At 58.9% G+C, this 56,076-nt stretch carries 49 protein-coding genes, 1 tRNA gene, 1 other RNA gene and 2 pseudogenes (1 of these 53 only partly in view); 10 read left to right on the top strand and 43 right to left on the bottom strand.

Features of this window, described 5'->3' with window-relative positions:
* The 5 genes in view from B5G09_RS06260 to B5G09_RS06240 are tightly spaced (at most 23 nt apart) and all read right to left on the bottom strand, a layout consistent with a single transcriptional unit that may run on beyond the window.
* Positions 1-432, bottom strand: partial view of an AraC family transcriptional regulator gene (locus B5G09_RS06260; protein WP_087404498.1) — the 5' portion only. 462 nt of this gene lie to the left of the window's left edge; only the first 432 of its 894 coding nucleotides appear in the window; its start codon is at positions 430-432; its stop codon lies off the left edge, out of view.
* Between the two features lie 5 nt (positions 433-437).
* The gene (locus B5G09_RS06255) at positions 438-1,640 is read right to left on the bottom strand and encodes an AGE family epimerase/isomerase (RefSeq protein ID WP_087404497.1); all 1,203 of its coding nucleotides are present in this window, start codon (positions 1,638-1,640) and stop codon (positions 438-440) included.
* On the bottom strand, positions 1,637-3,088 hold the full coding sequence (locus tag B5G09_RS06250; protein ID WP_087404496.1) for an MFS transporter: 1,452 nt from the start codon (positions 3,086-3,088) through the stop codon (positions 1,637-1,639). The genes B5G09_RS06255 and B5G09_RS06250 overlap by 4 nt, the downstream gene beginning before the upstream one ends.
* Entirely contained in the window at positions 3,085-4,272 is a 1,188-nt protein-coding gene (locus B5G09_RS06245) for a glycoside hydrolase family 130 protein (protein ID WP_087404495.1), read from the bottom strand. The genes B5G09_RS06250 and B5G09_RS06245 overlap by 4 nt, the downstream gene beginning before the upstream one ends.
* A 23-nt stretch (positions 4,273-4,295) precedes the next feature.
* Complete coding sequence (locus B5G09_RS06240; protein WP_087404494.1) at positions 4,296-6,311, bottom strand: glycoside hydrolase family 97 protein; 2,016 nt, start codon at positions 6,309-6,311, stop codon at positions 4,296-4,298.
* 409 nt (positions 6,312-6,720) lie between these two features.
* Between B5G09_RS06240 and B5G09_RS06235 the strand changes: the two genes are divergently transcribed.
* A complete protein-coding gene (locus B5G09_RS06235; RefSeq protein WP_087404493.1) occupies positions 6,721-8,259 on the top strand; it encodes a SusE domain-containing protein in 1,539 nt (512 codons plus the stop codon).
* 88 nt (positions 8,260-8,347) lie between these two features.
* Here B5G09_RS06235 and B5G09_RS06230 read toward each other — a convergent pair whose 3' ends face one another.
* From B5G09_RS06230 to B5G09_RS06195, 8 genes are all read right to left on the bottom strand, one after another.
* Positions 8,348-8,974, bottom strand: a complete 627-nt coding sequence (locus tag B5G09_RS06230; protein ID WP_087404492.1) for an outer membrane beta-barrel protein — start codon at positions 8,972-8,974, stop codon at positions 8,348-8,350.
* 22 nt (positions 8,975-8,996) lie between these two features.
* A complete protein-coding gene (locus B5G09_RS06225; protein WP_087404491.1) occupies positions 8,997-9,638 on the bottom strand; it encodes a DUF4136 domain-containing protein in 642 nt (213 codons plus the stop codon).
* A gap of 154 nt (positions 9,639-9,792) precedes the next feature.
* Complete coding sequence (gene folE / locus B5G09_RS06220) at positions 9,793-10,401, bottom strand: GTP cyclohydrolase I FolE (RefSeq protein ID WP_087404490.1); 609 nt, start codon at positions 10,399-10,401, stop codon at positions 9,793-9,795.
* A 19-nt stretch (positions 10,402-10,420) separates the two neighbouring features.
* Positions 10,421-11,404, bottom strand: a complete 984-nt coding sequence (locus B5G09_RS06215; RefSeq protein WP_343285477.1) for a Gfo/Idh/MocA family oxidoreductase — start codon at positions 11,402-11,404, stop codon at positions 10,421-10,423.
* Positions 11,405-11,413: 9 nt separating this feature from the next.
* Positions 11,414-12,007: an RdgB/HAM1 family non-canonical purine NTP pyrophosphatase gene (rdgB, locus tag B5G09_RS06210; protein WP_087404489.1), complete on the bottom strand. Its 594-nt coding sequence runs from the start codon at positions 12,005-12,007 to the stop codon at positions 11,414-11,416.
* A gap of 36 nt (positions 12,008-12,043) precedes the next feature.
* The gene (locus B5G09_RS06205) at positions 12,044-12,700 is read right to left on the bottom strand and encodes an ATP-binding cassette domain-containing protein (protein ID WP_087404488.1); all 657 of its coding nucleotides are present in this window, start codon (positions 12,698-12,700) and stop codon (positions 12,044-12,046) included.
* Entirely contained in the window at positions 12,687-13,274 is a 588-nt protein-coding gene (locus B5G09_RS06200) for a hypothetical protein (protein WP_087309560.1), read from the bottom strand. The genes B5G09_RS06205 and B5G09_RS06200 overlap by 14 nt, the downstream gene beginning before the upstream one ends.
* Positions 13,275-13,279: 5 nt before the next feature.
* On the bottom strand, positions 13,280-14,119 hold the full coding sequence (locus B5G09_RS06195) for an HAD family hydrolase (protein ID WP_087309561.1): 840 nt from the start codon (positions 14,117-14,119) through the stop codon (positions 13,280-13,282).
* Positions 14,120-14,199: 80 nt separating this feature from the next.
* Here B5G09_RS06195 and B5G09_RS06190 point away from each other — a divergent pair, with 80 nt between their 5' ends.
* The gene (locus B5G09_RS06190) at positions 14,200-14,727 is read left to right on the top strand and encodes a nitroreductase family protein (protein ID WP_087309562.1); all 528 of its coding nucleotides are present in this window, start codon (positions 14,200-14,202) and stop codon (positions 14,725-14,727) included.
* Positions 14,728-14,825: 98 nt separating this feature from the next.
* The gene (locus B5G09_RS06185; protein ID WP_143256493.1) at positions 14,826-15,716 is read left to right on the top strand and encodes a hypothetical protein; all 891 of its coding nucleotides are present in this window, start codon (positions 14,826-14,828) and stop codon (positions 15,714-15,716) included.
* A 99-nt stretch (positions 15,717-15,815) separates the two neighbouring features.
* On the opposite strand, the gene recJ is transcribed toward B5G09_RS06185, so the two are convergent.
* Genes recJ through lipA form a run of 3 tightly spaced genes read right to left on the bottom strand, consistent with a single transcriptional unit; the run spans position 15,816 to position 19,314 of the window.
* On the bottom strand, positions 15,816-17,582 hold the full coding sequence (gene recJ / locus B5G09_RS06180) for a single-stranded-DNA-specific exonuclease RecJ (protein ID WP_232009128.1): 1,767 nt from the start codon (positions 17,580-17,582) through the stop codon (positions 15,816-15,818).
* 8 nt (positions 17,583-17,590) lie between these two features.
* The gene (lipB, locus tag B5G09_RS06175) at positions 17,591-18,430 is read right to left on the bottom strand and encodes a lipoyl(octanoyl) transferase LipB (protein WP_241147589.1); all 840 of its coding nucleotides are present in this window, start codon (positions 18,428-18,430) and stop codon (positions 17,591-17,593) included.
* Between the two features lie 2 nt (positions 18,431-18,432).
* Positions 18,433-19,314 (bottom strand): lipoyl synthase, encoded by an 882-nt coding sequence (gene lipA, locus B5G09_RS06170; RefSeq protein ID WP_087309564.1) that lies wholly within the window; start codon positions 19,312-19,314, stop codon positions 18,433-18,435.
* Between the two features lie 335 nt (positions 19,315-19,649).
* On the opposite strand from lipA, the gene B5G09_RS06165 reads away from it, so the two are divergent.
* The gene (locus B5G09_RS06165) at positions 19,650-20,093 is read left to right on the top strand and encodes a hypothetical protein (protein WP_143256492.1); all 444 of its coding nucleotides are present in this window, start codon (positions 19,650-19,652) and stop codon (positions 20,091-20,093) included.
* A 262-nt stretch (positions 20,094-20,355) separates the two neighbouring features.
* On the opposite strand, the gene B5G09_RS06160 is transcribed toward B5G09_RS06165, so the two are convergent.
* Together B5G09_RS06160 and B5G09_RS06155 are read right to left on the bottom strand one after the other, a co-directional pair.
* The gene (locus B5G09_RS06160) at positions 20,356-21,282 is read right to left on the bottom strand and encodes a helix-turn-helix domain-containing protein (RefSeq protein ID WP_087404484.1); all 927 of its coding nucleotides are present in this window, start codon (positions 21,280-21,282) and stop codon (positions 20,356-20,358) included.
* A gap of 157 nt (positions 21,283-21,439) precedes the next feature.
* Positions 21,440-22,444 (bottom strand): hypothetical protein, encoded by a 1,005-nt coding sequence (locus B5G09_RS06155; protein ID WP_087404483.1) that lies wholly within the window; start codon positions 22,442-22,444, stop codon positions 21,440-21,442.
* Positions 22,445-22,573: 129 nt separating this feature from the next.
* On the opposite strand from B5G09_RS06155, the gene B5G09_RS06150 reads away from it, so the two are divergent.
* Positions 22,574-23,176 (top strand): ribonuclease HII, encoded by a 603-nt coding sequence (locus B5G09_RS06150; RefSeq protein WP_087404597.1) that lies wholly within the window; start codon positions 22,574-22,576, stop codon positions 23,174-23,176.
* A 422-nt stretch (positions 23,177-23,598) separates the two neighbouring features.
* On the opposite strand, the gene B5G09_RS06145 is transcribed toward B5G09_RS06150, so the two are convergent.
* The 8 genes and pseudogenes from B5G09_RS06145 to dprA form a co-directional block, all read right to left on the bottom strand.
* Positions 23,599-24,072: a biopolymer transporter ExbD gene (locus B5G09_RS06145; protein ID WP_087309568.1), complete on the bottom strand. Its 474-nt coding sequence runs from the start codon at positions 24,070-24,072 to the stop codon at positions 23,599-23,601.
* A gap of 16 nt (positions 24,073-24,088) precedes the next feature.
* The gene (locus B5G09_RS06140; protein ID WP_087309569.1) at positions 24,089-24,694 is read right to left on the bottom strand and encodes a biopolymer transporter ExbD; all 606 of its coding nucleotides are present in this window, start codon (positions 24,692-24,694) and stop codon (positions 24,089-24,091) included.
* 13 nt (positions 24,695-24,707) lie between these two features.
* Positions 24,708-25,127, bottom strand: a complete 420-nt coding sequence (locus tag B5G09_RS06135) for a hypothetical protein (protein WP_087309570.1) — start codon at positions 25,125-25,127, stop codon at positions 24,708-24,710.
* A 28-nt stretch (positions 25,128-25,155) separates the two neighbouring features.
* Complete coding sequence (locus B5G09_RS06130; protein ID WP_087404482.1) at positions 25,156-25,902, bottom strand: MotA/TolQ/ExbB proton channel family protein; 747 nt, start codon at positions 25,900-25,902, stop codon at positions 25,156-25,158.
* A 428-nt stretch (positions 25,903-26,330) separates the two neighbouring features.
* Positions 26,331-27,359, bottom strand: a complete 1,029-nt coding sequence (locus B5G09_RS06125; protein WP_087404481.1) for a type I asparaginase — start codon at positions 27,357-27,359, stop codon at positions 26,331-26,333.
* A gap of 216 nt (positions 27,360-27,575) precedes the next feature.
* A pseudogene (locus B5G09_RS14320) lies at positions 27,576-27,878 on the bottom strand (TIGR04076 family protein); the annotation flags it as partial.
* A gap of 134 nt (positions 27,879-28,012) precedes the next feature.
* Positions 28,013-28,801: pseudogene (locus B5G09_RS06115) on the bottom strand (TatD family hydrolase); the annotation flags it as partial.
* Positions 28,798-29,898 carry a DNA-processing protein DprA gene (gene dprA / locus B5G09_RS06110; RefSeq protein WP_087309575.1) on the bottom strand — a complete coding sequence of 367 codons (1,101 nt, stop codon included), beginning with the start codon at positions 29,896-29,898 and terminating at the stop codon, positions 28,798-28,800. The pseudogene B5G09_RS06115 and the gene dprA, both read right to left, overlap by 4 nt.
* 204 nt (positions 29,899-30,102) lie before the next feature.
* Between dprA and B5G09_RS06105 the strand changes: the two genes are divergently transcribed.
* A tRNA-Cys gene (locus B5G09_RS06105) sits at positions 30,103-30,173 on the top strand.
* A 590-nt stretch (positions 30,174-30,763) separates the two neighbouring features.
* Here the strand turns inward: B5G09_RS06105 and B5G09_RS06100 are convergent.
* The 7 genes from B5G09_RS06100 to B5G09_RS06070 all read right to left on the bottom strand — a co-directional run bounded on the left by B5G09_RS06100 (position 30,764) and on the right by B5G09_RS06070 (position 38,610).
* Complete coding sequence (locus B5G09_RS06100) at positions 30,764-31,810, bottom strand: hypothetical protein (protein WP_087404478.1); 1,047 nt, start codon at positions 31,808-31,810, stop codon at positions 30,764-30,766.
* Between the two features lie 214 nt (positions 31,811-32,024).
* Complete coding sequence (locus B5G09_RS06095) at positions 32,025-32,339, bottom strand: hypothetical protein (protein WP_087404477.1); 315 nt, start codon at positions 32,337-32,339, stop codon at positions 32,025-32,027.
* A gap of 111 nt (positions 32,340-32,450) precedes the next feature.
* Positions 32,451-34,151, bottom strand: a complete 1,701-nt coding sequence (locus B5G09_RS06090; protein WP_143256491.1) for a hypothetical protein — start codon at positions 34,149-34,151, stop codon at positions 32,451-32,453.
* A 383-nt stretch (positions 34,152-34,534) separates the two neighbouring features.
* A complete protein-coding gene (locus B5G09_RS06085; protein ID WP_143256490.1) occupies positions 34,535-35,134 on the bottom strand; it encodes a hypothetical protein in 600 nt (199 codons plus the stop codon).
* Entirely contained in the window at positions 35,127-36,047 is a 921-nt protein-coding gene (locus B5G09_RS06080; protein WP_087404474.1) for a WYL domain-containing protein, read from the bottom strand. Before B5G09_RS06080 ends, B5G09_RS06085 begins: the two co-directional genes overlap by 8 nt.
* 62 nt (positions 36,048-36,109) lie before the next feature.
* Entirely contained in the window at positions 36,110-37,390 is a 1,281-nt protein-coding gene (locus B5G09_RS06075; RefSeq protein WP_087309591.1) for a site-specific integrase, read from the bottom strand.
* A gap of 32 nt (positions 37,391-37,422) precedes the next feature.
* Positions 37,423-38,610 carry a site-specific integrase gene (locus B5G09_RS06070; protein WP_087404473.1) on the bottom strand — a complete coding sequence of 396 codons (1,188 nt, stop codon included), beginning with the start codon at positions 38,608-38,610 and terminating at the stop codon, positions 37,423-37,425.
* 531 nt (positions 38,611-39,141) lie between these two features.
* Between B5G09_RS06070 and B5G09_RS06065 the strand changes: the two genes are divergently transcribed.
* Complete coding sequence (locus B5G09_RS06065; protein ID WP_087404472.1) at positions 39,142-39,723, top strand: hypothetical protein; 582 nt, start codon at positions 39,142-39,144, stop codon at positions 39,721-39,723.
* Between the two features lie 33 nt (positions 39,724-39,756).
* Here the strand turns inward: B5G09_RS06065 and aspA are convergent, their stop codons facing one another.
* Positions 39,757-41,190, bottom strand: coding sequence for an aspartate ammonia-lyase (gene aspA / locus B5G09_RS06060; protein ID WP_087404471.1), 1,434 nt, complete (start codon positions 41,188-41,190; stop codon positions 39,757-39,759).
* Positions 41,191-41,546: 356 nt separating this feature from the next.
* On the opposite strand from aspA, the gene B5G09_RS06055 reads away from it, so the two are divergent.
* Positions 41,547-41,777, top strand: coding sequence for a hypothetical protein (locus tag B5G09_RS06055; protein WP_087404470.1), 231 nt, complete (start codon positions 41,547-41,549; stop codon positions 41,775-41,777).
* Positions 41,778-41,867: 90 nt separating this feature from the next.
* Here B5G09_RS06055 and B5G09_RS06050 read toward each other — a convergent pair whose 3' ends face one another.
* Both B5G09_RS06050 and B5G09_RS06045 read right to left on the bottom strand, forming a co-directional pair.
* Positions 41,868-42,716, bottom strand: a complete 849-nt coding sequence (locus tag B5G09_RS06050) for an AraC family transcriptional regulator (protein WP_087404469.1) — start codon at positions 42,714-42,716, stop codon at positions 41,868-41,870.
* Positions 42,717-42,875: 159 nt separating this feature from the next.
* Positions 42,876-45,005 (bottom strand): Tex family protein, encoded by a 2,130-nt coding sequence (locus tag B5G09_RS06045; protein WP_087404468.1) that lies wholly within the window; start codon positions 45,003-45,005, stop codon positions 42,876-42,878.
* 104 nt (positions 45,006-45,109) lie between these two features.
* Here B5G09_RS06045 and B5G09_RS06040 point away from each other — a divergent pair, with 104 nt between their 5' ends.
* Positions 45,110-46,372 carry an anaerobic sulfatase-maturation protein gene (locus B5G09_RS06040; RefSeq protein ID WP_087309598.1) on the top strand — a complete coding sequence of 421 codons (1,263 nt, stop codon included), beginning with the start codon at positions 45,110-45,112 and terminating at the stop codon, positions 46,370-46,372.
* Between the two features lie 66 nt (positions 46,373-46,438).
* Here B5G09_RS06040 and rnpB read toward each other — a convergent pair.
* Positions 46,439-46,855, bottom strand: an RNA gene (rnpB, locus tag B5G09_RS06035) — RNase P RNA component class A.
* A 278-nt stretch (positions 46,856-47,133) separates the two neighbouring features.
* Between rnpB and B5G09_RS06030 the strand changes: the two genes are divergently transcribed.
* Positions 47,134-47,703 (top strand): GNAT family N-acetyltransferase, encoded by a 570-nt coding sequence (locus B5G09_RS06030; RefSeq protein ID WP_087309599.1) that lies wholly within the window; start codon positions 47,134-47,136, stop codon positions 47,701-47,703.
* 88 nt (positions 47,704-47,791) lie between these two features.
* Here the strand turns inward: B5G09_RS06030 and B5G09_RS06025 are convergent, their stop codons facing one another.
* From B5G09_RS06025 to B5G09_RS06000, 6 genes are all read right to left on the bottom strand, one after another.
* Entirely contained in the window at positions 47,792-48,883 is a 1,092-nt protein-coding gene (locus B5G09_RS06025) for a YeiH family protein (RefSeq protein ID WP_087404467.1), read from the bottom strand.
* A 233-nt stretch (positions 48,884-49,116) separates the two neighbouring features.
* Complete coding sequence (locus B5G09_RS06020; protein ID WP_087404596.1) at positions 49,117-50,004, bottom strand: LysR family transcriptional regulator; 888 nt, start codon at positions 50,002-50,004, stop codon at positions 49,117-49,119.
* A 5-nt stretch (positions 50,005-50,009) separates the two neighbouring features.
* The gene (locus B5G09_RS06015) at positions 50,010-51,041 is read right to left on the bottom strand and encodes a DHH family phosphoesterase (protein ID WP_087404466.1); all 1,032 of its coding nucleotides are present in this window, start codon (positions 51,039-51,041) and stop codon (positions 50,010-50,012) included.
* A gap of 535 nt (positions 51,042-51,576) precedes the next feature.
* Positions 51,577-52,260, bottom strand: a complete 684-nt coding sequence (gene nth / locus B5G09_RS06010; RefSeq protein ID WP_087404465.1) for an endonuclease III — start codon at positions 52,258-52,260, stop codon at positions 51,577-51,579.
* A complete protein-coding gene (locus tag B5G09_RS06005) occupies positions 52,257-53,165 on the bottom strand; it encodes a glycosyltransferase (protein WP_087404595.1) in 909 nt (302 codons plus the stop codon). The genes nth and B5G09_RS06005 overlap by 4 nt, the downstream gene beginning before the upstream one ends.
* Positions 53,166-53,308: 143 nt before the next feature.
* Complete coding sequence (locus B5G09_RS06000) at positions 53,309-55,930, bottom strand: UvrD-helicase domain-containing protein (RefSeq protein ID WP_087404464.1); 2,622 nt, start codon at positions 55,928-55,930, stop codon at positions 53,309-53,311.
* Positions 55,931-56,076 lie beyond the last annotated feature (146 nt).

The raw sequence follows: 56,076 nt of genomic DNA, 5'->3' as shown, positions 1-56,076 counted from the left end.
GATGAGCTGATGGATCGCCGATTCACTCTGGAGAATGGTCTTCTCCGAGAAGGCGATGCCGTGCTGGGCATCCTGCATCATCTTTTTGATGGGCGCGAACTGTTTCCGGTCGATGAATCCGCCGCCCTGGAAGAGGTCCGGAGCAAACTGGATCGTCACTTCGTAGATGTCGGCTCCGGGGGCGAGATTTCCGTCGAGCCAGGCGTGTTCGAGGTTCCGGCCGGTGATGAGGACCATTTCGCGGTCGCCGATCTCGGCCACGTGGTCGCCGACGATGCGGCGCGCCCCCTTGGCCCCCATGATGTAGTTCAGTTCGTATTCGTTGTGGATGTGTATCGGAAAGTTGAAGTTGCTTTTCCGACGTTCGAAGACCACGAACGTGTCCTGATCCGAGATGGGCGGAACTTCGGTGAGGATGTTGTAGCTTGTCATGGCAGTCAGGTTTTGTCGGCGGTGAGTTTTCCGATGCGGGAGATGATCTCCATGCACATGCGGCTGTTGTGGTAGGGGCATTTCCAGAATCCGGCCTTGTCGTCGTCCCGGTTGACCGAACCGTCGGGGCGGATGCTCCAGAACCATTCGCCGCCCTCTTTGTCCAGCAGATGGGTGCGGATGTATTGCCAGAGTCCGAGGGCGGCCTGCAGGAAGCGTTCGTCGCCACACTTCTCGTAGTGGTTGAAGAATCCGACGATTCCTTCGGCCTGCACCCACCAGTGGCGTTCCGTGTCGGTGGTACTCGTCAGCGGATCGAATTCGTAGGCGAGGCTTCCGTCGGGCAGCAGCCCATCGAGGCTCTTTTCGGCCAGGGTGCTGCTGACCGTCCGCACGCGCTCCGAGGAGTCCCGGGCCACCTCCGCCGCTTCGTCGAGGAGCCATGAGGCCTCGATGTCGTGACCGTAGGAGACGGTTTGCGAGGCGGCCTTCCACGAAGGGTCGAAGAAGAGATTCAGATGTCCGGTCCGTTCGTCGAACAGGTGTTCGGTATGGATGCGGATCAACTGCAACACGGCCTCGCGCAGACGGGCGTCGGGCCAGATTCGTAGCAGATTGGTGTATGGCTCCAGCAGGTGCAGATGGGTGTTCATGCTGAAGTACGTATTGGCATCCTTGTCGCTCAGACGCATGTCCTGCAGGGGCTTCCAGTCTCGCGAGAGGGCCTCGACATACCCATCGGCCCGGGGATCCCGGACCTTTTTTTCGAGGGTCTCGAAGAGAGCCCGGGCTTCGGCCAGGGCATCGGCATCACCCGTGGCGCGGGCATATTCGCTCAGTCCGTAGATGGCGAATCCGAGGGCATAGCTCTGTTTTTTCGTCTCGAAGGGGTTTCCGTCCGGGGCGATCTCCCAGAATACGCCGCCGCAGACTGGGTCGATCAGGTCTCCGGCCAGAACGGTGTGGACCGTGCGGGCCGCATCGAGTGCACTCTTGAGGCGGGTTGTCCGGAAGATGGCCGAGAAGGCCCATAGCATGCGGGAGAGCAGAATGGCACTGATGCCCGCTTCGGGATGGGGCACTCCGTGGCCGTCGATGCGTCCGCACAACGGTTTGCCGTTGCCCAGGAAGTTGATCCAGAAGGGGAGAATGTCCCCGGTCAGTTCATCGGACAGCTCTTTTTTCCAGCGAAGAAGATCCGTATTCATGATTCGAGATTCTGTTTTTTGCGACGCTGGTTCAGGGCGTCGGCAATTCGGTTCATACGTTTTTCATTGAGCGGGTAGAGGAGGATGGCCGCAGTGGCCAGCAGCGATCCGGCCGCGGGCAGCCAGCTCATCATCAGCCGTACGCCGTATACGGCATCGGCACTCTGGACCGCCGCCGACTGATCGTAGTGGAAGGCGGTCAGCAGCCACCCCGTCACGGCGCCGCCGAAGGCCCATCCGAGTTTCTGCGACATGGACGACGACGAGAGGATGAGTCCCGTGGGGCGTCGTCCGCTGCGGAACTCCTCGTAGTCGACGATATCGGCATACATGCTCCACAGCAGCGGGAGAACGACTCCGGCGGCGATGCTCGTGAGGGCCTGCAGCGCGAAGAGCCATCCCAGTTCGTCGGGACGGAGTCCGAAGAAGAGAACGCTCAGTACGGCGGCCGCAGCCATCGCCAGGGCGAAGGCGCTCTTTTTGCCGAATCGGGAGGCCAGCGGTACGGCTAGGGCCACGCCGGCCATGTTACCCAACTGTCCCAGCAGCAGATAGATCGTTCCGAAGGTCCAGCCCAGATGGGGCAGCTTGTAGGCGCTGCGGACGTAGTCCGTGAAGTAGAAGATGGCCACGCCGTCGCGGATCGAGTTGAAGAGCAGCACGGCTACCCCGGCGACGAGCAGAATCCACCAGGGGGCGTTCCGTAACAGGCTCTTCAGATCGACCAGGACGGAACCCCTGGCATTCGGGTCGTTCGGGACCTGGATGCGTTCGCGGGTCCAGCGGAAACAGAGCCAGAAGAGCACGGCACAGATGATTCCGATGACGGCCACGGCACAGGTCCAGGCTTCGGGCATGCCCGAGATGGCGATATCGCTGCCGGCTACCGAATCGCGGAGGATCGACTCCTCGCCGCCGCCGAGTTTGCGGGCGAAGAGGTCCACGAGGGGTTGCAGCACCATGAAGGTGATCAGACTGCCGGCATAGGCGAAGAACATCCGGTAGGAGGAGAAGATATTCCGCAGTCTGGTGTCGGGGGTCATCACCCCGAGCAGCGAGGCATACGGGACGTTGACCAGCGTATAGACCATCATCATGGCCGTGTAGGTGACGTAGGCCCAGACGAGCTTTCCGGTCATGCCGAGGTCGGGGGTCCAGAAGGTCAGCACTCCGATGGCCGCGAACGGCAGGGCCCCCCACAGCAGATAGGGACGGTAGCGGCCCCAGCGGCTGTGCGTACGGTCGGCGATGAGGCCCATGAGGGGGTCGTTCAGCGAATCCCAGATCCGGGTCACCAGGAACATGGTTCCGGCGGCCGCCGGCGTGATGCCGAAGACCCGGGTGTAGAAGAAGAGCAGATACATGCCGAAGATCTTCCAGAACATGCTGGAGGCCATGTCTCCGAATCCGTATCCGACCTTTTCGCGGAGTGTGACACGATCGTTCATGCGTGCGTGAGTTGGTATTGGAGGTTTTTGTCGATCAGTTCATTGAGTCGTTTGACCGAGGCGGCCGAGGTGAGTCCGTCCTGCGGGGTATGGAGGCAGTAGTCCACCAGCCGGTCGATCGTCGAGGTGGCGACGTGCATGCGCGTGTCGCTCGAGGCGTAGTAGAGCAGGACGCGGCCATCCTCGTCGGCGATCCAGCCGTTGGCGAAGAGGACGTTCGAGACGTCACCGACGCGCTCCACCTCTTCCGGGGCGAGGGTATATCCGGCGGGTTCGGCGATCACCCGCGAGGGGTCGTCCAGAGCCGTCATGTACATGTAGAGGACATACCGCAGTCCGGCGGCGCAGCCCCGGACGCCGTGGGCCAGATGGAGCCAACCCCGGGGGGTGCGGATCGGCTGGGGCCCTTCGCCGTTCTTGACTTCCTTGATGGTGTGGTAGAAGCGTACGTCGATGATCTTCTCGTCGCGGATCACCGCATGGGTCATGTCGTCGATCAGCGCCCATCCGATACCGCCGCCAAGGGCGCCGGCGTCGATGAAACCCTCCTGCGGACGGGTGTAGAGGGCATATTTTCCGTTGACGAATTCGGGATGGAGGACGACGTTCCGCTGCTGGGTCGGAGACTGGATGTCGGGAAGACGCTCCCAGGTCCGCAGGTCGCGCGTGCGGACTACGCCGGTCGAGGCGATTGCCGAGGAGAGGTCGCCGGGAGCGGCCTGCGGATCGTGTTTTTCGACGCAGAAGATGCCGTAGATCCAGCCATCCTCGTGAGCCGTGAGGCGCATGTCGTAGAGGTTGGTTTCGGCCGGGTTGAGGGTCGGAATGGTCAGTGGGTGGTCGTGGAACCGGAAGCCGTCGATTCCGTTCTCGCTCTCGGCCAGGGCGAAGAACGATTTGCGGTCGTTGCCTTCGACGCGTACCACCAGCACGTATTTTCCGTTGAATTTGATGGCTCCGGAGTTGAACGTGCCGTTGATGCCGAACCGTTCGAGCAGATAGGGATTGCTCTGCGGATTGAGGTCATAGCGCCAGAAGACGGGGGTGTGTTCGGCCGTCAGGATCGGGTACTTGTAGCGGGTCCATACGCCGTTGGTCCAGGCTGCGGGGTTTTTCCGTCGGAGCAGTTCTTCGTGGTCCGAATTCAGGGCAGAGATGCGTTTTTCGAAATCGAAACTTGTCATAAAAGCAAAACGTGTAAATTATTTTAGTTCCGGAAGATCCGAAGGGCGAAGCCTCCGGCTGGAGCCATGGGGATCTCCAGCGTGCGGTCTTCTCCCAGCGGACGGATTTCGTGTCGGTAATCCTGTCCGTACTTGGCGGCATTGGCCCCGTCGCGGAAGATCTCGACCGTATAGGAAGCTCCCGGATCGAGGAATCCGAGGTCGAGAGTCAGCGTACGCGGCGAGTGGCCGGTAAGACCGCCGACGTACCACGTATCACCCGAACGGCGGGCCGTGACGGCAAACTCGCCGATGCGTCCGTCGAGGGCGACGGTCTGGTCCCAGACGGTTGGAATGCGGCAGATGAAATCGCGGCATTCGGGTTCGCGGTCGTAGTTCGATGGCGAGTCGCAGAGCATGGCGAGCGGTGCGTGGAAGAGGATGTATTCGGCCAACTGCCGGCAGCGGGTTCCCTGGCTCATGGGGCGGGAGCGCTGCGGGGTGAAGAGTCCGTGGGCGGCGTTGAGCATGGCTCCGGGGGTATAGTCGACGGGGCCGGCCACCATGCGGATGAAGGGCATCGTGACGTCGTAGGTGACCTGGTCGACGGACTCTTCGGACCATTTCATCTGTTCCAGACCGTGAACGCCTTCGAAATTGACGACGTTGGGATAGGTGCGTTGGAGTCCGGTCGGTTTGAAGATCCCGTGGAAGTCGAGCATCAGACCGTATTTGGCGGCCGTTTCGGCGGCGCGGTAGAGGAATTCGACGATCTGTTGGTCGTCGCGGTCCATGAAGTCGACCTTGAAGCCCTTGACACCCATTTCGGCGTAGTGGCGGCACACCTCCTCCATGTTGCGTTCGAAGGCGCGGAATCCGGCCCAGAGGATGATCCCTACCCTTTTCCGGGCGGCGTAACGGAGAATCTCCTCCAGATCGAGCTGATCGTTGCCGCCCTTCATCAGGTCGGTTTTGTCCTTCGACCAGCCGTCGTCCATGACCAGGTATTCGATGCCGTTTCGGGCGGCGAAGTCGATGTAGTATTTGTAGGTGGGGGTGTTGATTCCGGCGGTGAAATCCACGCCGTAGAGGCCCCAGTCGTTCCACCACTCCCAGGCGGCCTTTCCGGGGTGGATCCACGACGTGTCGGCGATGCGGCAGGGGCTGGCCAGCCGCATGACCATGTCGTTGTCGAGCAGATCGCGGTCCTGTCGGGCGATGAGGATCGTCCGCCACGGGAAGCGGGCCCGGGGTGCGGCTTTGGCCAGGAAAGGTTCATACTCATCGACGATGTTCTGCAGGTTGTCGTATCCGCCGTCATGGGTCCGTTTCGGATAGGGGGCGAAGACTCCGCGCAGGGCCGTTTGGCCCTCTGTGTGGAGGAGGTACATGCCGGGATAGGACTCCAGATCGGCTTCCGTGAAGCAGAGGTTCACGTGACGGTCGGTGGTGACGACCAGCGGCAGAAAGGCCAGTCGTGCAGGATCCATCTGTGAGAGGGGACCCGACGTGTAGAGGTTTTCGAACGAGGATTTGAACTGTCGTCCGAAGGGGATGATCTCCCTGCCGTCGCTGTCGCGCACGTAGGGGACGTGGCAGTTCCAGTCGGCCGGGAATCGGGCTCCGGCCTCTTCCGCGCGGATGATCAGCGGTTTGTCGAGATTCGAGACGAACCGGTAGGCGACCCCGTCGTCGTAGGTCCGGACCTCGAGCGAGAATCCCTCGCGGAAGTCAGCCCTCAACCAGTTGTAATGCTCCTCGACCCGGTTTCTGATATAGAAGGGGGTTTCGAACGAGGAGTTGGTTTCACCCGTCCGGATGCGGGCCGGGAGCATCCGTTCACCCCATTCGGTACCCTCCTCGAGGGTCATGCCGACGGGTGTCGGGGCAACGACGCAGAAACCGTCGACCTGTACTTCATACGAAATCCGGGGTCCGAACGTGAGTTTGATTTCAATGCTCCGGTCGGGAGAGAGCAGGGATGCGCCGTGCAGATTGCGGGCCGATGCGCAGAAGCCGGAGAGTCCGACGGACAGAAGCAGCAGAAGAAGTTTTTTCATGGTTTTCGGTCGGTAATGCAGGTCAGTCATGCGGAATCGGGTGTGAATGGAGGCCCGTTTTTCCGTTATTGCAGTGTAAAAGTAAGCGATTCGGAAAGCATCTGCAATGGATTTGTCGCAGATGGATTTAAAAGTATTATGATTGGATAATATAATATCATTTTGACGTGCCGGAAGAGGGGTTTGCTGAAGGAATTGTGTCAATATATGCCGCTGTTGGTACGCTTATGAGGGAAAAAGGAGTCGTTGTGTCGGATGCTAAAGTCTCGTTTTGGTAGTATACTGCGCGCATAATGATACTTTTTTATCAAAATGTGGTACCCTCCCTCGTTTTTTATGGAGATCCGATTCGGGACGTTTATTTTTACGTCGTAAAAACCTGTTTTGGAACCTAAACCTAATCACTTCTATGAAACATTTCTGGAAAATTTTTGCCGGGATGACGTTGGCCGCACTCGTCTCGGTATCGTGCGGCGAGGACTCCACCGAGACCTTCCCCGACAAGGGCTGGGGCGAACTAACGACTCCGGTGTTGTCGGTCTCCGATGAGGAGGTGGCTCTCGATGCGGATTCGGCCGATCAGGAGGCGTTGACCCTCTCGTGGACCTCGGCCGGCGACGATGCCTCCATCCGTTATGAGCTCTATCTGAATGTGGCGGGCTCGGATCTTTTCTCGGGCTACAAGCGCGAGATGGGCAGCGATCTGACGTTGTCGTTGACCCACGGGGAGTTGAATACGCTGATCATGACCGAATTCGGCGGACGGAGCGGCGAGCGCTTCGAACTTCGGGCCTGCGTCTATGCCCGGACGGACAACTACCTTCTCGAGGAGAAGTGCTCGGAGGAGGCGGCCTTTGCCGTGACGACCTACGAGGCGCAGATCATCAAGCCGGCTTCGCTCTGGATGATGGGCGGTGCTTGCGAATTCGGTTGGGACCAGGCTATCGAGCTTCCGCAGAATGATCAGCAGGCGGGTGTCTATACGGCCGAGAATGTCGTGCTGAAGTTCGGTAAACCGGCCGACAACAAGGGATTCAAATTCTATATCGAGGAGAATGGCAGCTACCCCTTCTATGGACAGCTTCTCGAGGGCGAGTTCGGCCAGATCCAGGTTTTCGCGACGGAGAACGACGGTGATTCGCAGTTCTATCCGCTGCAATACGGCTACGAGAGCGGCCTCTACACGGTTCGTGTGGACCTTAACGCGATGCAACTCACGCTGACCAAGACCGGTGATGTCTCGGAGTTTGATCCCGAAGCGGTGCTTTACCTGCTGGGTGACAATCTGGATTACGGCTGGACGATGGTTGAGGAGAATGCCCTGCTGCCGGTTGGCGAGAACGTCTACGAGAAGACGCACTTCTACCTCCGGGCTGAGAGCAGTTTCAAACTTTACTTCCACGACTGGACGGAGTTCATCCGTGACGATTCCGCTTCGGACTACTGGACTCTCAAGCAGAAGGGCGAGACGGATGGCGATATCCGCTTCGTTCCCGGAGATCAGGGGCTTTCGTCGGGTTACTATACGGTTCGTGCGGATCTCAATGCGAAGAGTGTGACGCTGACGCTCGAAGGGGCGGCTTCGGCCTATCCCGACCAGCTTTACCTCTTCGGTCCGGCCACCTCGGCGGGCTGGGATCTGGCCGGATCCATTCCGATGACCAAACTCCGCGACGGTGTTTTCCAGGCCCGGGGCGTGGAGATCAGTGTCGGGACGGCCAATTCGGACGATCCTAAGGGCAACGGCTTCAAGTTCATCATCTCGAATACCGAATGGTTGACGCAGTACGGAGCCAAGGCGTCGTTCGACGAGGGTTACCGGGGCTGGGAACTGGTCGAGAGCGGAGATGCCAATCAGTTCTATCCGCTGCTGATGGGCTTCGGGTCGGGAAGCTGCGACATCACGGCCGATCTGACGACCATGACCGTGACCTTCGAAGCGCAGTGATGCCACCCCGTCGGAGCATGAAAACGAAGCCGGGCCTTGTGTGGAACAAGGTCCGGCTTCTGCGTGGTGCGGGGATCGGCTTCGGGCGTCAGAACGAGATACCGACGCGCAGTCCGAAGTTGTTGAGGTTGTTGACCCGGTAGACCAGTACGTCGCCCTCGTTGGTGGCGTAGCTGTAGTAGAGGGTCACGTGGATGCCCATACGGTAGTCCGGACGCGGGAAGATCGAGACGCCGACCTCGGGCGAGAGGTAGAATCCCCACGTCTCGGTGTATTGGCGCACGACGTAGTAGTAGGACGAAAGTTCGGCGTAGCTGGCACCCAGCTTCAAGCCGACGTACGGTTGGAAGACACTGTCCGTAAGCCAGTTGTAACGGCTTGCAACGCCGAACGGCAGCTGGAACAGCGCATGTTTCTGATTGGTCGTCAGGGCTGCGCCGTCGCCCAGATCGAGCGTCTGACGGTCGATGCTCTCCAGATTGGTCTGGTACGAAAGGAAGGGACCTACGGTGATGGCCGGCGTGACGAAGTAACCGCCTTCGAAGTTCATGCCCCAGCCCGAGGTCTTGTCGGCCAGAGAGTTGTCGAGGGGTACGCCCATCTGCCAGTCGACATTGATGTAGGTGTTGGGGATCAACTGCGCTTTGCCCGGCAGAGCAACTGCCAGCAGGACGACGCAGCATGCAAGGATTTTGAGGTATTTGGCTGTTTTCATGATCGGAAGATTTTGAGTTGGACTATTTGGTCAGATAGGGTGATTGGACGAAGGCCTGATCCACGCCGTCGATCGTACGCTGCAGATTGAGTTCCGAGTCGTTGGTCAGCAGACCGCCGATGAACGTATCCCAGACAATGGGGAGTTTTCGGTTGTTCTCCTCTTCGGCCTCGAGGTTGACCATCTCCATGAGCAGCGAGCCGGCCGTGTAGCCGTAGTAGACGCTGTAGGGGCAGTGCCAGCCGTTCCAGTTTCCCCAGTATCCGGGGGCCCAGTAGTAGGGATAGTACCACCACCAGTAGGGGTTGTTGTAGCCGACGAAGTAGGTCTCCTGGCGCACGTAGCTGAGCTGCAGGCCGACGGCTGCCAATGTTTTGTCATCCGTTCGCGTGTAGCCGGCGTTGTCCATCCGGGCGGCCACGGCGTCGATGATCGTCAGGGCGTCGTCGTCTTTCCAGTACTCGGTCCGGTTGTTGTTGCCGATGATGAGGATACTGTCGGGGAGGAAGTAGGTGTCGATTGCGGAGAAGTCGGTTCCCGAATCGTGGGCGGTGTAGACCAGATAATCCTCGTGGAGATCCGACGTCGAGGGGTCTTTCTGGCACGAGCAGAACGCTACTGCGGCGAGTGCGAACGCAAGGTAACGGAGTTGTTTGACGTTCATGATGTTTTTGATTTTTGGTTTGCTGTTCACCCCACCCCAAATTTCGTTCCCGGGTGGGCCGCAAACGGCCTTGCGGTCCGAACGGGACACGAAAAAACCGGAAATCCGCAAAACGGGATTTCCGGTTGGCTCCTGTGGTTCGGAAACGGGTCTGTTACCGATACTTGTGTGAGATGAGGGTCATGAACTCCTCGCGGGTTCGGTGATCCGAGAGGAAGATGCCCGTGAAGGCGGAGGTCGTTGTGGCGGACTGCTGCTTCTCGATGCCGCGCATCTGCATGCACATGTGGCTGGCCTCGATGACGACGGCCACGCCCATCGGGCTCAGCGCCTCCTGGATGCAGTCGCGGATCTGGACCGTCAGCCGCTCCTGGACCTGCAGCCGGCGGGCGAAACATTCGACCACGCGGGCGATTTTCGACAGTCCGGTGATGTAACCGTTGGGGATGTAGGCGACGTGGGCCTTGCCGTAGAAGGGCAGCATGTGGTGTTCGCAGAGCGAATAGAGCTCGATGTCCTTGACGAGGACCATCTGCTTGTACTCTTCGCGGAACGTTGCCGAGCGGATGATCTCCAGCGGATTTTCGTCGTACCCTTTCGTGAGGAACGACATGGCCTTGGCCACGCGTTCGGGGGTTTTCAGCAGCCCTTCGCGTGCGGGATCCTCGCCCAGCAGGCGCAGGATTTCGCTATAGTGACCTTTGAGGGCTTCGATCGTCGCGGCGTCGAAGCGCTCCTCCTTTTCATACAGTTTTGTCTCCATGATGGGGCAAAGATACGAATTATTTCATGATCTGGTCGATGACCCGTGAAGTCCGGGCGGCGGAGCGTCCGGTCGAGGGGCAGTGACCCACGCCGCGGAGTTCGTCGACGATCGTGCGGATCAACGGTCCCTGGATATGCTCCGGGGGTGCAATTTCGAAGCGTTCCGTACCGTCGGGCGTCTGCAGTTCGATGGGCGGGAAGGCGAAGGTGGCAAAGCGAACCGAGCCGCGGGTGCCGGCGATGAGCACCGAATCCTCCTGCTCGTCGGGGCGCGAGACGAAGCTCCAGAGCCCGGTTCCGCGGGCTCCCGAGCGGAACTGCAGCAGCGCCGAGACCGTGTCGGCCACCTCGTACAGCCCGCCGAGATTGCTCTTCGTCCCCTCGGCTGCCGAGATCTCGCCGAGCAGGAAGTCGAGGATGTCGAGCGTGTGGGGGGCCATGTCGTAGAAGTATCCGTCGCCGCCGACCTCGCGGCGCAGACGCCAGGGCAGATGCTCCGGATCGCGGTCTTCGGGCCCTGCGGGGCGCAGGTAGCGCACCTCGACGCGTTGCGGCGTACCGATTCTTCCCTGGTCTATCAGCTCCTTGATTTTCAGGAAGTAGGGCAGCGCGCGGCGGTAGTAGGCCACGTAGAGGGGGACACCGCAATGCTCCGCAGCGGCGATCATCTCCCGGCATTCGGCGTAGTCCATCGCCATGGGCTTCTCGACATAGACGGGTTTGCCGGCCTCCATGACGCGGATGGCCAGTTCGCGGTGCGAGGCGGGCGGCGTGGCGACGTAGACGATGTCGACCCCGGGATCGGCAATCAGCTCCGCGGCGTCGGTGTAGTAGCGGGCGACGCCGTGACGGCGGGCGAAATCGGCCGCCCTGGCCTCGTCGCGCCGCATGACGGCCACCAGCTGCGAGTGGTCCAGCCGGTACATCGGCGGGCCGCTCTTGCGTTCGCAGACGGCTCCGCATCCCAGAATGCCCCAGTGTACGGTTTCCAACGGCTTCATGACGTACGGCTATTTTTCGGTTGCCGCCTCCAGCGAGTGGAGGTATTCGGCCAGTTTGCGCACGGCGCGACCGCGGTGCGAGACGGCGTTCTTCTCCTCGGGCGACATCTCGGCGAAGGTCCGCTCGCAACCGTCGGGGATGAACAGCGGATCGTAGCCGAACCCTTCGTGACCGGCCTCGTGGTCGATGATGCGCCCCTCGACCACCCCTTCGAAGAGGTGTTCCTCGCCGTTGAGGATCAGCGAGATGACCGTACGGAAGCGGGCTCTTCGGTCGCTCTTCCCCTCCAGATTGCGGAGCAGCAGGCGGTTGTTGGCTGCAAAGTCGTGACCGTCGGTGGCGTAGCGGGCCGAGTGGACCCCGGGGGCGCCGCCCAGTGCGGCCACCTCGAGTCCCGTATCGTCGGCAAAGCAGTTCTCGCCCGTGCGGTCGTGGATGTAGCGGGCCTTCTGCGAGGCGTTGCCCTCGAGGGTCTCCTGCTCTTCGGGAATCTCCTCGGTGATGCCGCACTGACGCGGTGTCACGAGGGTGAAGCCATCGCCCAGTACGGCCTGTACTTCGCTGAGCTTGTGGGCGTTGTTGGTGGCGAATATGATCTTCATGGCGTGTGTTTGGTTTCGATTCGGCTGCGAAGGTAGTCAATTTTCCGGAAATCCCGAACCGGACTCCGCGTCGCGGCCCAGATGTCCGAGTTCGTAGTGTTCGTAGCGGGCGAGGACCTTGCCGCCGCCCAGCAGGTAGAGGTCGTCGCAGACCCCCTCGATCAACGGAATGCGCGTCGAGGTGAGGATCACGGTGCACCCCTTGCTGCCGAGGTGGAGCAGGAGTTGCTGCATGACGAAGATCCGCTCGGGCGTCAGTTCGCGGAAGGGTTCGTCGAGCAACAGGATGCGTTTGCCGCGCATCAGTGTGAGGATGATGCCGAGGTGTTTTCGGGCCTCGGCGCCGAGCGAGGCGGCCTCCGTGTCGAGCGGCACGGGGAAGCGGCGGAGCAGCGCCTCGGGATTGACCTTGCGGTCGAACCAGCGGACCAGTCCGATGCAGTCGCGGGCCGTCAGTCCGGGCCAGAAGCGGGGATCGGCCTCGAGCAGGACCATTTCGCGGCGTTGCAACGGGTGTCCGGCCTCGGAGATTGTCCCGACTTCGGGTTGCAGGTCGCCGTAGATGGCCCGCAACAGGGCCCCGCGCCCCTCGCCCGCAATGCCGTGCACGGCACTCTGGGGCAGGTGCATCGTCACGCCGTCGAGCAGCATCCGCTTACCGTCGCGGATCCGAAGCGAATCAATCGTAATCATGGAGGTAACGGTTCAGGTTGCGTTCGGCCCGCAGGGCGTAGCTGACCATGAGGCCGAGGCTCAGGGGCAGCAGCACGGGGAGGATGAAGCCCGCCAGTCCGAAGCGTTCGGCCATGGGTCGCCGGGGAGTCTGCCCGGGGTGGTAGCGGGCGTATTTGGCCACCACGGCGTAGAGCAGCGCCAGGGCCGAAAGCGGCGCCCAGGCTACGGCGATCCAGGCCGTACGGGGATGGGCCAGGATGGCCAGCAGGGCGAAGGGGATGGCCAGCAGGAAGTAGTTGCGCCAGGCGGTGAGGACCTTGCGCACGAGCAGCCGGCTGGCGTTCATCTCCGGGAGTTGCAGCATCCGGAGGGGTTCGCAGTCGTGGTAGAAGCCGCCGCACGCAATGGCCGCGACGTAGAGGGCCGGGAATCCGGCCGCGGGCAGCAGGATGCAGAGAATCAGTCCTGCGGCGGCGAACCACACGGCCGTGAGGTGGCGCCGCAGTCCGACGGTCCATTCGGGCGAACCGGCGAGCCGTTCGGGACGGATCCAGCGTGCGGTGTGGAGATGTTTTGCGTGGGGCGAGGACATGGCGGTCAGCGGACGACGCCGAGTTTGGCGAGCCGGTCGTCGAGGTCGATCTTCTCGATGATGGTCTTCACCACGAGGTCCATCTCCGAGCCTTCGGCATAGTCGGCCGGGCAGACGTGGTTGACGCGGTTGTCGTGGATGAGTGACGAGAGCTCCTTGCGGGCGCCCTTCTGGTCGGGGTTGTAGACGGCGATCGAGTGTCCGCCGTAATTCTTCACCAGCCGCATGCAGGGGATGTCCGTCGTTCCGTCGCCGACGTAGATCATGTGGCTGAACGGCACGGGGCGTTCGTTTTCGGGGATGTAGCGATTGACCAGCTTCGAGTCGAAGACCGACTCGACCCCCTTGTTGATCTTGAAGATGAACTGTGTCTTGTTGGTGTAGTTGACCGCTACGGCGGGCCAGTAGGCGATTCCGTCGACGTCGTAGAGGAACGAGCAGGCGTAGATTTTGCGGAATTCGTGGGCGATCTCCGTCCCCTCGATGATCTCTTTCAGTCCCGAGGAGTTGATGTAGTGCAGGATGCGGATTCCGCGCTCCTCGCCGTAGCGGTTGATCCGCGCGAACCACTCCTTGACACCGTTGAAGAGCGTGACGCGGCGTCCCGACTCCTGAAAGGCTTCGCGACGCAGCGACAGTCCCTTGGATTTGGCCTCCTGGATCATGCGGGCCATGTACGTAAGGACCATGTCGGCATCCTGGGTCTCGGCCAGCGAGTTGGCCTCCGACCAGAACTCCTTGTTGCTCTTCCCGACGGCCGGGATGAAGTCGTACTCCTGCATGTTTCCGGGGGCGAGCGTCCCGTCGAAATCGTAGATCAGGGCTATGGTGAAACGGTAATCCATGGTTTTCGGGATTTGATTTCTCAAAGATAACGTTTTTTTCCTATTTTTGCACGTGGTAATACATAGCGAAGTTTGAGAGTATGGATTTCAAGGAATTGATTGCCAAACGCCGTTCGGTCCGCAAGTTTACGGATCGTCCGGTTCCCGGCGAGGTGGTCGACCGCATCCTCGCGGAGGCACTGACGGCCCCTTCGGCCCGCAATACGCGTACGACGCGCTTTCTGGTGGTCGACGATCCGGCGCTGGTGGCCCGCATGGCCGAGATGCGCGACTACGGTTCGGGATTTCTGAAGAACGCCCCGCTGGCGATTGTCATTCTGGGCGACACCACGACGAGTGATCTGTGGCGGGAAAATGCCGCCATTTCGGCCACGGTGCTCCAGCTGGCCTGCGTTGACGAGGGGCTTGCCTCGTGCTGGGTCCACATCTGCGGGCGCCCGCGGCGCAAGGACGACCCCGAGGGGGAGAAGGCCGCCGACTTCCTGCGGAGTTTCCTGCCCATTCCCGAGTCGTGCGAACCGCTCTGCGCCATCGCCATCGGCTACTCCGACTTTGTGCCGGCGCCGCTGCCCGAGTACGACGACTGGTCGCGGGTCATCCGCCTGTGAGCGGGCTGGGACCGCCCCGCTCCCGAGAGACTGAGTGAACTGAGAGAGAACATTTCGAGAGACTGAGAGAGAATATTTTTAACCTAATCAGAGAGACCATGAAAAAGACCATTCTGACAAGCCTTTCCCTGATGGCCGCATTGATCCTCACGAGCTGTGGATTGCAGCAGAAGGAGACCGTTTCCGTCGAGATCTTCAACGAGGGGCTCCGTTACTGCGAGAGCACCTATCCCTATGAGGGCGGTATTCTCATTGCCAACTTCGGCTCCACGCAGCTCGACCCGCTCAACACCGAGGGCAAGGGCTATATCGTCCGCTACAAGGACGGCGCCTCGGAGGTGCTGATTCCGGCCGACGGCAACCTGTCGGGCCCCCGCGGCATGTACCTGCGTGACGGCCGCCTCTTTATCTGCGACGTGAACAAGATCGTCGTCTACAACCTCTCCAACCGCGAGGAGGCACCCCGGGTGATTGCACTCCCCGAGGGTGAGGCCTTCGTCAACGACCTGGCTGCCGAGGGCAACAGCCTCTACGCTTCGGTCACCAATACGGGCCATATCTTCCGCCTCGACATCACGGATCCGGCCCAGCCCGGTGAACCCGAGCTGTGGCTGGAGATTGCCGGCCCCAACGGTCTGGTGATCCGCGACGGTGCGATGTATGTGGCCTGCTATTCGCCCGACGGCCAGGCCCGAAGCGAGCATGTCATCTATCGTATCGCCGACCTGCAGAATCCCGTTGCGGAGCCTTTCGTGGCGGTTCCGGGCCAGTACGACGGCATTGCCTTCTCGGGCGATGGCAAGTCGCTCTACGTGACGAACTGGGCTCCGGCCGGCATCTCGCGCATCGACATGCAGACGCGGGAGATCACGCCCGTGGAACTTCCGCTCGAGCAGCCCCTCATCGGACCGGCCGACATGACCGTTGCCGAGGGCAAGATCTATGTGCCCGACCTGCCCAACAGCCGCGTGGTGATCTTCGAAGAGTAGACCGCCGCCTGCCCGAAAGCAAAAAGTCCGGAGTTTTCTCCGGACTTTTTGCTTTCCCTGTTTTGATCTCGGCCGATACCGTCTCCGGCCGTCCTTGCGCTATCGCCCCGTGACGGGCTTGATGTCCTTCACGCGCAGCTGCGTCGAGACCGTACCGCGGTAGTGGTTCTCGACAATCTGATAGCAGACGTCGATCGGTTTGCCGGCGCGGACCCATTCATAGTGCGTCGGTTGTTGGAAGGCGATGGCCTGTAGCTTCGTATTAGGTTTCTGACGCTGCATGAGGTCCATGCGGAGGTGTTCGCTCTCCATGCCGACAAGCTTGGCCTCACCGTGGTTGATCACGCCGTAGGTCACGAAGACCGGGGCCGTATTGCCGGGACCGAAGGGCTGGAAGCGGTTCAGATCCCGACGGAAGGCGGGCGTGATGTCCGAGAAGAGGAGCTCGCTGTCGATGTCGACCTGCGGGATGAGCATCTGCGGGTCGATGTTCTTCTCGACGAACTCGTTGAAGCGCCGGATGAACTCCCCGACGTTCTCGGGCCGCATCGTCAGACCGGCGGCATACATGTGTCCGCCGAAGTTTTCGAGCAGGTCCGAGCACGACTCGACGGCCTGATAGAGGTCGAATCCCGGCACCGAGCGGGCCGAACCGGTCACGAATCCGTTGCTCATCGTCAGTACGACCGTCGGGCGGTAGTAGGTCTCGATCAGCCGTGAGGCGACGATTCCGACGATGCCCTTCATCCAGCGCGGGTTGTAGATCACCGTGCTCTTCAGGCGCTTGAGTTCGGGATTCTGCTCGATGTATTCGTGGGCCTCCTGCGTGACGTGGCGGTCGATCGACTTGCGGTCACGGTTGTAGGAGTCGATGACGTTGCCGAATTCGGCGGCGACGCTTTCGTTACCCTCGATGAGCAGCTCGACGGCGGCATGACCGCCCGAAGGCGAGGCATTTTCGTCGTTCTCGTCCATGCGCATGCGGCCTGCGGCGTTGATGCGCGGTCCGATCTTGAAGACGATGTCGTCGATGGTGATGTTATGTTTGTCCAGTCCGCAGATCTTGATGATCGACAGCAACCCCTTCGAGGGTTCGCGGTTGAGGTTTTTCAGGCCGTAATAGGCCAGAATGCGGTTCTCACCCGTCAGGGGGACGATGTCCGAGGCGATCGAGACGACGAGCAGGTCCAGCAGGTTGAGAACCTGTTCGGCGGGGATGTGGTTCTTGCGGGCATAGGCCTGCACGAGCTTGAAGCCCACGCCGCATCCCGAGAGTTCGTCGAACGGATAGGAGCAGTCGACCCGCTTGGGGTCCAGAACGGCTACGGCCTGAGGAATCTCCTCGGCCGGGAGGTGATGGTCGCAGATGATGAAATCCACGCCCTTGCTTTTTGCATAGACCACCTTTTCCGTGGCTTTGATGCCACAGTCCAGAGCGATGATCAGCCCCACGCCCTTTCGGGCCGCGAGGTCGATACCCTTGATCGAGATACCGTAACCTTCGGTGTATCGGTCAGGGATGTAGAACATCAGGTTTTTGTGCCCGATCTGGCGGAGGAACTTGTAGACCAGCGCAACGGCCGTACAGCCGTCGACGTCGTAGTCGCCGTAGACCATGATCTTCTCGTGGTTGGCGACGGCCCGTTCGACCCGCTCGACCGCACGGTCCATGTCCTTCATCAGGAAGGGGTCGTGCAGATCGGCGAGGTTGGGTCTAAAGAACTTGTCCGCCTTCTCTACCGTGTCTATGCCTCTTTGTACGAGCAGATTGGCCAGTACGGGCGAGATCCGCAGAGCGGCAGCCAACATGGCTACTGTCGCGGGGTCGCCCTGAGGCTTCACTACCCAGCGTTTTTCGATAGGCATACGAGTTGTTATTTATATATTTCAACATTTAATTCTTCACTTAAAAATCTCACAACCAGACGTTTGACCTCCTCCATCGAGGGTGTCGAGCCGGTTTCCGAGGCGATCGAGGTGACGCCGCGGTCGGTGAATCCGCAGGGGTTGATGCGCGAGAACCAACTCAGGTCGGTTGTCACGTTGAGCGCAAACCCGTGCATGGTAACATAACGTGACGAGCGGACTCCTATTGCGCAGATCTTGCGCGGACGGCGCCCTTCGGCATCGATCCAGACGCCCGAGGCCCCGTGGATGCGTCCGCCGCGGATGCCGTAGCGGTCCACCGTGCGGATGACGGCCTCTTCCAGGGCGTCGATGTAGTCGCGCAGTCCGATTCCGAGGCATTCGAGATCCAGAATCGGATAGCCGACCAGCTGTCCGGGACCGTGGAAGGTGATGTCACCGCCGCGGTCGATGTGAAAGAACCCGGCGCCGGCCGCCTCGAGCGCTTCGCGGCTGACCAGCAGGTTTTCGGCGTGTCCGCTCTTGCCGAGCGTGTAGACCGGCGTATGCTCGACGAGCAGCACTTCGCCGGCCAGTTCCCGCCCGTGCGGGTCGGCCAGACGTGCGCAGTCGGCTGCCAACATCGGACCAAACGCCCCTCCGGCGTCCGTATTTGTCTCCGATGCGCGCCCGGCAGACGTACTTTCGTCCGCTGTTTTCGCCTCCGAAGCGCATTCGGCGGCTACCCTCTCGCCACACTCCCGGCTACCGGAACGTTTCCGGGCCAGAAGGGCGTCGAAGAGCTCCTGCTGCAGTTTCCAGCAGGCGGCATACTCCAGGGTTCCGAGGTCCCTCAGCAGGGCTTTCATTGCTACAAACCTTTTACGCTACGCAGGGCTTCTTCGGCCATGTACGACGAGCGGACCAGGGGTGCACTCGCGCAATAGCTGAAACCCATCTCCAGCGCCTGAAGTCTGTACCATTCGAATTTTTCGGGAGTGATATACGCCGCAACGGGGTAGTGCTCCAGAGTAGGCCGAAGGTACTGACCAAGCGTTACGATCCTGACACCCGCCTGTCGCAGGTCGTGCAGGGTCTGTAAAACTTCATCATCGCTTTCGCCGAGTCCGACCATCAGACCGCTTTTGGTCACGACACCCCGGCTGCTCAGGTAGCGCAGGGTCGCCAGACTGGTCCGATACCTGGCCCGGGAACGGACCAGCGGGGTCAATCGCTCGACGGTTTCGATGTTGTGCCCGATGATGTCGGGCTTCGACGCGATGACCGTATCCAGCAGGTCGGGTCGTGCGTCGAGATCGGGAATAAGGAGCTCAATTACGGCGTCGGGGTTCTGCGACCGGATCGCCTCCACGGTAGCGGCCCAATGGGCGGCACCGCCGTCGGGGAGATCGTCGCGGGTCACGGAAGTGACGACGACATACTTCAGTTTCATCAGGGCGACGCTTTCGGCGACCTTGCGGGGTTCGTCGGCATCGGGAGCCTCGGGACGCCCCGTTCGGGTGGCGCAGAAGCGGCAGCCGCGGGTACAGATCTCACCCAGGATCATGAATGTCGCGGTTCTGCGGCTCCAGCATTCGGCCTGATTGGGACAGCGACCGCTGCTGCAAATGGTATGCAGCCCGTGTTTTTCGACGATGTCGTGCACCTCGGCCCATTCTGGAGTTTGGCGGAGTCGGATCTTCAGCCATCCGGGTTTTTTGAGAACATCTACCTTGTCATGAAACTTCGGCATTTAAGTTCATTATTTTCCTATTGTTGCAAAAATAGAAAAAATAATTGACAATTCCCAATGTATCTTTTTGCTCCTGCTCAGCGAATCGCCCTTCCGGCCGGAGCCCGGGTTTTGGAACTGCGACTTTTTTGTATTATCTTTGTTGCATCGTATATGCGGGGCCTTTCGATTGCCCGAAATACCTTTTGTCGCGCCATGTGATTCATTTCAAGCCGATTCCATAGAGATATTCTGCCGAATTCCGGTCCGTTGCGACCGCATTTGCGGGGATATTGCGTCCATGCGTACAGCTCCGGTCCGGAATCTTGCAGTCCGTTTTTTGAAATTTTGTCTCTATGGAAAATCAACGACCTTTGAGCCTGGGTCACCGCCTGGTGGCCCGGCTGCGGAACGACCGCCTGATGCTGTCGCCCGATCTGCGGCGGGAGATCGTTGCCGCCTCTTACCGTCCGGTCCGTCTCGGCGGCTTCGGTGCGGAGGCCGACCGGAGGGCCTTTGACGCGAGCCGCGCCTTCGAACGGCTGGCCGATCTCTATCTTCTGCTTGGATCACCTGCCGCGGCACTCCGTTGCCTCGAACAGGCTGCTCTGGCTGCTCTCTGCGGCGAGGAGTACGGCTACGATGCCGAGTCGTTTCCCGCCCGTTTTCTTCGGATCCGTTTCTACCATCTCTTCGATCGGCTCATCGCCTGCCGGGCCTCCGACACCCGGCTTCGGGCCGTGCCGTTGGATCCGCAACTGGTCGCCGACGCCCGGCGATTGGGCGGCAGATACCTCTGAGTGTAAGCCGGTAATGAACTTCAGACAGAATCCTCCGGTTCCCTTCCGGGAAAAGAGAAGTGGCCCGATACATCGTATCGGGCCACTCAGGTTAGGTTAGTTAGGCTAATGAGAGTGGGAGAACCCCACGTTTGATACACAAATGTAGGCCAAATTTTATGATAATCCAAATATTTTGTAATATTTTTTTCAAAGGCGCAGAAAATATTTTACAGTTCGTAATTAAAAAAAATTAATTTTGCTCGATTTTATAAGTTTTTGTTTAAAGCGCCTGCCGGATTTCGCCGGCTTCGGCAGCCTGCACCTCGTTTTGCAGACTCTCCTCGGCCGAGGAGGTCAGGTGTCGGTGGCGATAGGTGGCCGGGGTCATCTGATACTCTTTTTTGAAGAGTTTGATAAAATGCGAGGTGTTGGGGAAGGTGCACTCGTTACCGATTTCGGAGATTGATTTCGAGGTGGAGATCAGCAGCAGGCGGGCATGCATCAGCCGCTGGCGGATATACCACTTGTGCGGCGGCATTTCGAAATGGCGCCGGAACTCCTTCTTGAACGAGGTGAGCGAACGATTGGTGAGTTTGGCCAGCTCCTCGATCGAGATATCCTTGAAGATGTGGTCGTAGACGATCTGTTCGAAATTCTCCCGGGCCGTATCGACGTTGTTGAGCAGTTTGCTCTTCAGGCAGCAGTCTTCGTGGGAGGCGATCAGATAGATCAGTTCGGTCATTTTGATATTCTCGGCCGTTTCGTCGTGGCGGAACTCCTCGTCACGCAGATAGTTGTTCGTGTTGGTGAAAAAGTTGCGCAGCGAGTTCCAGGCGGGCATGAAGATTTCGTTACGGTTGCGGCAGTTTTCGCACGAATGGTCGTTCGAGATGTTGAGCCCGTAGGTGATGTTCAGGTGCATGAGAATCTTCTGCAGCTTCTCGGGCGTATAGTAGAAGAGGATCTGTTCGAAGGGTTGTCCGCCTTCGGGGCAGTTTTCGGTGTAGTGGTGGCCGATACCCAGGTAAAAGACGTCGCCGCGGGAGAGGGTTTGGCGTTTGTCGCCGTCGTAGATGTTCTTGGTTCCGCGAAGGATGTAGCCGATGGCGTAGCGGGAGAGGACCTGTGTTTGGATTCCGTTGTGAAGTGGTTCCATGTACTTCACAATCATCGGTTGTTGGACCGATGAATTCATTGAATTCTTCATGTTAATTGTAATTTAAGTTTTTTGGAACAAAGCGTTGCGTCACATTTGTCCGAACTCAAATATACAATTAAAACTTTTCAATCTACTATAGTGAATAGCATATTTAGGCACAAATGGTGAAATATGACAGTTTGTGCTATGTTTCAGACTAAATATATTATTGTAATAAGAGGATGCTCAAGCTTCCGAGCGTGAGCAGGAGATAGAGAATGAGCGTCGGAAGTCGGTGGATCCGAACGAGAAGGAAGGGAATCAGAATGGCCGACGGCACGGCCAGCAGCAGGATTTCGCCCGACGTCGATACGGGATTGAGCAGTGTGGGGATGAGCAGAATCAGCAGGAAGATCTGGAAGATGAAGATGGCCCGGGGTTTGTTTCCGGCGGCGTAGCTGTCGGCGAGGAAGAAGAAGAGGGCCAGCAGATCGAGCAGCAGGAGCGCTCCGAGGAGGATGAGATTCGGGATCGGGATGGCTCGTGCGGCCTCGAGGGCCGATCCGTTCGTAAAGGCTTCGACGGCCTGTTCAAAGGGGGCGGTGAAATCGCCTCCGGCTCCCCAGTTGACATATCCGAAGGCAAGGATCGGCAGTAGGAATCCGGCCAGGGCGACGACCGATTCGCGCAGTGTGCGGTGGAAGAGGATGATGGCCAGCGGCAACAGTGCGACAAGGGGCAGTGCCGCGGGAGCGGTGAGCAGCAGGATGCCCAGATAGAGTGATGCGCGGAACAGGGCATCGAAAGCATATCCGTTGCAGAACGAGCGTGCGAAGTTCTTCACCGAAAGGGCCAGCAGCGTATTGGCAACGAGCATCTGCAGTAGTCCCCCTTCGAGGGCGAGCCCCGCGGTGAATGCGGCGTAGAGCGGGATGGCCAGGCAGGTCCCGACGGAGTAGAGGTTGTAGCGCAGGGTCAGGCGTCCGAGACTCATGCCCGTGAAGAGCATCAGCAGCGCCCCGATTGCGCGGGTCCACCCCGGGAAGGCGCCTTGAAACTCCCCGAGCAACTCCTCAAGCGTCTTGACGGCGAACACTCCGTGGGTCGGGATGGCGAGGTTTTCGGGGTTGAATTCGCCCGTTAACGGGACCTTCCACATCGCGAGGGCCGTGATTGCCGCAAGCGTCAGAAAGGCCGGGACAAGCGGCTGCCGTGCGATGTTGAATTTCATGTCGATGTGTTTTTCGGGGTAAAATTAGCGAAAAAAGCTGAAAGTTGCGTAACTTTGTTCGATTCGGTATGTGGCGGGTCTTCGCCGTGTGCGCACGCCCTGTTGCCGAACGGATTGAACCGTGTGATCATGTTGGAGAATCAGTATCAGTACGAAAAGCGCGAGGCCGGTTGTGACGAAGCCGGTCGGGGATGTCTTGCGGGGCCGGTTTTTGCGGCGGCCGTGATTCTTCCGCCCGATTTTCACGATCCGTTGCTGAACGATTCGAAGCAGATGACCGAGCGTAACCGGGACAAACTCCGTGTCATCATCGAGCGTGAAGCCATAGCGTGGGCCGTAGAGGCGGTTTCGGCGGCGCGCATCGACGAGATCAACATTCTCAACGCCTCTTTCGAGGGGATGTCGCTGGCCGCGGCCCGGCTCGATCCGGCTCCGGAGTTTCTGGCTATCGACGGCAACCGGTTCCGCACGCGTCTGGAGATTCCGTGGCAGTGCATAGTCAAGGGGGACGGGAAGTATGCCGACATTGCGGCGGCCTCGGTCCTTGCCAAGACCCATCGCGACGAGTATATGCGACATCTGGCCGAGGAGTATCCCCAATACGGGTGGTCGAAGAACAAGGGCTACCCGACGCGCGAACACCGCCTTGCCATTCGGGAGTATGGTCTTACTCCCTATCATCGGCTGACCTTCAACCACGAGATCGACCAGTTGGAGCTGCCGTTCGGGTGATGTCTCTCCTCCGTTGAATCCGGTCTATGGTCCGGTCCTTTCTGCCGATGTTCGCATCGGCCGGCTTGTCGTATCCGCCTTGGTTCTGCCGCTTGCTTGCTTTGGAGTACCTTTTCTTTCCGGTTCTCCTGCTTCGAGGTTCTGCGGCTCGGCAGTCTTCTTGCCCCGTGGCCTCAAGGCTCTGCGGCTTTACAGTCCCGCCGCTCTGCTGTCCCGCCGCTCTGCTGTCCCGCCGCTCTGCTGTCCCGCCGCTCTGCTGTTCCTCGGCTCTGCTGTTCCTCAGCCCTCTACGGCCTTGGCCACTCTTTTCTTTTGCCTCGACTCCTCTTCTCCCCGCTCCTTACCCTGCACCGCTCCTCCAACAAAAACGGCTCTCCACCCATGTGGAGAGCCGTTTTTCAACATTCGATCGAGACCGGATTCTATTGGTACTGATATCCCAGCGTCTTGGATGCCGCATAGGAGATCTTCAGCGCGTTGGCACGGCGAAGCTCCTGCTTGACGTCGGTTATGATACCCATCTTGGTGGCCTGGTCGGCCTTCAAGCAGATGGTCATCGAGGCGCGGTCTGCTTCGCTGAGCTTGTCGCGTTCTGCGGCTACGAAATCCAGAATGTCACGGGTCGATTTGTAGGAGTCGTTCAACTGGATGCGGGGCGCGGTACCGAACTTTGCCTGCATCAGCAGCGACGGGGGACCGATGTGGATGAAGCTGACGAGGGATTTTTTCTCGAGCTTCTGCACTTCGGTAGCTTCCGGGAGCTTGTATCTCACGAGCAGTTCCTGATCACGCATGGTCGTGGAGACCATGAAGAAGAAGAGGATCATGAAGATCACGTCGGGAAGCGAAGCGGTCGAGATAGCGGGGACTTCTTTTTTGTCTCCCGTCTTTTTCATTACTGCCATGGCTTACTTACCTTTTAATATTACGTGGTTCTGCTTCCGAAATCTTCAAGGGCACAGCTTTTGCTACCGCATTGCGCTCGTCCTCGGTGAGTTCGCTATATTTGGATCCGAACTTGCGGATAGCGACCTCATCGCGCACCTCGTTGAAGGCGCGGGTGAGTTCGTTCTGCACCATGATATAGGACTGGTAGTTCGTATCGCGGGTTGTCTGCAACGAGATCACGCCTTCGCTGACGGGATATACCCATTTGCCGCCGTTGGCAAGCTCGATCTCCTTGTCGATCCGCTCGGGCAGATCGGGGTCGTCCATCGGGTTCACGATGAACTCCTTGGCCCGCTCCTTGAGCTGGCTGAGGTCGATGGGCTCCTGTTTGCCGGCTGCTCCGGCCATGATATCTCCGCGGCCGTTGATGAATACGAGGAAGAGGTTGCGCTCCTTCACCTTGATCTCCTCCTGCTGTTGGTCCTCAGGAGGCATCGGGGGAAGCACACGCGCGATACCCGTATCGGTATTCATGGTCGTGGCGACCAGGAAGAAAATGAGCAGCAGGAAGGCGATGTCGGCTTGGGAGTCAGCTCTTACTTCCGGTGTTTTTCTTGCGTTTCTTGCCATAACCGCTCATTTATTATTTAAGTGCTCCCCAGATTTCGGTAACTACGACCGTTATGATTGCAGCAACTATGGCTACGTACGTCACCAGGATGCTGGTTTCAGTCAGCACGGTTGCACCATGGTCGAATACGCTGTTGTTTGCGAGGTCGGGAATTTGAACTGAGTGGCTGGCGGAAATAAAGTATGCTATGCCGACTATGCCGACTATCAGCACAAAGGATAATAAGGCTCCCTTGATGCCTGCCGGGTTCTGGGCCATTCCGAAGACGGCGCAGAAGAGAGCGGCAGCGACGGCGGCTACGATGAGGAGGTAGCACCATATGAGGTTTACGCTGATCGCGGCTTCCGAGCCTCCGGTGGCGATCGCGTAGACCAGAAGGGCCACGGAGATTACCATCAGAACCCCCAGCAATATGTTCATTATTTTTTTCATGATTGCTAAAGATTTTTACAGAGTTCGATTATTTCTTGTTGTAAGCCGTCAGGATATCCATCAGCGTGATGGAGGAATCCTCCATCGTGTTGACGAGGGAGTCGATCTTCGAAACGATGTAGTTGTAGCACAGCTGAAGAATAACCGCAGAGATAAGACCCATGAGGGTCGTCAGAAGGGCGACCTTGATACCGCCTGCAACGAGCGTCGGGCTGATATCGCCGGCAGCCTGGATGGCGTCGAATGCGTCGACCATACCGACGACGGTACCCATAAATCCGAGCATCGGGCTGAGGGCGATGAACAGGCCAATCCATGTCAGTCCCGCCTCCATCTGGCCGGTCTGTACGGATCCGTAGGAAACGACGGCTTTTTCAACCGAGTCGAGACCCTGGTCGTAGCGGTCGAGGCCCTGATAGTAGATCGAAGCGATCGGGCCACGGGTGTTGCGGCAAATCTCTTTGGCAGCCTCGATGCCGCCATTTTTCAGGGTCTCTTCGACCTTGGCGATGAATTTCTTCGAGTTGATCGTCGAGAGCGACAGGTAAAGGATACGTTCGATGGCTACGGCCAGACCGAGTACGAGGAATACCAAAATCGGAAGCATCCAGGCCCAACCGCCCTCGAGGAACTTCTGCATCAGCACGTGGTGCAGGCTGTCGCCAGCGATCTGGGTTTCGGCTACAACCGTTTCAGCGGCTGCTGCGGCGTCCTGAGCGAAGGCACTAACGGTACCCAGAAGGGCAACCGACGGGATCAAAAAAAGTTTTTTCATAGTTGTGTTGGATAAGATTAAATTTGATTAGTTGATTATTATTTGTTTGTGTCTTTTTTAAAGGTTTCTTTGGCTGCAGGTCCGCCGTGTGCGTTTCCGGTTTGGGCATTGCCGGGGTTTCCGGGTTGCCGGAGACCGGAACGGGAGCCGCTTCGGAACTTTTTTCGGGTCGGTTAAAAAATTACTAATAACATATTTTTTTTTCGCTTCCGGGTAGGTCCGGGCTCTTTTCGGGGGCTGCGGGCCGTGCCGGGAGACGACTTTCACACATCTTTTCGAATCCTGGATACAATGATTCGGAATCGGGTAATCATTTATCAATCAACTGTTTTGCCTGTCCTGCGCGCGTCTGTCCAGGCTGTGGACCCTGACATACGGGCACTTTAGCAGTGCGAAATATAGGAAAAAAAATCGTTTCGTGCAACGTCTCAGACGGTAAATTCTCCGCGCAGGGGTTTGCGCAGCAGATCGCGGGTCTCGCTTTGGGGGAGTCCGAGCCCGAGGACGTACATGAGTTTGGTGACGGCGGCCTCGCAGGTCATGTCGTAGCCGCAGAGCACGCCGGTTTTCTGGAGGATCAGTCCGGTTTCGTAGAGGCCCATCGAGACGCATCCGGCGCCGCACTGGGTGATGTTGAGCAGGATGATTCCGCGGTCGACGGCCTCGCGCAGGACGTGGATAAAGCGTTCCGACGTGGGGGCGTTTCCGGCGCCGTAGGTCTCGAGTACCACGGCGCGCAGTCCCGGGGCGGCGAAGGTGGCTTCGAGGATCTCCTCTCCCAGTCCCGGGAAGAGCTTCACCAGAGCGATACCGCCCGACAGGCGGGTGGCGATGCGCAGCGTCGAGGGATACTCCGCCGGGTGGAGGATGGCCTGACGGTTGTAGGTGATGTTGACGCCGACCTCGGCCAGCGGCGGATAGTTGTCGGACTGGAAGGCGCTCAGGGCTTCGGCGCTGCGTTTGGTGGTGCGGTTGGCGCGGAAGAGGCGGTTCTGGAAGTAGAGCGAGACCTCCGGAACGACGGGATGTCCCTTTTCGCGTGCGCCGGCGATTTCGATGGCCGTGATGAGGTTTTCGCGGCCGTCGGTGCGCAGGACGCCGATGGGGATCTGGCTGCCGGTGAAGACGACCGGTTTGGCGAGGTTTTCCAGCAGGAAACTCAGGGCCGAAGCGGAGTAGGACATCGTGTCGGTGCCGTGCAGGACGACGAAACCGTCGTAGCGGGCGTAGTTGTCGCGGATCAGTTCGGCCAGGGCGATCCAGTGGGCGGGTTCGACGTTCGAGGAGTCGATCACCGGGTCGACCGTATGGACATCGATGTCGACGTTGAGGCGTTTGAGCGAGGGGAACTCCTCGTAGATGCCGCTGAAATCGAAGGGAACCAGTGCACCCGTAGCGGCATCGGTCTTCATGCCAATGGTTCCGCCCGTGTAGATGATCAGAATGGAAGATCGCATATGTTTTTGAAATTCATGTTGCTTGTTGTCGGTGTTTGGTTTTCAGAGGTCTGTCCGACGGGTTTGTCTGCCTGCCGCGGGGCTTTTTTCCGGGGAGTCGCCCGTGGTCTCCGGAGCGGCGGCGTCCGGCAGGCTGCCCGGGGGTGTGTCCGGAGCGTCGCCCTTGCTTGGAGCCCTGTCGGGGCGGCGGCCGGAGGTCGGCTCCGCACTTTCGGTCTCATCGAGAGCCTCCACCAGGAAACTGACCGGGCGGAATCCGTCGTTGCACGAGAGCAGGGCCGAGGCGGGATTCTTCATCCACCCCTCGTAGAGGTTCGTGGCGCCGTGAGCCAGCGCCATGACAAAGGGCGAGAGGGTCTGCCAGGCACTTTCGCACAGCCCGTCGGGCTTCTGCCACCTTTCGGCGATGAATACCTGCCCCTCCCGCAGGTCGCAGGCCTCTTCGATCGGATTCTCATACCGTTCGATCAGATCCGGGTAGTGTGCCTTGCGGATGACGGTGATGCGTACGCGTTTCATCGGTGCGGTTCGTTGGTTTTGCCTGTTTTATCGGTCGGTCCTTCCGAACCGGAGACTCCGTCTTGGGTTGGGCTCTTCGGACCGGACTCTTCGCCCTGGAGTGCTCTCTCCGTCCCGGGATCCCGGCCAACCGTCACGCCGAACATGCGTTCGGCATTGGCCGTCGTGATGCGGGCCACCTCTTCCGCCGAAATTCCCTTCAGTTCGGCCACCTTCTCGCATACGTAGCGTACATAGGCCGATTCGTTGCGCTGGCCGCGATGGGGCGCCGGGGTCAGATAGGGGCAGTCGGTCTCGAGCAGCAGATCCTGCAGCTCCATCTCGCGTACCACCTCGGCGATGCGGCTCTTCTTGAAGGTGACCACTCCGCCGATGCCGAAGAGGAAGTCGCCGCAGGTTTTCAGTTCGCGGTAACTCTCCACACCGTCCGAGAAGGCGTGGAAGACCCCTCGGACGCCGCGGCCCGCATATTCGCGCATGATCTCGAGCGTCTCGGGCCAGGCATCGCGCGTGTGGACGACGATCGGCAGTCCGTACTGCAGCGCGAGGTTGATCTGACGGCGGAAGGCCTCAATCTGTTCGTCGCGGAAGTCGTGGCTCCAGTAGAGGTCCAGCCCGATCTCACCGACGGCGCAGAAGCGTCCGATTCCTGCGGGTGGATTGTCCAGATATTGCTGTACGAGTTCCAGCTCTTCGCGCCAGTGCGGGATGTCGTTCACCGACGTGGGGTGCAGCCCCATCATCGGGGAGCAGCACTCCGGATGGCGGCGGCAGAGGTCGAAGAGGCGTTCGTGGCTCCGGGAGTCGATGGCCGGCAGCAGGAGCCGCCCGACCCCGGCGGCCAGGGCACGCTGCAGTGTCTCCTCACGGTCCGCGTCGAACGCTTCGTCATAGAGATGTGAGTGTGTATCGATCAGATTCATAGCTTCATGTAACGGTTTCCGGGGAGTTGTCGGATGGCTCCCGACAACTCGAGTCCGATGAGCAGTACGGCCAGCTCTCCGGGATTCCGTCCGCTTCGTTCGGCCAGGATTTCGAGCGGCAGCGGATCGCTCGACGGGAAGAGTTTGAGCAGTTGCTCCTCGTCCGAGGTCAGCGACGGGGTGGGTACTTGGGTTCGGAACCCGGCGGGATCCTCTCCGAAATCCCACATCAGTTCGCGGATAACGTCATCGGCATTCATGACCAGCTGGGCCTTGCGGTTTCGGATCAGGTGGTTGGTTCCGGCCGAGGAGCGGTCCGTAGCGCGTCCGGGGACGGCCATCACCGAGCGGTTGTACCCGTCGGCGTAGTGTGCCGTAACGAGCGAACCTCCGCTGTCGGGTGATTCGACGACGATGCATCCGGCGCTCAGGGCGGCGATGATGCGGTTTCGGGCGAGATAGAAGTTGCCGTTTTGACGCGATTGCGAGTGAAGTTCCGTAATCAGCGCTCCGCCCTGATCGAGGATCTCGCGGGCAACTCCGGCGTGTTGGGCGGGGGTCACTTCTGGCAGGGCATTGGCCAGTACGGCCACCGTCGGGACATGGGCCTCCAGAGCCGCCCGGTGAGCGGCCACGTCGATCCCGAAGGCCAGTCCGCTGACGATCGTGAGGCCGGGGACCTGTTCGGCGAGCTGGCCGACGAGTCGGTTGCACATGATTTGTCCGTATGGCGAAGCCTGCCGGGTTCCGACCATCGAGAGGCAGCGTTTGGAAAGGATCCTGAGGTTTCCCATTGCGTAGATGACGGCCGGGAAGTCGGGGATTTCGCGCAACAGGGCGGGATATTCGGGGTCGGTTGATGCGAGGATGCTGATTCCGTTCTGGCGGCAGTATTCGATTTCGCGTTCGGCGGCGTGGAAGGCCTGTTTCTGGATGATATTCCGGGCGATATCGGGTTTGAGCTGGGCTCGGACGGAGAGTTCGTCGAGGGATGCGTCGAAAATGTTCCGTGCATTGCCGAAAATTTCGAGCAGATGGACGGCACCTTTCACCCCGATTCCGCGGGTCATCTGGAGGGCGATATCCTCGATGGTCATGCTAAGAGCTGAAATCCGGGACTAAAGGTAACTATTTTTAGGAGAAAAACGATGAAATTCGGGGAAAATGGATGAAAGTTGCGAGGAAGTTTTGGAGGGAACGGAAAAGTTTGTATATTTGCACTCCCGAAGCACCGAAACGGTCTCAGAAGTGGGGCTGGGAAAAGAAGGGGGGGGAGTTGGATTAGTTAGGAGGTGCGACATGGTCTGATGGCCGAGTGGCTAGGCAAAGGTCTGCAAAACCTTATACAGCGGTTCGAGTCCGCTTCAGACCTCAAAGAAGGCTTCTAATCAGCTAATTTTTAGCGATTAAGAGGCCTTCTTTCATTTACGGGGGCGCAGATAGGGGCGCAAGTGGTCCGAATTTTCAACATACAGTCAATCACTGCACTATTGAATAATCGAGGCTTGAAAGGATTTTCGATCTCTTATTCACGGAACAGTTCATAGACCATCCTCCCGAATTCCCGCCGCCCACTAATAACTGACAAGGCCAGCGGCCAATCATCACTCCGCTATTATCCCCGATTCCCCGGCATTCCTTGAATAGCAGACGGACTTATTCCCGATCCAATCGTATTGCCGGTTTCGACGACATCCCGTTTCAACGGAAAAAGCGCCGATATCCAAGCATTATTGACGGGAGATAGGCGCATATTCGTCCGACGGAAGCGGAATCCGGAAATCGGTCCCGCCATAAGAATAATCGGGACAGGTCGAATTCGACCGAACAGCGGCACGCCGAACTCCCCGGTCAATCGGCCGAACAGGATTTCGGGTTTCGCCTATTAGAATATTTTCGTAATAACTAATTTACTTCTCGTTATTATAAGCTATCCATTATCTACTCTTTTAGGTATATAGCTTACTTATTCCTCTTATTATTAGAGGCAGGGCGGCCGATAAAGAGCTCCCGGAGGGTTTCAGGCAGGTTCAGCGCGGGATCGTGCTTACTTATTCTTACGAGATTCCGCCCGAGGTCGATTCGGAACTGACGGCTTCCGTAATCTCCCGTATCGTAGCGGTCGATCACGCGGATTAAATCCTTCCGAACTTTATAGCGTGCGGATTTCAATCCCTTAACCGTTCGTGAACGACACGTCTCCCGGCATTTTTCAAGATATTCCGTATATCCGTATTCGTTCAGTCCTTCGGCGATTAGACGCTCTTTCGGGGTCATTCGCTCCGTAATTCCGATTCGTTCGAACAGCACGAAATTCCGGGCTTCGCGTGCCAGAAACCGGTAGAGTTCTTCGTATCCGGCTACGAGGTCGGAGACGGTACGGATATCGAGGCCGTTTTGAGAAAGGGCCTGACGGTCGGCGAGTTTGAATTCATACCGCGGGAAGAAGTAACCGTGCCGGGCCAGCACCTCAAAAATCTCCTCTTGACGGAAACGCTTCCGAAGAGGCATCTTGGCAACAATCTCGGCGGTTTTATCGTAGAGCATCACCTTCTTATAACCTACGCCGCGGGTTCGATCTCCGAAGTAGAGGGTTTCATTCTTAATCGAGTTTCGCGGGCGGGTTTTATATCCGGCTATCAGACCGAATAACCGCTGACACGAGATTCGCGTGCGTAGATTCAGCCCGGCCTCGACCTGGGTAACACGACCGCGGCTCAATTCTTCGTAGGAGATCTTCAAGCGTCCGGCCAACAGCTTAAAGGCGTGAAGAAGCGTTCCGGAGGTAAAGTCGAGCAGGGACGCTCTTCCATAATACCACTTCCGGAGGCTATTTACGATATAGAGGGTTCCCGACCGTTTCGCCAAAATCAAGGTAAGCGGGTGCGGAGTGGTCAAGGAGAGGCCTTTCAGTCGATATATCGCGATATTACCGTTCTCCTTGACACGCTCGCAGTTCTCAAAAGAGCCCGAAAATCCTTCCAAACGAATCGTTAAATTATCTATCATAACACAAATAGCTTTTCTACAAAGATAACGATTCTATACCTCTTATTTTCTATTTCTCAACCGTTTAAGAGGAAAATCGGACTCTTTCGCTTACAGAATCCCTATGAATAGCTGGTTTTCGAGGCCTATTATATTTTCTTATATAAAACCGGAAAACCATTAACTATTCGCGCGATTATATTTTGGGAAGAGAGGCGCAAACGGGCAGCGGGCATTATACCTCTTTCAAATCCGCTTCCGATACGTTCATATAATCGTTATCCTCATCCATCTCCTTTCGGGCCATCCTTTTCTGGGTTTCCATCCACTCCCACTCTTCAAACCTCTTTTCGAGCGTCTTACCCAGGGCCGCCAACCCGATAATGGCAACTATCGGCGAGAAGAAAATCGCGATCAGCAGCCATTCGGCTACCGAGCGGCCGTAGTTTTTAGCCATTCGGCAGACAATACTTATACAAACGAGTATCCCAATGATACACCAAGCGATAAAAAAGCCTCCGAAGAGATCAACCAAAGCGTAGTAGTTCATCGTTTTATAAAGATTAGTTTATAGAAATTAGTCGGTTCTTTTTCTTATATATACGTCCCGAAGCCCTTTCCCGGAGGCTATTCGGGCGGTCGCAGCGAGATCGGAAATATCCTATTCTTTCAGCGCTTTTATGACAGCATCGAATCCGTCATCCGCGCAATTATTCGGTGAAAGATAGGGCCGTCGGTAATTATTCAGGAGCACCAGATTCGAATAGTTCTCCAACCCTTCAACGGCGGCGAACCATCTTTTTTTACTTCGGCAAATCACGATCAGCACCCCCTTATTCATCAGATACCGAACCAGCTTTACGGCAAATTCCTGGGTGGGGAGCAGCCCCGATTCCGAGTGAATCCGCCGTTTCCCGATATCCTTATATTTTTTAGAGTGATACCCGAGGTATTGAATAATCGTTAGGTATTTTGTAGCATCGGGGCATCTATCCAGTACCTCGTTAAGCAGTTTATTCCAGTAGTCGGTATCAATGGCACGCAGCGTTTTATTTTTAGTCGGGAAGGGACGCCCTTTCAACAACATCGCTTCGGCCTTCTGTTGCAGGAAATACCGTCTCTTTTCAGCGGTCAACCCATCTTTCAGCGTGCCATCGTTCCCGAGTTGCTTATCAGTGCATTCCACCCACCCGGGATTTAGCGTCAGAAGGGCCACTTTCGCGTTAAAGAAACGACCATGCACCGGTTCGGGAACCCCTTCGAGCCGGATTTTATGCAGTTCGTCGGCCGTTTCGTTAAAGGCTTCGATCGCGGTCCGGTCGCCACTGCAAACGAGAACATCCGGAGATCCTCGATAATCGCTATTCTTCAATTTTTCAGCCAGTTCGAGCCAAGGGTTCTCCTTCAATAAGGTCTCTTTCGTTTCCATAGTAAAAGGTTTTATAGTCAGGTTCCCAAAGATTAGAAATTCACGGCCTCGCTCCACACCCAAAGCCATCGCCTTCTCCATCATCCTTTTTTCGCCTTCGTAGTCGATCCGCACCGTCCAAGCACGGTTCGCCGCACCGTCCCATCGGAAAAACTCCTCCAGCCGTTCGTGTAACTCGGCGGAGAGCAGAGCCGCCAACCTCCGCTCGGGAAGAGCAACGCCTCTCCATAGAAAATCATTCAACACGGAGATCGCACGGCCCGTCCGCAGGTAGCTGATATAATACGCCAACGAGAAGGGAACCCGGTCGGCGTAATCGGGGTGGCTCGCTTTATAGCGGGTCAAAACGGCCTCCAAATCCCCACCGTAGTGAATATACAAGGCCAGGTTCCGCAGTTTCTCCTCCCAGCCGATCCGTCCGAACTCACTGCACAGATCGTCCCAATAGACCCGTCGCGCGATCCGGTCGTCATCAATTTCCCGCTTCTCGACGTCCGGTATCGTCGGATCGCCAACGGGTTCCGGAGCCGAGGCCGCTTCTTCCCGGTATTTTTTAACGGTCAGGTCGTCCTCGCTGACGGAAGCGGCCTTCATCCAATCCCGCAACCACCTCGACTTCTCGGCCTCGTCCCACGTTTCGAAATCGTCCCCCGTTACTTCGTATCTCGACAGGTAGTGGCGGAAGTCTTCCTCCAGCCGTGCCATCCGACTCCCTTCGGCAGCGGCATACCGCAGTTTCGGCGGCAGCTCCTCGATCCACATCGTCGAACGGATCGCCTCCCGGAATCGCTTCGTCTCGATCGTATCCAGCAGGGGGAATTCTCCCCGGAAAGGGATCAGCCGGGAGGGGACTTCCCGGTCTATAAACCATCGGGCCATTCCTCCGGCTACGGAACACATCCGGTCCCTCGTCGAAAGTTCACTCTTTTTCATCATTCGATCCCGGTTACAGTCTCTTTCCGGCAAAATTATCAGTCGCTTCCGCCAACTCCCGGCGCAAGGTCCGCCTATTTTTGCCATCGAACCATTCCTGCCCAACGCCCGAACCGGCAGGGGATTAAACAAAGAAAGCGTGGCGCTGAAGGCTTATTTCATACGGCAGGTTCTGGAATACCCGAATACTAAAATAAGCAACAGCCCACGCCCTTTTTCAAGGACACGGGAATAACCGCGCTTATTCTCGTATTCGTAAGAATTTTCCAGATTCGCCGTAGAGAATAAACTTACGCTTTCGCGTCTATCGATATGTCATAGACAAAAGTACGAAGATTTCGCGGATTTCCAACAAAAAAGGCTTCGAACAAATCGAAGCCCCTTCAAAGTCCATTCATCGTCTCTAAATAATAGATCGTTTCAGTTTTATGGCATTCTGCAGGTGTCTTAATCCGTATTAATTTATCTCCCCAATCGCATCCGTTTTCAGGGAACATATGCCATAAAACAAAAACTATTAAATTCAAGTCTTTCGCCATTTTCATCACCTCTGAATAGAAATTTTCATCTTCTCTCTTTTTCAAAAGGAAATTCGGCAAAGTCCAGTCATCAAGAGAAATTACAATCGCTTTAATGCCATTTATAACGGCAAGGTTTCGTATATCGTATAATCCTATAACATAGTTTTTTATAGCACGATGACCCATTCTAGCGAACGGATAGCCGCAGTCCCAATGGAACAGCCCCGCAGATATTCTATTTTTCTCTAACAAGGAATATAACATGGGGCCTAATATCGGCGGTATCCTTTCATCATCATAAATTGGTTTAGACGTACAAATCGTGATTACCTTCGAATATTTACAGACAATAGAACGAATATTTCCCGCATCAAAAGTTAGATAGACTCCTTTCCTACACGGGCGAACAGATATATTTTCTATATTTTCGGGTCTTAATTTTACAGTAATTTTTTTACTCATATCTATCCCTCATTTTCGTAACCACATTTTTCACCTCTTCCCGAAACCACGCGGGCTGCAGTATCTCCACGTCGGCACCGTGCGAGAGCAGTTCCATCCGGAAGTCATAGGTCGGGGCCAGCCGGTATTCGAACACCGAATATTCCGCGGTCCGTTCCATCTCCCGCTGGGTAGGATGCAGTGGCAGGGCCCGAACATAGTTCGCCTGCTTCCCATAGACCCGAATTTCAATCCGTTCGGCGGATTGCCCCGGAATCCGGATAATTCCGAAGGCGTCGGCATAGAACTCCGCGCAATCAAAATCCAAGGGGATTTCAGCCTCTTTCGCCGTCGGAGTTATATCAACTACCCGATCGAGGGCAAACGCATAAATTCCGCCCATCTCCACGCTTTCGGCGATCAGATACCAGCGCCGTCGAAAGGCCTTCAACCCGTAAGGTTCAACCTCGTAGCGCTTTTCCCGCTTTTCATCGTAGGTATGACGATAGATGATTTCCAGGCATCGGTTCTCTTCCATCGCCCGGAGAACGGTCGTCAGGTAGGTGTAGCCCGAGGGAATCGGTTCCAATGCGATTCGTCGGCGCAGGCGTTTACTATTTACCAAGAGATCGTTTACAGCGAAGGTTTCCAACAACCAGCGTCGCAGATCGTCCCGTTCGAGATCATCGCCGTATTCGATAAAGTATTCATTCGTCCGGCGGTCGCAGGCAATATTGACATCGAAGAGCGTTTCGACGGCTTTCCGGTGATTCTCGAAGGTCTTTCGAGGAAGTTCCTCTCCGCCCGACCATTCGTTCCGGAGCCAGCGGCGGCGGATTTCATCCAGCGTGATTCTTCCCGCGGAATAGATCGTCTCCAGAAGCCACAGGTAACGGCGCAGCAGCGTCGCCGTATTATTCGTCAAGGCATTCATCGTCCAAAGTTTTTTCACAAAGATAAAAATAGCTTCCGCCAGAATTCGGCGGAAGCTTCGATCTATTTCTTTTTTTTCGTCCGGTGTACGATCTTCTTTATATCAATCAAGTGGTTTTTCTCCGCCGATTCAAGAGCCAATTGCTTACTCCATTTCATATAGCGTTCAGACATCGTTACGCTCGAGTGTCCCAAATAGTTCTTAATCGTATAGGTATCCGCACCCTCCGCTGCAGTTAAGGTCGCAAAGGTTCTTCGGGAGGCGTGATAAGTCAGGTTCTTATCTATCCCTGCCATTTTCGCCAGCTTTTTCAACGTCGGATTTACCGTCGACGCCGATGAAATTCGGAACATTCGGTTTTCACGTTCGACCTGACTTAAAGGGATTCCGTCATCATCGGCGGCAATCCATTCGATCATTCTTTCGCCGAAGGTCGATAGAGGGATATGAACTTCGCGGTTCCGTTTCCACGGCTTATCCCCCTTTTTAGGAATCAAGTGTACGATAATCGTTTCTTGCGTTACGTCCAGCGCGCCCCAGGTTATACAAAGCGCATCACTCAATCGGATTCCTACGGCACAAGAAAACAGGAACATGACCAATACCCGGAACTCGGTCGATCCGATTTCGGCATCGAGTCCCAAAAGCTGGTACATCCTTTTCAGTTCGTCATATTCGAGGAACGTATCGTTTTCGGCAGCTTTGGGAACCTCGCATTCACGGGTCCGGTACGGATTCTTTATCGGAATACCTCGCCGTTCAATATCAAGAACAATCGTCCGGACGTGCTTCAACCGGTTCGCTCTCGTTCCCAAAACATCTCCAAGGCCGTGTTCACGACCCCGCTTTATCAAAAAGCGTTCGAAATCATTGATAAACTTCGCGTCAATATCCTTTATCCGGATTTTTTCGCGAAACTCTTTCAAGGCTCGCCGGGTCGTATCATACCCCTTTTCCGTCGAGCGGGTCATCTTTCCGGCCTGTCTCCGCTCCAAGACGTATTTATCGAAATATTCGTAGAATGACGCATCGCCCGGATCTTTCGGCTCTTCATTCGCTACAATCTCGCGCAGGCACGTTTTCGTCAACTTTTCGCCATTTACCAGAACATTATATATCCGGGTTCTAATTCGCGTCAACTCCTTCTCGATAATCAGTTTCAGCGCGTCGTCGATCGGTTCCTTCGTCTTATCATCCCACTCTTCGGGCAATAAGTCGATACCCATCGGATATTTCGGCTCTTCGCCATCAATTCGAGGGAATCGGATATATAACGGCATTCGGCCGTTCTTTTTCCGTTTATCGCTCCGAAGATATAAAGTCGGGGTCGGCAGTTTAATCATTTCGGTAGAATTTTCTCACAAGATAGCTTTTTTTATCCTTTTCTACCAGAGAACGTTTTGATATTCTTCGCCGATTCCTTGGCTATCGAGAGGTCGTATTTCAGATAGCGCTGGGTCATATTCACGGACTTATGACCCAAATACTTCGAAATCGTATATATATCCACTTTATCCAGCACCAACAGCGTAGCAAAGGTGTGGCGGGAGGAGTGGTAGGTTACGTGCTTATCGATTCCGGCCCGTTTCACGTGTTCACGAAGCGTTCGATTTACGGTCGGTTCGGTATAGGGATAGAAGATTTTATCACCGCTTCCCAACAAACGCCCGTTTTCGGATTTTTCTTCCAATATCTCCCGCGCCATCGGGAAAAGCGGGGTTATCACCTCGGATTTCGTCTTAATCATCCGCTTTTTTATCAATCCGTTCGAAAAATCCACGTCTTTCCAACATAAGTCGCGCACGTCGGAGAAGCGGAGACCGCAGAAGCACGAGAATTGATACATTTTCAAAATCCGGTACTCTTTCGTATCTCTCGCAAACTTATCGGAGTAGTCGATCAAATGCAGGAGTTCGTCTTTCTCCAAATAGACCTCTTTTACCGTGGAATTCGGCATCTTGAACCACTTATACGGGTTTTCAATCGGGATATTCCGTTTAAGCATATCGAGAATCACCGTCCGCAGGTTTTTATGCTTCGGGTTCCGACCTCCGGCCGAATTCCCGTTTACTTCGCGCATATAGTTATCGAAATCTTCGATAAACGGGAGCGAAATATCGGAGATGCGGAGCTCCGATCGAAACGCTTTCAAGACGTGAAAGGTCGTCATATAGACCCGGATCGTTTCGGAATTCAAGCCCTCTTTTCGTTTTCGTTCTACAAAGTCGAGGTAATAGTCGTAGAATGATCTATTTTCGGGTTTCACACGTCGTTTTCCGTCATAGAACTCTTTTACCAGATCCATCGACAACTCCGTACCGTCGGCCAACAGCCGATTGATATAGAGATCGAGCTCCATAATTTTCCGGTTCAACTGGATAGCGAGGGTTTTATCCTTCGGTTCCATCCGTTTAGCATCCCAGCGACCGTCCCATACCTCCAAGCCCGTCGGAATTTTCGTACTTCGGTCTCCGACTCTTATTCGCAGGTAAATCGGATACTTTCCGTTCCGTTTCAAGGGCTTATCATTTCGGATACATTTACAAATCGAGTAGTTCGCCATTTAAATCCCCAAAACAAGTGTAATATTCAGGGACTAAATAAGTTACAAAATATCGGATTATAAAGAATTTACAATAAATAATTATCTTTTTCCTTAAAAAGACGAACAGAAGGCCAATCGAGGAGATATAGACCGATTTAAGATTCGGGGGCGCAAATAGGGGCGCACCGGTATAAATGGCCCTATTTTTCAGTGTATCTTTACTTTACAATAGTCTTTATATTCAACTATCCAACAGGGTAAAATATCGTAAGTATCATATAATCAACGAATAGTGAGCTTCGCTTCAGACCTCAGATTTCTGAAATTTCCGTTGTAAATCAATAGTTTACGATGGCAATTTTTCTTTTACACACAGATATACACACTAATCTCACAATTTATCGGAGAATCTGGCCGTCATCGACGAACACAACCTCTTCCTGGCCGACGGGCAGGGGATGTTCCGCCTCGACACCGAGACCGGCGTGCTGACGTTGGTCAAGGGGGGGCTACCACTTCGGCAACCAGGGGCAGACGATCGAGACCGTTGTGGCGACGCGCGGCATGACGGTCATCGGTGACCGCCTCTACTGCGCCGGAGGCGGTTTCTGGGTCGAGACCCGGCTCTTCGAATTCACGAAGCGCCGCGACGAGGTGACGTGTTCGCTGCCCCTTTCGGGGGAGTTCATCAGCGGCATCTGTCGCACGGGCGACCACGAGATCGTGGTGGGCACCTGTGGCCGCACGGGCGAGACGAAGAGCTGCCTGACCTTCATCGATTCGGAGACGATGACCCAGACGCGCAAGAAGTCGATCAATGCCGACATTTCGGCCGATCCGATGACCTCGTCGGGCATCACGCTGGCGGGCGACTACCTCTGCTTTGCGGCCGGGACACTGACCGTGAGCCGCGTGTCGCTCACGACGTGGCAGGTCGAGGAGTATACATGTCCAGGACAACGTCCCCGAAGCCCGCTGTCTGACCTGCAACGTGGTGGCCGATCCGGAGCGGATGCTGCTCTGCGTTTCGGTTTCGGACGATCTGAACGAGGCGCGCACGGCCAATGGCAACCTCCTGGTCTACGACTGCAGCGGCGACAGGCCACGCCCTTCCCCGACGGGGGGGGGTAGGCGTGGCTTTTTCGTATGCAGGCCTGCCGGCGTCTACTCTTCGACGCGCTTGCGAGGATGGATCATCTGCTCGGGGCTGAGCACCTTGTCGAGCTCCTCCTGGCTCATCAGCTTGTGCTCGAGCACCAGTTCGTAGATACCCTTGCCGGTCTGGAGGGCCTCCTTGGCCAGCATGCTCGAGGTCTCGTAGCCCAGATAGGGGTTCAGGGCCGTGACTACCCCGATGCTGCCGTGGACCATGCGGCGGCAGACCTCCTCGTTGGCCGTGATGCCGACGATGCACTTCTCGCGCAGGGTGTCGATGGCGTGGATGAGCATCTCGATGCTCTCGAAGAGGGCATAGACGATGATCGGCTCCATGACGTTCAGTTCGAGTTGTCCGGCCTCGGCGGCGAAGGTTACGGTCAGGTCGTTGCCGATGACGCGGAAGGCCACCTGATTGACCACCTCGGGAATGACGGGGTTGACCTTACCGGGCATGATCGACGATCCGGGCTGACGTGGCGGGAGGTTGATCTCGTTCAGACCGCAGCGCGGGCCGGACGAGAGCAGCCGCAGGTCGTTGCAGATCTTCGAGAGCTTGACGGCCAGCCGCTTCAGAGCCGAGGAGTTCATGATGAAGGCGCCGGTGTCGCTCGTCGCCTCGACGAGGTTCGACGATTCGCGCAGCGGCAGTCCGGTGATCTGGCAGAGGTGTTTCGTGCAGAGGGCGGCATAGTCCGGGTCTGCATTGATGCCCGTACCGATGGCCGTGGCGCCCATGTTGATCTCGTAGAAGAGGTGCATGTTCGATTCGAGACGGTCGATCTCCTCGGTCAGCGTGGCGGCATAGGCCTCGAACTCCTGCCCGAGGGTCATCGGGACGGCATCCTGCAGTTGCGTGCGGCCCATCTTGATGACGCCGGCAAACTCTGCGCCCTTGGCGTGGAAGGCGTCGATCAGCCGGCGGAGCGCCTCGACGAGCTTCTCGATGCTGCGCACCGTGGCGATGCGTACCGAGGTGGGATAGGCGTCGTTGGTCGACTGCGAGAGGTTGACGTGGTTGTTCGGATGGCAGTATGGGTACTCGCCCTTGGTGTGGCCCAGCAGTTCGAGGGCGCGGTTGGCGATTACCTCGTTGGCATTCATGTTGGTGGATGTTCCGGCGCCGCCCTGCACCATGTCGACGACGAACTGTTCGCGGAGTTTGCCCTCGCGCAGCTCCTCGCAGGCGCGGACGATGGCCTCGGCGATCTGCGGATCGAGCAGCCCCAGGTTCCGGTTGGCCCGTGCGGCCCCCTCCTTGACCTCGGCCAGGGCGCGGATCAGTTCGGGGAAGAAATTGAGCCGTACGCGGCTGATGTGGAAATTGTCCGCGGCCCGCATGGTCTGGATGCCGAAATAGTATTCGACGGGGATCTCCATTTCGCCCAGCAGGTCGTGTTCGCGCCGGGTCTTGCCCGACAGCTTGATGTTCATGATGTCCATGATCGTTGTGTTTCTGTCGAAAAAACGAAATCGAGCTTTCAGCAAATATACATCAAGTCGGGCAACAAAACAATGCCCGGCGCCGATTTTCAATCAACGGTTCATTTGTCCCGGGAAGCGGTTTCCGCCGGCTCTCCGGCAATGTCCGGCGGAGTGTTCCGGTGCCGGCGGCGGAACTCCGGCGGCGTCATGTCGTGGAAGCGCCGGAAGAGATACCCGCTGCAGGTGTCGATCGTGAAGCAGTGGACCGTGTCGGGCGGGATCAGAAAGAGCGAATGCGCCTCATAGCGGCATTGCCGTACGCGACACCCCTCCTCGCGGACATAGAAACGGCCGCTTTTTCCCCCCCCCGGCCGATGCAGACCATCGCGCAGAACGAGTGCCGGTGTTCGCCGATCGGGAATTTCGTGAGCCGCTACTCGCTCATCACCATCATGAAGTGGATGTTCACCTACGCCTTTCTCTGCACGCTGCCCTTCTCGTACGACGATCTGATGGCCACCCGATGGGAGGCCCTGAAGGGACGTGTGCTGCTGGGCATTCTCTTCATCGTCGTCTGTGTGACGACGATCAACCTGACAACCTGACCAAGGGGCTGGCCGTCTGTCTGATCTTCGGCGGGGTCTCCCTGGTGTCGGTCAGCAAGAGCCGTGCGGGGCTCGAACGCGATGCACAGGCTATGGCTCGGGAAGAGGCTGGGGATCGGGAATGACCTCGCGGCTCGGAGCGACGCCGTAGGTTGCCTTGTAGAGCTTCGAGAAGTGGGAGAGGTTGCGGAACCCCACGTCGAAACAGATCTCCGAGATCTTGCGGCCTCCCTTGCGGATCAGGTCGCGGGCGGCTTCGAGGCGTCGGGCGAGGATCCACTTCTGGGGAGTGAGTTCGCTCACCTTGGCGAAGTCGCGTTTGAAGGAGGCCAGCGAACGGCCCGTGTAGGCGGCGATCTGACCCATCGATAGATCGTACATGTAGTTCTCGTTCAGATAGTCGAGGATGTTGATCTTCCAGGGTTCGACGAAATCGAAGAGTGAGGCATAGAGAGCCGGATCGGTTTCGAGAAGGAGGTGGACACCCTGGGCCATTCTCTGTTTGAGTTTCTCTTCCGCGGGTTTGGTTTCCGCTTTGAAACAGGGTTGGATCGACTCGAAGAAATTCCGGATATCGGGTCTTTGGGCGGGCAGGATCCGCAGACTGGTTTTGTCGCGGCGGGATTCGGCGGGGATCTGCGAGGGGTCGAGCGTGAGGTAGAATTCGCGCAGGAAACTCCGCGTGAATCTCAGGGCGATGGCGTGATAGGGGTGTTGGGGGTTGGCGTGTTTCCAAAGCCGGATACGGTTGTCCCGACGGAGGAAGGCGCACTCCCCGGTGCGAAGAGGCGTTCTGTGTCCGCGTTCTTCGATTTCGAGCAATCCCGAACAGAGATAGATCAGCGTGTGCTCGTTATTCTCGTGGGCGCAACTGCAATCATCCGAAAAGTAGCTTGCGATCCATACGTTCGAATCCTTGAAAACGTCGAGTCGTTCCATCCTGGGCTCTTTTTTACAAAAATAGAGAGCCGGAATGAGAAACATTTTGTTTAGAGGCTCTTTTTCAAAAAATGGCTGATCTTTTGACTCTTCCGGCAGGTGGTTCCCGGAAGTTTCTTCCGTGCGCCGACTCCTCTTCTCGAGGGTGCGGAGAGGGTGTCAGCCGTTGTGGCGCATCGAGAGCGAGATTCGCCCGCGGAGGGTGTCAACCCCCGTGACGCGCACTTCGACCTGCTGTCCCAGCCGGACAACATCGGCCGGCGAGGCGACGTAGCGGTTGGCCAGCTGCGAGACATGAACCAGTCCGTCCTGCTTGACCCCCACGTCGACGAAGGCTCCGAAGGCGGTGATGTTCGTGACGATGCCGGGCAGCACCATTCCGGGGCGCAGGTCGTCGATCGAGTGGACGTCCGGGGCGAATGCGAAGCCGTGAAGCGGCTGACGGGTATCGAGCCCGCGTTTGTCCAGCGCCTCGAGGATGTCGCGCACGGTGGGCAGCCCGACGCGCTCGTCGACATACCGTTCGGGCTCGATTCCCTCGCGCAGCGAACGATCCTCCAGCAGGCGTTCGACACTGACGCCCCGGTCTTTGGCCATGCGTTCGACGATGCGGTACGATTCGGGGTGCACGGCGCTGTTGTCGAGCGGATTCTCGCCGCCGACCACCCGCAGGAACCCGGCCGCCTGTTCGAAGGCCCGGGCTCCGAGCCTCGGCACCTGCAGCAGTGCCCGCCGTGTGGGGAAGTCGCCGTGGACGGCGCGGTAGGCGACGATCTTCTCGGCCAGCGCCGGTCCCAGCCCCGATACGTAGGTGAGGATGTGTTTCGAGGCCGTGTTGATGTTGATCCCGACGCTGTTGACGCAGCTTTCGACGACGGCCTGCAGTCGGTTGCGGAGTTTCGTCTGGTCGACGCTGTGCTGATACTGCCCCACGCCGATCGACTTGGGATCGATCTTGACCAGCTCCGACAGCGGGTCGATCAGCCGTCGTCCGATGCTGATGGCGCCGCGCACCGTGACGTCCTGATCCGGGAACTCCTCGCGGGCCGTGGCCGAAGCGGAGTAGACCGAGGCGCCGTCCTCGCTCACGGCGAAGACCTCAACCCCTTCGATCCCGAGTTCGCGCACCAGTTGGAGCGTTTCGCGGCCGGCCGTTCCGTCGCCCACGGCGAAGGCCTCCGTGTGGTAGCGTCGGGCCAGTGTGCGGAGCGTCGCGGCGGCCTCTTCGCGGCGGTTCTGCGGCGGATGGGGGAAGATTGCCGTGTGGTGGAGCAGGTTGCCCTGCGAGTCGAGAACGACCACCTTGCAGCCGGTGCGGAAACCCGGATCGAGGGCGATCACGCGCTTCTGCCCCAGGGGCGAAGCCAGCAGCAGCTGGCGCAGATTCTCGGCGAAGATCCGGATTGCCTCGTCGTCGGCGCGCTCCTTGGCCGCGGTGAGCTGTTCGGTCTCGAGCGAGGGGCGGATCAGCCGCTTGAACGCATCGGCGACGGCCGCCTCCATCCATCGGCGGGTGGTTGATCCCTGCCGGATGAAGCGGCGGCGCAACTCTCCGGTGCAGCGCTCCGCATCGACTTCGATCCCGACACGCAGAAAGCCCTCCTCCTCGCCGCGGTGCATGGCCAGATAGCGGTGCGAGGCGATGCTGCGCAGGGGAGCCGAGGCGTCGAAGTAGTCCGCATACTTGACACCGGCCTCCTCCTTGCCGCGTACGACCCGCGAACGGATCACCCCTTCGCGGGCGAAGATCCGCCGCAGGGCGGCCCGGGCGTGGTCGTCCTCGGCCATGCGTTCGGCCGCGATGTCACAGGCCCCGGCCAGGGCCTCCTCCACGGTCGGCACCTCGGCCGTGACAAATCGCCGGGCTTCGCGTTCGAGCGACGGGGTGCGCTGTCCCTGGAGCAGGTCGGCCAGCGGTTCGAGCCCCCGTTCGCGGGCGATCGTGGCCCGCGTGCGGCGTTTGGGGCGGTACGGGAGATAGAGATCCTCGAGCGGAGCGGCCTCCCAGCACTCCTCGATCCGGCGGCGCAGTTCGTCGGTCAGGGCTCCCTGGCTCTGGATCGTCTCGAGAATGGTGCGTTTGCGGGCTTCGAGTTCGGTGAGGCGTTCGAGCTGCTCCCGGATGGCGGCCACCTGTACCTCGTCGAGCGAGCCGGTGGCCTCCTTGCGGTAGCGGCTGATGAAGGGGATGGTGGCCCCTTCGCGCAACAGGCGGACGGCCCCTTCGACCCGGGGCAGGGCGATTTGCAACTGACGGGAGATGATCTCCTCAAGGGTGGTTTGCGGCATGATTGGCGTTTTTGAGGGGATAAAGATAGCGTTTTTTGCGGGTTCGTCGCCTCCTTTTTCGTATATTTGGGGCTGGAAAAACGACACCGAAAAGACCTCCGTCGATGAAAAACAAGGATATCTTCACCTTCCGGGATGCCGAGAAGCAGGTGGGGCCGGTGGCCTTCACGACGATGCTCAAACCCGCGGGCTCGACCTGCAACCTCGACTGCCACTACTGCTACTACCTGGACAAGGCCGTGCAGTACGGCGGCCGGCAGGCCGTCATGAGCGACGAACTGCTCGAACGCTACATCCGCCAGTATATCGAGGCCAACGAGGTCGATACGGTGCAGTTCTGCTGGCACGGCGGCGAGCCGCTGCTGCTGGGAATCGATTTCTACCGGAAAGCCATGGCCCTTCAGGAAAAGTATGCCGACGGCAAGCGGATCGAAAATACGCTGCAGACCAACGGCACGCTGGTCGACGAGGCGTGGTGCGAACTCTTCGCCGCGAACAACTTTCTGGTGGGGATCTCGCTCGACGGTCCGCAGGATATCCACGACGCGTTCCGCGTGACGAAGGGCGGTCGGCCGACCTTCGAACGGGTCATGCAGACGATTTCGATGTTCCGGCACGGCGGCGTGGAATACAATACGCTGAGTGTCGTGAACCGGCTGTGCGAGGGGCGTGGCGCGGAGATTTACCGCTTTTTCCGCGACGAGGTGCACAGCCGTTACATGCAGTTCCTGCCGGCCGTCGAACACGTCGTCGACGTCGAGGGTTTCCACCGCCCGCTGATCGTTTCGCCCGAGCGCGAGGGGGCGCGGCTGGCCGAATGGTCCGTGACGGCCGGGGGATACGGCCGCTTCCTGTGTGATATTTTCGACGAATGGGTTGTGAGCGACGTGGGGCGTACCTTCGTGCAGATGTTCGACGCCACGCTGGCGCAGTGGTGCGGCGTGCAGCCGGGGGTCTGCTCGATGGGCGAGACGTGCGGCGACGCGCTGGTCGTCGAGCACAACGGCGACGTCTACTCGTGCGACCATTTCGTCTACCCGGAATACCTGCTGGGCAACATCCGCGAGACGACCCTTGCGGAGATCTACCGCTCGAAGAAGCGCCGCGACTTCGGCCTGGCGAAGCGCAACGCGCTGCCGGCCGAATGCCTGCGCTGCAAATACTATTTCGCCTGCCGGGGCGAGTGCCCGAAACACCGCTTCGAGACGGGCGCGGACGGCTGCCGCAAGAATTCGCTCTGCGAGGGGCTGTTCCGCTACTTCCGCCACGTGGAGCCCTATATGGATTACATGCGCGATCTGCTGTCCAGACAGCAGTCACCGGCGTGGGTCATCCCCTTTGCCCGCAAGCGGATGGGGCTGATGTGACCCGGGCCTTCGGGAGTCGGTCCGGAATCGAAAAGGGCGCCTCTTCACACCGAAGAGGCGCCCTTTTTACGTGCAGGTCCTGTAAGCCGGGTTCTGTTCCCGGAGCGAGCCCCGGGCCTCTGTCATTTATCTACGACGGCAGTCACCTGCCGCCTCCAGCAACCTACCCCCCGGCATCGGGCGAGCAACCCTTAATTGCCGGTATACACGGTCTTGCAACCCACGGGACGTACGGCCGGACGACATCACTGCCTCCGCGGTGGGCTCTTACCCCGCCTTTTCACCCTTACCGGTCGGAAATTCCGGGTCGCAGACACCCCTCCCTGCGGGACGGGGCCTTGCCCGGACGCCTTTACCGGCGGTTATTTTCTGTTACGCTCCCATGACCTCACGGCCATCAAGTCGTTAGCTTGCGTGGTGCTCTGCGTTGCCCGGACTTTCCTCCCCCGGCCGACGGCCGGCAGCGACAGAGCGGACCTGCGGGGCAAAGATAGGGATTTTTCGGGGAATTCCTGCGGCGGAACGTGCTCTTTTCGCCTTTTGCCTTTCGTCTGCATTGGCCATGTTGGACCAATCGCTTCCCGGCGCCGACTCGATGTCGATCCAGGTTCCCGCTCCGCCATCGGGGAAGAGCCGGTTCTCCATGTGCCCCGGTCAAACTTCATGTCGAACGTGAGCCCCAGGGACGGAACCGGCGTATAGGCGGCCGGTTTCTGGTTTTTCGGAAAATTTGATGTATCTTAGCGGAAAAACGAGCCATCATGCATCACTCCGAACTGCAATTCATCCCCTTCCGCTCGCGGCAGGACCGGTCGTGGTCCGAAGCCTGGGCCCTTTACGAAGCCTCGTTTCCCGCCTGCGAACGCTGGGACGCTTCGTCCTATGACCGGGCTTTCGCCGATCCGGCCTTCGAAGCCGACGCCATCCTCCTCGACGGAGCCTTCGTCGGGCTGCTCTTCCACTGGACGTCCGACGGATTCCACTACGTCGAGCACCTGGCCGTGTCGCCGCACCTGCGCGGGCAGCATCTCGGATCGCGGGCCCTGGAGGCCTTCTGCCGCGACCGGCGGGTCATCCTGGAGATCGATCCGCCCGAGGATACGGTCTCGATCCGCCGGCTGCACTTCTACGAACGGCTGGGCTTCGTCGCCAATCCCTACAATTACGTCCATCCTTCGTACCGGAGTCCGTTCCATCCCCACCGTCTGGTGTTGATGAGCCGTCCCGAGCCGCTCACCGACCGGGAAGCGCGCCGCTTCGCCGACTTCATCCGCGGGCACGTGCTGAGCTACTCCGATCACGAGAACCCCGCACTGCCGCGCATCGACTGAACGGCGGCGGCAGGGGGTACGGTCACAAAAAAAGTCCGGCAGACTCTCTGTCGGACTTTTCGCGATTTGCGCAGTGGTGCGGGGCCGCCTACATCATTCCGACGACCCACTTCGTGAGGAAGTAGCCCCCCACGACGAGCCATACGTAGAGCAGCCCGGCCAGTACGAAGGGTTTGGCACCCGCCTGGCGGAACTTGTCGAGGCTCGTCTCGGTGCCCAGTGCCGTCATGGCCATCGTCAGCATGAAGGTGTCGATGTATTCGATCGTGCCGTTGAGCGGGATCTCGCGCACGCTCTCCACGCCGCACCAGTGCTGCAGCAGCGAGTTGAGACAGATGACGGCGATGAATCCGAAGGCGAACCACGGAATCGTGATGCGGCTCTTTTCGGCCTTGGCGCCCTCGGCAACGGCGGCGGCATCCTCCCGGCGGCGGCGTCCGGCCAGCGCCAGACTCATCACCACCAGCACCGGAGCCAGCATCATCACGCGGATCATCTTCGTGATGGTGGCCGTGCCGGCAATGCCCAGCGAGTCGGTCGGGTCCATGGCGTTGCCCGCCCCGGCGACGTGGGCCACCTCGTGGAGCGTGCTGCCCGTGTAGATGGCCACGCCCGTATCCGAGAGTCCGTCGAGCATTCCCGTGCGGTACATGATCGGGTAGAGGAACATTGAGAGGGTTCCGAAGATAACCACCGTCGAGACGGCGATGGCGGTCTTGTAGCCTTCGCACTTGACTACGGGTTCGGCGCCCAGCACGGCGGCCGCACCGCAGATGGCGCTTCCCGTGGAGGTCATCAGCGCTGTGTCGCGGTCGATCTTCAGCAGACGGCCCAGCAGTACGCCGCCGAGGATCGTCACCACAACCACCACCAGGTCGACGACCACGGCCGGAACGCCCACGGCGGCCACCTGAGCCAGCGTCAGACGGAAACCGTAGAGGATGATACCCCAGCGCAGCACCTGTTTCGTGCAGAACTTGATGCCCGGGACCCACGTCTCGGGGAGTTTGTTGCGCAGGCTGTTGGCATAGAGCATGCCCAGCACGATACCGACGATCAGCGGGCTGAACGAGAGCCGCTTGACGATGGGGAAGCTGGCGATATAGAACGCCGCGAACGAGAACAATGCGATCAGCAGAATGCCGTGGAGGGTGTTTGCCCGATTGCCTTTTTCCAACATGCGATAACTTTTTCTTTTTCCGGCCGCAAAGATCGCACCTTTTATCGAGATACCAAACAAGTAGGAGTTATCTTTGATAACTTCAGGTTATAACGAGGTCGAACAGAACGGACAAAGGCCGGAAGCGGAGCGATTTGCCGGGACGAAAACAGGCGTCGTGGTGAGGCGGTTTTGCCGGGACGGCCGGTTCGTGCTGGAAGAGGACTCGAGAGGTGGAAGAACCGGGCGATCCTTCAGAGGTTTGCCAGAGCGAACTCCATGAACTGGCGCACGAGCCGTGCCGGATGGGCTTCGCTGTGGACGAAGACGAAGTCGCGCAGCAGCGTGAGACCCTCCAGATCGACGATCCGCAGCGCACCGCTGCGCAGTTCGTCGACCACCGAGAAGGCCGAGACGATGGCCATGGCGTCGCTGTTGCGCACGAAGCCCTTGATTCCCTCGGTCGACCCCATTCGCATGACGACGTGCAGCTGCGAGAGGCGGATGCCCCGTTCGGCCAGCGCCGCGGAGATTACCTCGAGGGTTCCCGAGCCGTTTTCGCGCAGCACCAGCGGGATGCGGCACAGCGTCTCGGGAGTTACCGTCTCGGTGCGGGCGTAACGCCCTGCGGGACGCGCCACCAGCACCAGTTCGTCGGGTCGGAACAGCGTGTAGTGGAGACCCTGCCGGCGGCTGACGCTCTCGACCAGCCCCAGGTCGATCCGATGGTCGTCCAACGCCTGTTCGACCTGACCGCTGTTGCCCGAGAGGAGCGAGAGGCGCACCTTCGGGAAGCGGGCCGTAAAGCGCGCCAGAATCGGCGGCAGGAGGTATTGCGCAATGGTTGTACTGGCTCCGAGGCGCAGTTCGCCCTCGGTCTGGCCCGTGCAGAGGCTCATTTCGTACTCCAGACGGCGGTAGTCGTCGGCCACGCGTTCGGCCGCGTCGAGCAGCGTACGGCCTGCGTCGGTGAGTTCCAGCCGGCTTCCCCGGCGGGTGAAGAGCTGCACTTCGTAACGGGCCTCCAGTTCGCCGATGTGTTTGCTGACGGCCGGCTGCGAGATGTCCAGCTGCTCGGCCGTGCGTGTGAAGCTCAGCGTCCGGGCCGCCGTGATGAAGACCTTGAGTCGGAAGTCGTCCATGGCCGTCAACCCAGATGGCCTTCGGCGGCAAACTCCGCCACGGAGCGAATGTAGTGGTCGATCGTCTCGCGCATCGAGACGAACGACTTGCCGCCGGCGGCATTCTTGTGGCCGCCGCCGTTGAAGTATTTGCGGGCGAAGAGGTTGACGTCCACGTCGCCGCGTGACCGCAGCGAGACGCGGATGAACTTGCGGTGGGCCAGGAACATGGCCGACATCTTGACCGACTTGATCGTCAGGGCATAGTTGACGAAACCCTCGCTGTCGCCCTGCTGGAACTGGAAGCGGCGCATCTCACCTTCGAGCAGCGACATGTAGGCCACCGTGCCGTTCTGGATGATCTGCATCTTGCGGTTGATGGCGTAGCCGAACAGGCGGGCGCGGCCTTCGGTGTAGGCGTTGTAGACGTTGTTATGGATCGTGGGGATGTCGATTCCCTTCTCGATGAGGACGGCCACGGCGCGGAACAGCTCGGGCGTAAGGAACGAGAAGGCGAAGTTGCCCGTATCGGTCATCATGCCGACGTAGAGCAGTTCGGCCATGCTGCGCGTGATGGCCTGCGTACCGCACAGCGCCTCGATGATGGTGTAGACCAGGAAGCAGGTGCTCGACGAATCGGGGTGTGAGAAGGCCAGGTCGAAGCCTTCGGTCGGCGAGAGGTGGTGGTCGATCAGCACCCGCACGGCCGAGGTGTTCTCCTCGATGGTCTGGCTGAGGTTTTCGAGCCGCGAGATGGCGTTGAAATCCAAACAGAAGAGGATGTCGGCCTCGGCCACGGCCCGTGCTGCCCGGCCTTCGGTATCGGTCTTGAAGACCACGACTTCGGCGATGCCGGGCATCCAGTCGAGGAAGTAGGGGTACTTGTTCGGGACGATGCAGGTGACCGAGTGTCCCATTTCCCGCAGCACTTCGGCCCAGGCGAGCGACGATCCGACGGCATCCCCGTCGGGGTTGGTATGAGACAGGATGACGACATGCTGTGCGGGGCGTGCAAGCAGTTCCCGCAGGCGTATGATATGCTCTTTCGACAGTTCCATCGGAGTTACGCGTTGGTGGGTCCGGCAAAGATACAAAAAAAGAGAGACATAGCAAACCGACTTCCGATTCGGGGTGTTCCGCCGCCTGTCGGCTTCCGGGATTCCGCTCCACGATGGAGCCCTGGAGCCTTCTGCCGGGGATCGGGAGGGCATGGAGTCGGGGAGCCGCTGTTGCACGGGTTTTCACGTCGGGTTTCTGTCCCGAGTCGATCCACTCCAGGGCCAGGGCCGTCAGACCGTCGTCGTGGTTGACATCGTCCTGCGCGGCAACGTCCAGGAGAATCCTCTCCAGAAGCGCCTGGTAACCGAGCGCATAATCGGGTGTCACCTGCTTCACGGCATCGTTCCACAGGTAATTCCCCTTCATGTAGTCGAACATCCACTCCTTGAGCTCCTGTTCGCTTCCGAGCGTGATCTCCGTTTCGTCATTGCTGTGCGGAGTCTTCCCGGCGGGCCTGATCGGTGCATCCCGCACCGGTCAGCAGCATCAGCAGTGATGCTCCCCGGATGAGCTTTTTCAGCAGGGTGTTTTCCGTCATTTCGAGGATTGTTTTGTCGGTTTGTCATCGGTCGTGCGCCTCTTCTGCGCGGAGGCATGCCACCGGCACCACGCCGCAATGCCGCACTCCGTGCACTTCGGGGCCCGCGCCGTGCAGACGTAACGTCCGTGAAGGATCAGCCAGTGGTGGGCAATGGGCAGCAACGGCCCGGGGATGTTTTTTTCGAGGGTCAGTTCGGTCTGCAGCGGGGTTTTCGAACGCGTCGTCAGTCCGATGCGCTCCGAGACGCGGAAGACGTGCGTGTCGACCGGCATCACCTGCTTCTGCCACAGTACGGCTCCCAGCACGTTGGCCGTCTTGCGGCCAACGCCCGGCAGGGTCTGCAGCGCTTCGAGATCGCTCGGCACCTCGCCGCCGAAATCCGCGCAGAGCTTGCGTGCCATGGCGGCCAGATTGCGCGCCTTGTTGTTCGGGTAGGAGATGCTGCGGATGTAGGGGAAGATCTCCTCGGCCGAGGCGGCGGCCATGGCCTGCGGCGTGGGGAAGGCCTCGAACAGCGCCGGGGTGGTCATGTTGACCCGCTTGTCGGTGCACTGCGCCGAGAGAACCACGGCCACCAGCAGCTGGTAGGGGTTTTCGTAGTGGAGTTCGCTCTCGGCCACGGGCATGTGCTCCGAGAACCAGGCGATGATGCCTTCGTAACGTTCCTGGGTTGTCATGGTTTTCTGGTTTTATGACGTCGGAAGAGGATCTTCTTGACCAGCAGCCCCGGCCCTTCGGGACAGAGCAGCAGCCGCGGACAGCGGCGCACGTCGCTCCACCAGCGCGCCAGATACTCGCCGACGCTCCCCTCCCACGAGAGGACCCACAGCGCCACCGACGAACGGCGCCGCAGGATGCGGAAGCGGTTGCGCCCCGTGCCGTAGTGCCGCTCGAACCAGAGGCTGATCTCCATGAGCGAGTCGCAGAAGGCGATCCGCCGGCGATAGGCCGAGCTGTGGCTCACGCTGTCGGGCAGGCGGCGGTGGACCGCCGTGATCTCGGTCAGAAAGGCGATGCGGCTGCGGACCGAGAACCAGAGCCACATCGGAGCATCGTCGGTCATCCATTCGGGATGCTCCTCGGGGCGTACCTCCGCGTAGTAGCGGGCGATCAGTTCGCGGCGGGCCAGCGTGGCGCAGTTGGCGATGGTCAGGCTGCAGAGCAGGTGGTCGAAATCGGTGTAATGCTGCGGATGGTCGGGTTCCGTGCGGTCGTCGGCCTGCCAGTAGTTCGAGGCCCGCGTGTAGCACATCCCGCAGCCGGGGTCCGCCTCCATCCGTTCGACCTGCCGCTGCAGCTTCGAGGGGTCGCACCACCAGTCGTCGCCGTCCAGATAGGCGACATACTCTCCGCGGCACGCCTCGAAGGTGCGTCGGTAGTTGGCCCGCCAGCCGACGTTTTCGTCCGAGGTCACCAGTCGGATGCGCTCCGGATAGCGGGCGGCGTACGTCATGCAGATCTCCCGCGTGGAGTCCGTGCTGCAGTCCTCGCCCAGCACCAGTTCGACGCCGAACGTCGTGCGCTGTTCGAGGACGCTCTCGATGGAGCGGGCCAGATATCGCTCGTGGTTGTAGGTGGTCATGCAGACCGACACCAGCGGCGTTTGTGATGCCGGGGCCGCCGGGGTTGCCGGAGTTGCCAGGACCGCCGGGGCCGCCGGGGTTGCCGGGGCCGCCGGGGTTGTCGGGGCCGCCTCCGTTTGCCGTATCTTCTCCTCCATGGGTTTCAGAGTTTGGTCAGTTTGGCGAACTTCGCCAGCAGGGTCTTCTCGCCCGCATTGTCGAAGCGCACCACCAGTTTGTGATCCGTCGCCAGGGTCTCGATGCGCTCGACGATGCCGACGCCGAACTTCGGGTGTTCGACCCGCTGCCCCACGACATATCCGCCCGTCGGGGCGCCGCCTGCGGGGGCTCCCGCATCGGCTGCCGCAGCCGGCCGCACGCCGACACGCCGCATCCCCTCGGTCGAGGTGCGCAGCGGCTCGACCAGTGCCGGGTCGGGACGTCCCGACGGTTGTTGCGGCTGCGTGGCCCGGGCAAAGTGGCGCGCCGGGCCCGATTCGCCCTCCGGCCGCGTGCCGCAGGTACTGCGCGAGGCTCCGTACCCGCCGCCGAAGCCCGCCCGCCGGGCTTCCGATCCGCCGCCATAGCCTCCGCCGCGGCCGTAGGAGCCCGACGTGCCCGAGGGGGCGCCTCCGCTGCGGCCGAAGCCGTTCGGCGCTCCGCTGCCGGGGCGCAAGCCCTGGCGCTGCTGCTGGAAACGGTAGTCAAAGCGGCGGCGCAGTTCGTCGATGGCCGACGAGCCGTCGCTGCCGGGACGGCGCTCCTGCTCCTCGTCGGGGTCCGCCTCATACTCGACGTAGCGCGGGTCGATCTCGCGCAGGAAGCAGCTCGGACGCGAAAACTCCATGTTGCCCCACTTGAAGCGCATCTCGGCATAGGAGATCGTCGCCGAGACCTTGGCCCGCGTCAGCGCCACGTAGAACAGGCGCCGCTCCTCCTCGATGCCGTCGGGCGACTCCGCCGCACGTTGCGAGGGGAAGAGGTTCTCCTCCATGCCGACGATATAGACATATTTGTATTCAAGCCCCTTGGCCGAGTGGACCGTCATCAGGGTTACCTTGTTGCTGCTCTCGGGGTCGTCCTTGTCCATGTCCGACATGAGCATCATGTTCTGCAGCCACTCCTCGACCGTCGCCTCGTCCTCGGGTTGGCGTTCGCCGTTGCGGATCTCGGCGTCGCAACGCTCCTTGAACTCCTGCATCGAGTTGAGCAGCTCCTCGATGTTGTCCAACGCCGAAGTCGCCTCGGGGGTGTTCTCGGCGCGGTAGGCGGCGATGATCCCCGAACGGGTGGCCACCTCCAGACCGAAGTCGTAGAGGCTCTTGTCCGCCCGCGAGAGCGACAGCGAACGGATCATCCCGACGAACTCGGTCACCTTGCGGGCGATGGCCCGCTGCACGGCGTCGGTCGTCGGCCGGGCCGCCAGCGCGTCGACCGCCTCCCACATCGAGACGCCGTGTGCGGCGGCCAGATCGGCGATCCGCTGCACGGTCGTGTCGCCGATGCCGCGCGCCGGGTAGTTGACGATGCGGCGGAAGGCCTCGTCGTCGCGCGGGTTGATCACCAGCCGGATGTAGGCCATCATGTCCTTGATCTCCTTGTGGTCGTAGAACGACGAGCCCTTGTAGATGCGGTAGGGGATTCCGTGGCGGCGGAGGTTGTCCTCCAGTACGGCCGACTGGTTGTTCGTGCGGTAGAGGATCACCGCCTCGGACCACTCGTCGCCTGCGGCGCGCACCTTGTCGCGCAGGTCCGAGACCACCATCTCGGCCTCCTCGCGGTCGGTGTAGGCCTTCAGGATGCGGATCTTCTCGCCGCGGGGTCCTTCGGAGAAGCAGTTCTTCTCCATGCGCTTCGAGTTGTGGACGATGACCGAGTTGGCCGCCTCGACGATCGTGCGCGTCGAGCGGTAGTTCTGCTCCAGCTTGAAGACCTGTGCATCGGGGTAGTCGTTGCGGAACGAGAGGATGTTCTCGATCTTCGCCCCGCGGAACGAGTAGATCGACTGCGCGTCGTCGCCCACGACGCACACCTTCGAGTGGTGCTGCGACAACCGCCGGATGATGACATACTGCGCGTAGTTGGTGTCCTGGTACTCGTCGACCAGAATGTACTGGAACAGTTCCTGGTAGCGGGCCAGCACGTCGGGGCAGTCGCGCAGCAGGATGTTGGTCTGCAGCAGCAGATCGTCGAAGTCCATCGCGCCGTTGTGCTTGCAGCGCTGGCAGTAGGTGTTGTACAGATGGCCGAATTCGGGGATCTGCATCTGCCGGTCCTCGGCCGCCAGCGACGCGTTGGCCAGATAGGCCCCCGGGGTGATGAGCTTGTTCTTGGCCAGCGAGATGCGCGAGGCGATCGAGGCCGGCTTGTACCGTTCGTCCGGGAGGTTCATCTCGCGGATGAGAGTCTTGAGCAGGTTCCGGCTGTCCGACGAGTCGTAGATGGTGAACGACTCCGAGAATCCGATCCGTTCGGCATTCTCGCGCAGGATGCGTGAAAAGACCGAGTGGAACGTTCCCATGCGGATGTATCGGCTGCGGTTGTCGGGCAGCATTCCGGCAATGCGTTCGCGCATCTGCTCGGCGGCCTTGTTGGTGAAGGTCAGCGCCAGGATGTTCCACGGCTTGACCCCCTGTTCGATCATGTAGGCGATGCGCGAGGTGAGCACGCGGGTCTTTCCGGAGCCCGCCCCCGCTATGATGAGTGACGGCGAGTCGTAGTTGACGACCGCCGCCCGCTGGGCCGGATTGAGCCCCTGCAGTATCGGTGATTCGTTGGATTCCATGACCGCAAAGGTAATAAGAATTCGACGAAGAATTTTCCCTCAGGGGTCACTATTTCTTTCCGCGGGGCGGGGTGTGCCGGAATGCAGCCGCAACTCCCGGTGCGCCGCTCCGACTCCCTCCCCCCCCCTCCCCCTCGCCCGAAGCC

The organism is Alistipes sp. An54 (assembly GCF_002159375.1).
GTDB lineage: Bacteria > Bacteroidota > Bacteroidia > Bacteroidales > Rikenellaceae > Alistipes > Alistipes megaguti.
This window is presented reverse-complemented; position numbering and strand designations above follow the sequence as displayed.

What these genes read in the sequence shown, in the direction of transcription:
- B5G09_RS06080 (WP_087404474.1), bottom strand. Translation starts at nt 36,047, where the DNA reads ATGAATGCCTTGACGAATAATACGGCGACGCTGCTGCGCCGTTACCTG.
- B5G09_RS06140 (WP_087309569.1), bottom strand. Translation starts at nt 24,694, where the DNA reads ATGGCAAGAAACGCAAGAAAAACACCGGAAGTAAGAGCTGACTCCCAA.
- recJ (WP_232009128.1), bottom strand. Translation starts at nt 17,582, where the DNA reads ATGCCTATCGAAAAACGCTGGGTAGTGAAGCCTCAGGGCGACCCCGCG.
- B5G09_RS06155 (WP_087404483.1), bottom strand. Translation starts at nt 22,444, where the DNA reads ATGAAATTCAACATCGCACGGCAGCCGCTTGTCCCGGCCTTTCTGACG.
- B5G09_RS06185 (WP_143256493.1), top strand. Translation starts at nt 14,826, where the DNA reads ATGAAAAAGACCATTCTGACAAGCCTTTCCCTGATGGCCGCATTGATC.
- B5G09_RS06020 (WP_087404596.1), bottom strand. Translation starts at nt 50,004, where the DNA reads ATGGACGACTTCCGACTCAAGGTCTTCATCACGGCGGCCCGGACGCTG.
- B5G09_RS06225 (WP_087404491.1), bottom strand. Translation starts at nt 9,638, where the DNA reads ATGAACGTCAAACAACTCCGTTACCTTGCGTTCGCACTCGCCGCAGTA.
- B5G09_RS06030 (WP_087309599.1), top strand. Translation starts at nt 47,134, where the DNA reads ATGCATCACTCCGAACTGCAATTCATCCCCTTCCGCTCGCGGCAGGAC.
- B5G09_RS06150 (WP_087404597.1), top strand. Translation starts at nt 22,574, where the DNA reads ATGTTGGAGAATCAGTATCAGTACGAAAAGCGCGAGGCCGGTTGTGAC.
- B5G09_RS06130 (WP_087404482.1), bottom strand. Translation starts at nt 25,902, where the DNA reads ATGAAAAAACTTTTTTTGATCCCGTCGGTTGCCCTTCTGGGTACCGTT.
- B5G09_RS06165 (WP_143256492.1), top strand. Translation starts at nt 19,650, where the DNA reads ATGGAAAATCAACGACCTTTGAGCCTGGGTCACCGCCTGGTGGCCCGG.
- rdgB (WP_087404489.1), bottom strand. Translation starts at nt 12,007, where the DNA reads ATGAAGATCATATTCGCCACCAACAACGCCCACAAGCTCAGCGAAGTA.
- folE (WP_087404490.1), bottom strand. Translation starts at nt 10,401, where the DNA reads ATGGAGACAAAACTGTATGAAAAGGAGGAGCGCTTCGACGCCGCGACG.
- B5G09_RS06200 (WP_087309560.1), bottom strand. Translation starts at nt 13,274, where the DNA reads ATGTCCTCGCCCCACGCAAAACATCTCCACACCGCACGCTGGATCCGT.
- B5G09_RS06135 (WP_087309570.1), bottom strand. Translation starts at nt 25,127, where the DNA reads ATGAAAAAAATAATGAACATATTGCTGGGGGTTCTGATGGTAATCTCC.
- B5G09_RS06075 (WP_087309591.1), bottom strand. Translation starts at nt 37,390, where the DNA reads ATGATTAAACTGCCGACCCCGACTTTATATCTTCGGAGCGATAAACGG.
- B5G09_RS06055 (WP_087404470.1), top strand. Translation starts at nt 41,547, where the DNA reads ATGCAGACCATCGCGCAGAACGAGTGCCGGTGTTCGCCGATCGGGAAT.
- B5G09_RS06255 (WP_087404497.1), bottom strand. Translation starts at nt 1,640, where the DNA reads ATGAATACGGATCTTCTTCGCTGGAAAAAAGAGCTGTCCGATGAACTG.
- B5G09_RS06090 (WP_143256491.1), bottom strand. Translation starts at nt 34,151, where the DNA reads ATGAAAAAGAGTGAACTTTCGACGAGGGACCGGATGTGTTCCGTAGCC.
- B5G09_RS06190 (WP_087309562.1), top strand. Translation starts at nt 14,200, where the DNA reads ATGGATTTCAAGGAATTGATTGCCAAACGCCGTTCGGTCCGCAAGTTT.
- B5G09_RS06040 (WP_087309598.1), top strand. Translation starts at nt 45,110, where the DNA reads ATGAAAAACAAGGATATCTTCACCTTCCGGGATGCCGAGAAGCAGGTG.
- B5G09_RS06230 (WP_087404492.1), bottom strand. Translation starts at nt 8,974, where the DNA reads ATGAAAACAGCCAAATACCTCAAAATCCTTGCATGCTGCGTCGTCCTG.
- lipB (WP_241147589.1), bottom strand. Translation starts at nt 18,430, where the DNA reads ATGAAAGCCCTGCTGAGGGACCTCGGAACCCTGGAGTATGCCGCCTGC.
- B5G09_RS06000 (WP_087404464.1), bottom strand. Translation starts at nt 55,930, where the DNA reads ATGGAATCCAACGAATCACCGATACTGCAGGGGCTCAATCCGGCCCAG.
- B5G09_RS06085 (WP_143256490.1), bottom strand. Translation starts at nt 35,134, where the DNA reads ATGAGTAAAAAAATTACTGTAAAATTAAGACCCGAAAATATAGAAAAT.
- B5G09_RS06245 (WP_087404495.1), bottom strand. Translation starts at nt 4,272, where the DNA reads ATGACAAGTTTCGATTTCGAAAAACGCATCTCTGCCCTGAATTCGGAC.
- B5G09_RS06240 (WP_087404494.1), bottom strand. Translation starts at nt 6,311, where the DNA reads ATGAAAAAACTTCTTCTGCTGCTTCTGTCCGTCGGACTCTCCGGCTTC.
- B5G09_RS06005 (WP_087404595.1), bottom strand. Translation starts at nt 53,165, where the DNA reads ATGACCACCTACAACCACGAGCGATATCTGGCCCGCTCCATCGAGAGC.
- dprA (WP_087309575.1), bottom strand. Translation starts at nt 29,898, where the DNA reads ATGACCATCGAGGATATCGCCCTCCAGATGACCCGCGGAATCGGGGTG.
- B5G09_RS06045 (WP_087404468.1), bottom strand. Translation starts at nt 45,005, where the DNA reads ATGCCGCAAACCACCCTTGAGGAGATCATCTCCCGTCAGTTGCAAATC.
- B5G09_RS06070 (WP_087404473.1), bottom strand. Translation starts at nt 38,610, where the DNA reads ATGGCGAACTACTCGATTTGTAAATGTATCCGAAATGATAAGCCCTTG.
- B5G09_RS06250 (WP_087404496.1), bottom strand. Translation starts at nt 3,088, where the DNA reads ATGAACGATCGTGTCACACTCCGCGAAAAGGTCGGATACGGATTCGGA.
- B5G09_RS06235 (WP_087404493.1), top strand. Translation starts at nt 6,721, where the DNA reads ATGAAACATTTCTGGAAAATTTTTGCCGGGATGACGTTGGCCGCACTC.
- lipA (WP_087309564.1), bottom strand. Translation starts at nt 19,314, where the DNA reads ATGCCGAAGTTTCATGACAAGGTAGATGTTCTCAAAAAACCCGGATGG.
- B5G09_RS06145 (WP_087309568.1), bottom strand. Translation starts at nt 24,072, where the DNA reads ATGAAAAAGACGGGAGACAAAAAAGAAGTCCCCGCTATCTCGACCGCT.
- B5G09_RS06125 (WP_087404481.1), bottom strand. Translation starts at nt 27,359, where the DNA reads ATGCGATCTTCCATTCTGATCATCTACACGGGCGGAACCATTGGCATG.
- B5G09_RS06215 (WP_343285477.1), bottom strand. Translation starts at nt 11,404, where the DNA reads ATGAAGCCGTTGGAAACCGTACACTGGGGCATTCTGGGATGCGGAGCC.
- nth (WP_087404465.1), bottom strand. Translation starts at nt 52,260, where the DNA reads ATGACAACCCAGGAACGTTACGAAGGCATCATCGCCTGGTTCTCGGAG.
- aspA (WP_087404471.1), bottom strand. Translation starts at nt 41,190, where the DNA reads ATGGACATCATGAACATCAAGCTGTCGGGCAAGACCCGGCGCGAACAC.
- B5G09_RS06015 (WP_087404466.1), bottom strand. Translation starts at nt 51,041, where the DNA reads ATGGAACTGTCGAAAGAGCATATCATACGCCTGCGGGAACTGCTTGCA.
- B5G09_RS06195 (WP_087309561.1), bottom strand. Translation starts at nt 14,119, where the DNA reads ATGGATTACCGTTTCACCATAGCCCTGATCTACGATTTCGACGGGACG.
- B5G09_RS06025 (WP_087404467.1), bottom strand. Translation starts at nt 48,883, where the DNA reads ATGTTGGAAAAAGGCAATCGGGCAAACACCCTCCACGGCATTCTGCTG.
- B5G09_RS06095 (WP_087404477.1), bottom strand. Translation starts at nt 32,339, where the DNA reads ATGAACTACTACGCTTTGGTTGATCTCTTCGGAGGCTTTTTTATCGCT.
- B5G09_RS06050 (WP_087404469.1), bottom strand. Translation starts at nt 42,716, where the DNA reads ATGGAACGACTCGACGTTTTCAAGGATTCGAACGTATGGATCGCAAGC.
- B5G09_RS06160 (WP_087404484.1), bottom strand. Translation starts at nt 21,282, where the DNA reads ATGAAGAATTCAATGAATTCATCGGTCCAACAACCGATGATTGTGAAG.
- B5G09_RS06100 (WP_087404478.1), bottom strand. Translation starts at nt 31,810, where the DNA reads ATGATAGATAATTTAACGATTCGTTTGGAAGGATTTTCGGGCTCTTTT.
- B5G09_RS06205 (WP_087404488.1), bottom strand. Translation starts at nt 12,700, where the DNA reads ATGATTACGATTGATTCGCTTCGGATCCGCGACGGTAAGCGGATGCTG.